58 protein-coding genes, 1 pseudogene and 2 riboswitches (1 of these 61 cut by a window edge) are annotated in these 57,671 nt (G+C 48.5%); of the genes and pseudogenes, 40 read left to right on the top strand and 19 right to left on the bottom strand.

Annotation, left to right across the window (positions count from 1 at the left end; translation table 11 throughout):
• The 6 genes from QZ375_RS02490 to rpmG form a co-directional block, all read right to left on the bottom strand.
• Nucleotides 1–928, bottom strand: a 928-nt coding sequence (locus QZ375_RS02490) for an SGNH/GDSL hydrolase family protein (RefSeq protein ID WP_295214740.1), incomplete at its 3' end; no start/stop codon positions are given.
• Between the two features lie 401 nt (nt 929–1,329).
• Nucleotides 1,330–2,025 (bottom strand): 50S ribosomal protein L1, encoded by a 696-nt coding sequence (rplA, locus tag QZ375_RS02495; protein ID WP_295214743.1) that lies wholly within the window; start codon nt 2,023–2,025, stop codon nt 1,330–1,332.
• A gap of 92 nt (nt 2,026–2,117) precedes the next feature.
• A complete protein-coding gene (rplK, locus tag QZ375_RS02500; RefSeq protein ID WP_295214746.1) occupies nt 2,118–2,543 on the bottom strand; it encodes a 50S ribosomal protein L11 in 426 nt (141 codons plus the stop codon).
• Nucleotides 2,544–2,663: 120 nt separating this feature from the next.
• Nucleotides 2,664–3,191 carry a transcription termination/antitermination protein NusG gene (gene nusG / locus QZ375_RS02505; RefSeq protein ID WP_295214748.1) on the bottom strand — a complete coding sequence of 176 codons (528 nt, stop codon included), beginning with the start codon at nt 3,189–3,191 and terminating at the stop codon, nt 2,664–2,666.
• 29 nt (nt 3,192–3,220) lie between these two features.
• A complete protein-coding gene (secE, locus tag QZ375_RS02510; protein WP_295214750.1) occupies nt 3,221–3,541 on the bottom strand; it encodes a preprotein translocase subunit SecE in 321 nt (106 codons plus the stop codon).
• A gap of 14 nt (nt 3,542–3,555) precedes the next feature.
• A complete protein-coding gene (gene rpmG, locus QZ375_RS02515; protein ID WP_022050678.1) occupies nt 3,556–3,705 on the bottom strand; it encodes a 50S ribosomal protein L33 in 150 nt (49 codons plus the stop codon).
• 514 nt (nt 3,706–4,219) lie between these two features.
• Between rpmG and QZ375_RS02520 the strand changes: the two genes are divergently transcribed.
• From QZ375_RS02520 to QZ375_RS02560, 9 genes are all read left to right on the top strand, one after another.
• The gene (locus QZ375_RS02520) at nt 4,220–5,293 is read left to right on the top strand and encodes a D-alanine--D-alanine ligase family protein (protein ID WP_295214754.1); all 1,074 of its coding nucleotides are present in this window, start codon (nt 4,220–4,222) and stop codon (nt 5,291–5,293) included.
• Between the two features lie 40 nt (nt 5,294–5,333).
• A complete protein-coding gene (gene murI, locus QZ375_RS02525; protein WP_295214757.1) occupies nt 5,334–6,137 on the top strand; it encodes a glutamate racemase in 804 nt (267 codons plus the stop codon).
• Between the two features lie 22 nt (nt 6,138–6,159).
• Nucleotides 6,160–6,615, top strand: coding sequence for a DUF1934 domain-containing protein (locus QZ375_RS02530; RefSeq protein ID WP_295214760.1), 456 nt, complete (start codon nt 6,160–6,162; stop codon nt 6,613–6,615).
• Nucleotides 6,616–6,656: 41 nt separating this feature from the next.
• Nucleotides 6,657–8,348 (top strand): arginine--tRNA ligase, encoded by a 1,692-nt coding sequence (gene argS, locus QZ375_RS02535; protein ID WP_295214762.1) that lies wholly within the window; start codon nt 6,657–6,659, stop codon nt 8,346–8,348.
• Between the two features lie 224 nt (nt 8,349–8,572).
• Nucleotides 8,573–9,658: a helix-turn-helix domain-containing protein gene (locus QZ375_RS02540; RefSeq protein WP_295214765.1), complete on the top strand. Its 1,086-nt coding sequence runs from the start codon at nt 8,573–8,575 to the stop codon at nt 9,656–9,658.
• 266 nt (nt 9,659–9,924) lie between these two features.
• A complete protein-coding gene (gene ftsE, locus QZ375_RS02545) occupies nt 9,925–10,614 on the top strand; it encodes a cell division ATP-binding protein FtsE (protein WP_295214768.1) in 690 nt (229 codons plus the stop codon).
• Nucleotides 10,604–11,509 (top strand): permease-like cell division protein FtsX, encoded by a 906-nt coding sequence (gene ftsX, locus QZ375_RS02550; protein WP_295214769.1) that lies wholly within the window; start codon nt 10,604–10,606, stop codon nt 11,507–11,509. Before ftsE ends, ftsX begins: the two co-directional genes overlap by 11 nt.
• Nucleotides 11,510–11,521: 12 nt before the next feature.
• Entirely contained in the window at nt 11,522–12,979 is a 1,458-nt protein-coding gene (locus tag QZ375_RS02555; protein ID WP_295214771.1) for a peptidoglycan DD-metalloendopeptidase family protein, read from the top strand.
• Between the two features lie 101 nt (nt 12,980–13,080).
• Nucleotides 13,081–14,256 (top strand): S41 family peptidase, encoded by a 1,176-nt coding sequence (locus QZ375_RS02560; RefSeq protein WP_295214774.1) that lies wholly within the window; start codon nt 13,081–13,083, stop codon nt 14,254–14,256.
• Between the two features lie 82 nt (nt 14,257–14,338).
• Here the strand turns inward: QZ375_RS02560 and QZ375_RS02565 are convergent, their stop codons facing one another.
• Nucleotides 14,339–15,178: a MerR family transcriptional regulator gene (locus QZ375_RS02565; protein ID WP_295214777.1), complete on the bottom strand. Its 840-nt coding sequence runs from the start codon at nt 15,176–15,178 to the stop codon at nt 14,339–14,341.
• A 318-nt stretch (nt 15,179–15,496) separates the two neighbouring features.
• Nucleotides 15,497–15,628: riboswitch (cobalamin riboswitch) on the top strand.
• 153 nt (nt 15,629–15,781) lie between these two features.
• Between QZ375_RS02565 and QZ375_RS02570 the strand changes: the two genes are divergently transcribed.
• From QZ375_RS02570 to QZ375_RS02650, 17 genes are all read left to right on the top strand, one after another.
• A complete protein-coding gene (locus tag QZ375_RS02570; RefSeq protein ID WP_295214779.1) occupies nt 15,782–17,158 on the top strand; it encodes a cobyrinate a,c-diamide synthase in 1,377 nt (458 codons plus the stop codon).
• A complete protein-coding gene (locus QZ375_RS02575) occupies nt 17,155–17,697 on the top strand; it encodes a bifunctional adenosylcobinamide kinase/adenosylcobinamide-phosphate guanylyltransferase (protein ID WP_295214782.1) in 543 nt (180 codons plus the stop codon). Before QZ375_RS02570 ends, QZ375_RS02575 begins: the two co-directional genes overlap by 4 nt.
• Nucleotides 17,681–18,457 (top strand): adenosylcobinamide-GDP ribazoletransferase, encoded by a 777-nt coding sequence (locus tag QZ375_RS02580; RefSeq protein ID WP_295214785.1) that lies wholly within the window; start codon nt 17,681–17,683, stop codon nt 18,455–18,457. Before QZ375_RS02575 ends, QZ375_RS02580 begins: the two co-directional genes overlap by 17 nt.
• Nucleotides 18,454–18,846: a bifunctional adenosylcobinamide kinase/adenosylcobinamide-phosphate guanylyltransferase gene (locus tag QZ375_RS02585; protein WP_295214788.1), complete on the top strand. Its 393-nt coding sequence runs from the start codon at nt 18,454–18,456 to the stop codon at nt 18,844–18,846. The genes QZ375_RS02580 and QZ375_RS02585 overlap by 4 nt, the downstream gene beginning before the upstream one ends.
• Nucleotides 18,836–19,819 carry an adenosylcobinamide-phosphate synthase CbiB gene (cbiB, locus tag QZ375_RS02590; RefSeq protein ID WP_295214792.1) on the top strand — a complete coding sequence of 328 codons (984 nt, stop codon included), beginning with the start codon at nt 18,836–18,838 and terminating at the stop codon, nt 19,817–19,819. The genes QZ375_RS02585 and cbiB overlap by 11 nt, the downstream gene beginning before the upstream one ends.
• Nucleotides 19,820–19,836: 17 nt before the next feature.
• The gene (locus tag QZ375_RS02595; protein WP_295214796.1) at nt 19,837–20,910 is read left to right on the top strand and encodes a threonine-phosphate decarboxylase; all 1,074 of its coding nucleotides are present in this window, start codon (nt 19,837–19,839) and stop codon (nt 20,908–20,910) included.
• Complete coding sequence (locus QZ375_RS02600; RefSeq protein WP_295214800.1) at nt 20,910–22,427, top strand: cobyric acid synthase; 1,518 nt, start codon at nt 20,910–20,912, stop codon at nt 22,425–22,427. Before QZ375_RS02595 ends, QZ375_RS02600 begins: the two co-directional genes overlap by 1 nt.
• Entirely contained in the window at nt 22,424–23,515 is a 1,092-nt protein-coding gene (cbiD, locus tag QZ375_RS02605) for a cobalt-precorrin-5B (C(1))-methyltransferase CbiD (protein WP_295214804.1), read from the top strand. Before QZ375_RS02600 ends, cbiD begins: the two co-directional genes overlap by 4 nt.
• Complete coding sequence (cbiE, locus tag QZ375_RS02610; protein ID WP_295214807.1) at nt 23,500–24,705, top strand: precorrin-6y C5,15-methyltransferase (decarboxylating) subunit CbiE; 1,206 nt, start codon at nt 23,500–23,502, stop codon at nt 24,703–24,705. The genes cbiD and cbiE overlap by 16 nt, the downstream gene beginning before the upstream one ends.
• 3 nt (nt 24,706–24,708) lie before the next feature.
• Nucleotides 24,709–25,410: a precorrin-2 C(20)-methyltransferase gene (gene cobI, locus QZ375_RS02615; protein WP_295214810.1), complete on the top strand. Its 702-nt coding sequence runs from the start codon at nt 24,709–24,711 to the stop codon at nt 25,408–25,410.
• The gene (gene cobM / locus QZ375_RS02620) at nt 25,410–26,165 is read left to right on the top strand and encodes a precorrin-4 C(11)-methyltransferase (protein ID WP_295214813.1); all 756 of its coding nucleotides are present in this window, start codon (nt 25,410–25,412) and stop codon (nt 26,163–26,165) included. The genes cobI and cobM overlap by 1 nt, the downstream gene beginning before the upstream one ends.
• Nucleotides 26,162–27,166 carry a cobalt-precorrin 5A hydrolase gene (locus QZ375_RS02625; RefSeq protein ID WP_295214817.1) on the top strand — a complete coding sequence of 335 codons (1,005 nt, stop codon included), beginning with the start codon at nt 26,162–26,164 and terminating at the stop codon, nt 27,164–27,166. Before cobM ends, QZ375_RS02625 begins: the two co-directional genes overlap by 4 nt.
• 5 nt (nt 27,167–27,171) lie before the next feature.
• A complete protein-coding gene (gene cobJ, locus QZ375_RS02630; protein WP_295214820.1) occupies nt 27,172–27,927 on the top strand; it encodes a precorrin-3B C(17)-methyltransferase in 756 nt (251 codons plus the stop codon).
• Entirely contained in the window at nt 27,924–28,688 is a 765-nt protein-coding gene (cobK, locus tag QZ375_RS02635; RefSeq protein ID WP_295214822.1) for a precorrin-6A reductase, read from the top strand. The genes cobJ and cobK overlap by 4 nt, the downstream gene beginning before the upstream one ends.
• A complete protein-coding gene (gene cobT, locus QZ375_RS02640) occupies nt 28,670–29,725 on the top strand; it encodes a nicotinate-nucleotide--dimethylbenzimidazole phosphoribosyltransferase (protein ID WP_295214825.1) in 1,056 nt (351 codons plus the stop codon). Before cobK ends, cobT begins: the two co-directional genes overlap by 19 nt.
• A gap of 14 nt (nt 29,726–29,739) precedes the next feature.
• A complete protein-coding gene (locus QZ375_RS02645; protein WP_295214828.1) occupies nt 29,740–30,366 on the top strand; it encodes a precorrin-8X methylmutase in 627 nt (208 codons plus the stop codon).
• A gap of 98 nt (nt 30,367–30,464) precedes the next feature.
• The gene (locus tag QZ375_RS02650) at nt 30,465–30,986 is read left to right on the top strand and encodes a cob(I)yrinic acid a,c-diamide adenosyltransferase (protein ID WP_295214831.1); all 522 of its coding nucleotides are present in this window, start codon (nt 30,465–30,467) and stop codon (nt 30,984–30,986) included.
• Between the two features lie 87 nt (nt 30,987–31,073).
• Here QZ375_RS02650 and QZ375_RS02655 read toward each other — a convergent pair whose 3' ends face one another.
• From QZ375_RS02655 to QZ375_RS02710, 12 genes are all read right to left on the bottom strand, one after another.
• Complete coding sequence (locus QZ375_RS02655) at nt 31,074–31,343, bottom strand: ATP-binding protein (RefSeq protein WP_295214834.1); 270 nt, start codon at nt 31,341–31,343, stop codon at nt 31,074–31,076.
• 9 nt (nt 31,344–31,352) lie between these two features.
• Nucleotides 31,353–33,446, bottom strand: coding sequence for an ABC transporter permease subunit (locus tag QZ375_RS02660; RefSeq protein ID WP_295214837.1), 2,094 nt, complete (start codon nt 33,444–33,446; stop codon nt 31,353–31,355).
• Nucleotides 33,433–34,179 carry an ABC transporter ATP-binding protein gene (locus QZ375_RS02665; RefSeq protein ID WP_295214840.1) on the bottom strand — a complete coding sequence of 249 codons (747 nt, stop codon included), beginning with the start codon at nt 34,177–34,179 and terminating at the stop codon, nt 33,433–33,435. The genes QZ375_RS02660 and QZ375_RS02665 overlap by 14 nt, the downstream gene beginning before the upstream one ends.
• Entirely contained in the window at nt 34,167–35,372 is a 1,206-nt protein-coding gene (locus tag QZ375_RS02670; protein ID WP_295214843.1) for a hypothetical protein, read from the bottom strand. The genes QZ375_RS02665 and QZ375_RS02670 overlap by 13 nt, the downstream gene beginning before the upstream one ends.
• A gap of 163 nt (nt 35,373–35,535) precedes the next feature.
• The gene (locus tag QZ375_RS02675) at nt 35,536–35,691 is read right to left on the bottom strand and encodes an ATP-binding cassette domain-containing protein (protein WP_365728108.1); all 156 of its coding nucleotides are present in this window, start codon (nt 35,689–35,691) and stop codon (nt 35,536–35,538) included.
• Between the two features lie 35 nt (nt 35,692–35,726).
• Nucleotides 35,727–36,857 carry a hypothetical protein gene (locus QZ375_RS02680; RefSeq protein ID WP_295214846.1) on the bottom strand — a complete coding sequence of 377 codons (1,131 nt, stop codon included), beginning with the start codon at nt 36,855–36,857 and terminating at the stop codon, nt 35,727–35,729.
• Nucleotides 36,858–37,062: 205 nt separating this feature from the next.
• A complete protein-coding gene (locus QZ375_RS02685; protein WP_295214849.1) occupies nt 37,063–37,215 on the bottom strand; it encodes a hypothetical protein in 153 nt (50 codons plus the stop codon).
• A 5-nt stretch (nt 37,216–37,220) separates the two neighbouring features.
• Nucleotides 37,221–38,465, bottom strand: coding sequence for a hypothetical protein (locus QZ375_RS02690; RefSeq protein WP_295214852.1), 1,245 nt, complete (start codon nt 38,463–38,465; stop codon nt 37,221–37,223).
• A 237-nt stretch (nt 38,466–38,702) separates the two neighbouring features.
• Nucleotides 38,703–39,290: a hypothetical protein gene (locus QZ375_RS02695; protein ID WP_295214855.1), complete on the bottom strand. Its 588-nt coding sequence runs from the start codon at nt 39,288–39,290 to the stop codon at nt 38,703–38,705.
• Nucleotides 39,291–39,459: 169 nt separating this feature from the next.
• Nucleotides 39,460–39,846, bottom strand: a complete 387-nt coding sequence (locus QZ375_RS02700; protein WP_295214858.1) for a hypothetical protein — start codon at nt 39,844–39,846, stop codon at nt 39,460–39,462.
• A gap of 143 nt (nt 39,847–39,989) precedes the next feature.
• Nucleotides 39,990–40,325: a hypothetical protein gene (locus QZ375_RS02705; protein ID WP_295214861.1), complete on the bottom strand. Its 336-nt coding sequence runs from the start codon at nt 40,323–40,325 to the stop codon at nt 39,990–39,992.
• A 166-nt stretch (nt 40,326–40,491) separates the two neighbouring features.
• Entirely contained in the window at nt 40,492–41,919 is a 1,428-nt protein-coding gene (locus QZ375_RS02710) for a PLP-dependent aminotransferase family protein (protein ID WP_295214863.1), read from the bottom strand.
• Nucleotides 41,920–42,316: 397 nt separating this feature from the next.
• Here QZ375_RS02710 and QZ375_RS02715 point away from each other — a divergent pair, with 397 nt between their 5' ends.
• From QZ375_RS02715 to hemB, 14 genes and pseudogenes are all read left to right on the top strand, one after another.
• Nucleotides 42,317–43,015, top strand: coding sequence for a hypothetical protein (locus QZ375_RS02715; protein ID WP_295214865.1), 699 nt, complete (start codon nt 42,317–42,319; stop codon nt 43,013–43,015).
• 223 nt (nt 43,016–43,238) lie between these two features.
• A complete protein-coding gene (locus tag QZ375_RS02720; protein ID WP_295214868.1) occupies nt 43,239–44,831 on the top strand; it encodes a helix-turn-helix domain-containing protein in 1,593 nt (530 codons plus the stop codon).
• Nucleotides 44,832–45,003: 172 nt separating this feature from the next.
• Nucleotides 45,004–45,666 (top strand): corrinoid protein, encoded by a 663-nt coding sequence (locus QZ375_RS02725; RefSeq protein WP_295214870.1) that lies wholly within the window; start codon nt 45,004–45,006, stop codon nt 45,664–45,666.
• 6 nt (nt 45,667–45,672) lie between these two features.
• A pseudogene (locus tag QZ375_RS02730) lies at nt 45,673–47,064 on the top strand (monomethylamine:corrinoid methyltransferase).
• A 350-nt stretch (nt 47,065–47,414) separates the two neighbouring features.
• Entirely contained in the window at nt 47,415–49,310 is a 1,896-nt protein-coding gene (locus QZ375_RS02735; protein WP_295214873.1) for an ASKHA domain-containing protein, read from the top strand.
• A 52-nt stretch (nt 49,311–49,362) separates the two neighbouring features.
• Nucleotides 49,363–50,403, top strand: coding sequence for a methylornithine synthase PylB (gene pylB, locus QZ375_RS02740; RefSeq protein WP_295214876.1), 1,041 nt, complete (start codon nt 49,363–49,365; stop codon nt 50,401–50,403).
• Nucleotides 50,400–51,635 carry a 3-methylornithine--L-lysine ligase PylC gene (gene pylC / locus QZ375_RS02745; RefSeq protein WP_295214879.1) on the top strand — a complete coding sequence of 412 codons (1,236 nt, stop codon included), beginning with the start codon at nt 50,400–50,402 and terminating at the stop codon, nt 51,633–51,635. Before pylB ends, pylC begins: the two co-directional genes overlap by 4 nt.
• Entirely contained in the window at nt 51,577–52,377 is an 801-nt protein-coding gene (gene pylD / locus QZ375_RS02750; RefSeq protein WP_295214882.1) for a 3-methylornithyl-N6-L-lysine dehydrogenase PylD, read from the top strand. Before pylC ends, pylD begins: the two co-directional genes overlap by 59 nt.
• A gap of 4 nt (nt 52,378–52,381) precedes the next feature.
• Entirely contained in the window at nt 52,382–52,726 is a 345-nt protein-coding gene (gene pylSn / locus QZ375_RS02755) for a pyrrolysine--tRNA(Pyl) ligase small subunit (RefSeq protein ID WP_295214885.1), read from the top strand.
• A gap of 14 nt (nt 52,727–52,740) precedes the next feature.
• A complete protein-coding gene (gene pylSc, locus QZ375_RS02760) occupies nt 52,741–53,580 on the top strand; it encodes a pyrrolysine--tRNA(Pyl) ligase large subunit (protein ID WP_295214888.1) in 840 nt (279 codons plus the stop codon).
• A 262-nt stretch (nt 53,581–53,842) separates the two neighbouring features.
• Nucleotides 53,843–54,044: riboswitch (cobalamin riboswitch) on the top strand.
• 140 nt (nt 54,045–54,184) lie between these two features.
• Nucleotides 54,185–54,766: a histidine phosphatase family protein gene (locus QZ375_RS02765; protein ID WP_295214890.1), complete on the top strand. Its 582-nt coding sequence runs from the start codon at nt 54,185–54,187 to the stop codon at nt 54,764–54,766.
• A gap of 4 nt (nt 54,767–54,770) precedes the next feature.
• Complete coding sequence (gene hemA, locus QZ375_RS02770; protein WP_295214893.1) at nt 54,771–55,982, top strand: glutamyl-tRNA reductase; 1,212 nt, start codon at nt 54,771–54,773, stop codon at nt 55,980–55,982.
• Between the two features lie 12 nt (nt 55,983–55,994).
• Nucleotides 55,995–56,867, top strand: a complete 873-nt coding sequence (gene hemC / locus QZ375_RS02775; RefSeq protein ID WP_295214896.1) for a hydroxymethylbilane synthase — start codon at nt 55,995–55,997, stop codon at nt 56,865–56,867.
• A 23-nt stretch (nt 56,868–56,890) separates the two neighbouring features.
• Nucleotides 56,891–57,671, top strand: partial view of a porphobilinogen synthase gene (gene hemB / locus QZ375_RS02780; protein WP_295214899.1) — the 5' portion only. 203 nt of this gene lie beyond the right edge of the window; the window shows 781 of its 984 coding nt (coding positions 1–781); its start codon is at nt 56,891–56,893; the stop codon falls past the right edge of the window.

Raw genomic sequence — 57,671 nt, forward strand, 5'->3', positions numbered from 1 at the left:
TTGTTGTTGTTGTCTGTTTTTCCGTTGTGGTAGTTGCGGCAGGTTCTGTTGTTTCAACGGGAGTGGTTTCACCGTTCAGATAAGTGGAATCAAGCAGATTTGCCCAATAATTGCCCATATTTTCATATCCAGCTTCATTTGGATGTACACCGTCATACAGATCAGTATTTTGATCTACGACGCTGTGTATGTCTGCAAATGCAATCTTATCACCAGCGGCCTGCTTTTCTGCTACAAGATTCTGAATAGAAGTATTGTAGGAATCAATACACCCTTGTATGGTAGCAGTAAAGCCCTCTGGATCTGCGGCATAGGAAAGACCATACGACCAAAGCCAATCATAACGTTCCGCCACATTGATGTCTGGAATCGTGGAAACGTACAGAAGATCGTTCTCTCCGTCCATACTTGCCAGGATCGTATCTACCAGATTTTCCAGCCGATCAATGATGCCGTTGTTATAGTTGCTAAGGATATCGTTTGTGCCAATCTGGAGAAGTACTACATCCGGGTCATAAGCTTCGATCATATTCTGACCGTTTCCATAGTTGCTGTTGATCGTTTCCAGGATTCCCTGGCGCGTTTCTGTACCAGTGATATACTGGATAGCATAGCCGCTGTAACCAGCGTAATTGCCGTCATAAGTGACGGATTTTCCGTTGTAACTGAACGATTCTGAATTGCTGCCCTTTGGTCCCACCATATCAATGTTGGAATAACCCTTCTGCTCCAGTTCGTGGTATAGGTACTTGCGATAGCCGCCGCCGGTCCAATAGCCATCGGTGATAGAATCACCAAGAGCCATGATTTTGACATCTGAAGCACTGTCCGTTTGCTGTGCGGCAGATACGTTCAGGCCACTTGTGATCACAGAAGTAAAACACAAAGCACATGCCGCTGCAAGCGATACGAATTTTGTTTGTTTCATAATGAATCATTCCTTTCCGAATCTCCCGAAATTGGAAAAATGCCGGAATTTCGGGGACTTTTTATACTTTTAGTATACTATTCCCCACTGGAAAAGTCAAGGACTTTTGGAAAGATTTACACAAGGTTCAAGAAGCAGGAAATCATCTTCTTTTTATGTGTTGGAGTATCTATAAAATTACATTGAAATTGCGCCGTTCTTGAGCTTTTTGAATAATATTCGCATTTGTAGGAGATGGTGCTGTTATTCTGCTGCATATTTTCCCCATTATTGCGAATAGATTTGTGAAATTGCATGAAGCATCAGAAGATACATAAATTTGAAAAAAGAATAAAAAAACTCCCACTACAGTGAGAGCTTTTTGAAACGTCCAAAGGATGTTTGATACAGTTTAATCTTACTTAGACACCATACTTGCTGGTAGCAACCTTTACGCCGACACCCATTGTAGAAGTTACGGTGCAGGACTTCAGGTAGGTACCCTTTGCAGCAGACGGCTTTGCTTTAACGATAGCTTCCATCAGAGTCTCGAAGTTCTGAACCAGCTTTTCAGCACCGAAAGATGCCTTGCCGATAGGGCAGTGAATGATATTGGTCTTATCAAGACGATACTCGATCTTACCAGCCTTAGCCTCAGTGATAGCTTTAGCAACATCCGGCGTTACAGTACCAGCCTTCGGGTTCGGCATCAGTCCGCGGGGACCAAGCACCTTACCGAGACGGCCAACCAGACCCATCATGTCCGGAGAAGCGATAACTACATCGAAGTCCATCCAGTTTTCCTTGGTGATCTTGTCCACCAGATCCTGACCGCCTACATAATCCGCACCGGCTGCCTTTGCTGCTTCGTACTTGTCTTCCTTGCAGAAAACGCAGACACGAACGTTCTTACCAGTACCATTCGGCAGTACAACTGCACCACGAACCTGCTGGTCAGCGTGACGGGAGTCAACGCCCAGACGGATATGTGCCTCAACGGTCTCGTCGAACTTTGCCTTTGCATTGGTGCAAACCAGAGCCAGAGCTTCTTCTGAAGCGTACTGCTTGGTGCTGTCTACAGCCTTCCGGCTGTCATTATATTTCTTACCGTGTTTCATTTATATAATCCTCCTAGTGTAGTGGTAGTACCGGGTCGCTCATACGCTGATCCGGTTAGCGGAAATTTCCTCCCACCGACGTTCGGCTTCCGTTAGTCAACGACAACGATACCCATCGAACGGGCAGTACCAGCGATCATGCTCATTGCAGCCTCAAGAGAACCTGCATTCAGATCCGGCATCTTCTGCTCTGCGATCTTCTGGATCTGTTCCTTGGTGATGTTAGCCACTTTTTTCTTGTTCGGCTCACCGGAAGCAGTGTCGATACCGCAGGCCTTCTTGATCAGAACAGCTGCCGGCGGTGTCTTAGTAACAAAGGTGAACGAACGATCCGCATAAACGGTGATAACGACCGGAATGATCATACCGATGTCGTTCTTGGTACGCTCGTTGAATTCCTTTGTGAACGCCATAATGTTTACACCGTGCTGACCCAGCGCCGGGCCAACCGGAGGAGCAGGTGTTGCTTTACCTGCGGGAATCTGAAGCTTAATAAAACCTGTTACCTTCTGTGCCATATTGCACACCTCCATATTGTGGTAAATGGCGAGACGAAATTTGTCTCTCCCACCGGAACCGAAAGAGATCCGGATTCCGAATTGATTTTTTGCATGTATGCAAATTCATGCAGTATTGCATTAGTCGTCCTGACGAATCACCTGATTGAGCTGCAATGTCGCCGCTGTTTCACGGCCGAACATTGAGATCATAACATCAACAGTGCCGTCTTCCAGATTGATAGCCTGTACAACACCGGAGAAGCCGTCCATTGCCGTACCGGAAATGATGACGGTATCGCCGACCTCGTAGTTGACCTGTACGCTTGTGCCAAGATCTACGCCCAGCGCCGCCACTTCTTTTTCAGAAAGGGGAGTCGGCTCAGATCCGGGACCTACAAAACCGGTCACACCGCGGATATTCTTGACCACATGCCAGGTATCATCTGTATAGATCATTTTCAGCAGAACATATCCAGGGAACGTCTTGCGTTCTACTTCTTTTGTTTTGCCGTCTGTGATCTCAGTCACCTTTTCGGTAGGGACCTGAACTTCCAGGATGAGGTCATGAAGCTTTCGGTTTTCAACCACTTTTTCAATATCCTGGGCTACTTTGTTTTCATAGCCGGAATAAGTGTGAATGACATACCATTTTGCTGCCTCTGACATAATAAATCCTCCCTGTTCTGGTCACAAAATTAATTAGAAAGTCCCATTAAGAACTGCATCAGTTTCAGCAGACCGGTATCAATAAGACCGACTACAATAGAACCGATGATAACAACTGCCAGAACGACCAGCGTGTTGTTAAAGACTTTCTTTCGATCCGGCCAAACGACCTTTTTGAATTCCTTCTTCAGGTCTTTGAACCAGCCGGCAATTCTGGAAAAGAAGCCTTTCTTTTCCTTGGTTTCTTTTTTGCCCTTGCTGCCGGATTTGTTGGAGTCTGCTTTTGCAGCTGCCTTTTTCGCCTTTTTCTCGACAGCTTCCTGTCCGGCGTTTTTTTCAATATCAGCCATTGCTTGGACCCCCATTACTTTGTCTCTCTGTGCAGCGTATGCTTCCGGCAGAACTTGCAGTGTTTGTTCATCTCAATCCGTTCCGGATTGTTCCGCTTGTTCTTCTTAGTTACATAGTTGCGGCGCTTGCATTCTGTACAAGCCAGTGTTACTTTCACTCTCATGATCGGCACCTCCTGCTCGTTATACTTCTTCCGTATGCGGAAGCCGGATCGTCCTTTTCAGAGACATCCGAATCGTTTGCCTCCCTCAGTACCGCAGGGACATATTCACACAAAAAAACGGGACGTCCGACCCGCATTTGTGCAAAAAAATAAACCCCATACGAAGAGGTGTTTTCAGTATACCACATCTCGCCGGAAATGTCAAGCGTTTTTGCGATTTTTTTCTCTGCTTAGGAAAAAACGGGACTTGCTCCTCTTTTTTTACAAAAAACCCTTGCAGATTTTTGTAAATTATGATAAAATAGAGGACATGGTATCTGAGGGAACTTGTTTTTCTGAAAAAATTCGTTCTTTCAGAAGGAATGGTACAGAAAAAGCTGTATCGGTTCTAAAACGGCATGTGAAACTGATATATAATAATTGGTGCAATTGGTGTGTTATCGATCATCATGCACAATGATGCAGCACAGTGAGCGCAATGACCGGAAAACAATTGAAAAGGGAGTTTTGACACATGGCAAAAATCAGAGTAGCTGTCCTGTTCGGCGGCGTTTCGAGTGAGCACGATGTTTCGCTGATCTCAGCAGAAAATGTCATCCGCAGTATTCCGAAGGAGAAATATGAGGTGCTCTGCATCGGTATCACCAAGAAAGGACGCTGGCTGTATTTCCCCGGCGATATCTCTGAGATTTCCACAGGTGCATGGGAACAGAATCCGGACTGCACGGCGGCGATCCTTTCTCCCGATCCACTGCATGGCGGCATTGTTACCATGGAAAATGGGGAAACTTTCATTAAAAAAGTAGACGTGGTATTTCCGGTGCTTCACGGCAGAAACGGCGAGGACGGCAGAATTCAGGGGATCTTTGAGATGGCACGTATTCCCTATGTGGGCTGCGGTGTTCTGAGCAGTGCAGTCTGCATGGACAAAGGCATGACCCATACGGTACTTGATTATAATGGTATCCAGACGGCAAAGTGGGCGTGTGTGCACCAGCGTGATCTGAACAAGTTGGATGAAAAATGTATTGCCATTGCAGAAACGCTGGGATTTCCTCTGTTTGTGAAGCCGGCAAATGCAGGATCTTCTGTTGGCGTCAATAAGGCAACAGATCTGGACTCTCTGAAAGATGCCATCCAGATCGGCTTTACTCACGATGAAAAGGTTATTATTGAAGAATTTATTGAAGGCAGAGAACTGGAGGTAGCTGTATTCGGTTATGATGCACCTTTTGCCTCCTACGTGGGCGAGATCGAGCCGGCAGCGGAATTCTATGACTATGATGACAAATATGTCAATGGCACTTCGAAGCTGTACATTCCGGCACGGATCTCGGAACAGGATTCCGATCGAATTCGAGAGACAGCACTGCGGGCATATACGCTTCTTGGCTGCAAAGGACTGTCCCGTGTGGATTTCTTCCTGTCCAAAAACAGTTCTATTATCCTCAACGAAGTCAATACGCTGCCAGGCTTCACTAGCATCAGCATGTACCCCAAGCTCATGGAACATCTTGGCATGAAGCAGGAATATCTGGTGGATAAACTCATTGAACAGGCCATGGACAATGCAGCGAGAACCTATTGATGAAAGGAGAAGCTGTCACACATGACAGCAGATGACTAGCATGAAAAATGATGCCATTGGCGTTTTTGATTCTGGTATGGGCGGTCTGACGGCAGTCAAGGAACTGAATGCGCTGCTGCCCCGGGAGAATATCATCTATTTCGGTGATACAGCACGCATTCCCTATGGTGGCCGCAGTCAGGAAACGATCATGCGTTATGCCAAAGAGGATGTGGCATTTCTACGGAAACATGCTGTGAAAATGATTATTGCAGCGTGCGGTACGGTAAGTTCCATTGTAGGAGATCGCCCTCTTGTGACAGATCTTCCTTTTACCGGTGTCGTGCTTCCGACAGTGGAAGCAGCGTGCCGTCTGACGAAAAACGGGAAGATCGGTGTGATCGGTACAGCGGCAACTGTCCGCAGCGGCAGCTATGTCCAGGCAATTCGGAAGATTCTCCCGGATGCTGAAGTGACGGTGCAGGCGTGTCCATTGTTTGTGCATCTGGTGGAAAACGGCTATACAGATTTTCACAACCCGGTGACACGGCTTGTGGCAGAGGAATATCTCGCTCCGGTACGGCGTGCCGGCGTGGATACTCTGATTTTGGGCTGTACCCACTACCCGGTGATCCGAGATATCATCGCCGATCTTATGGGATCGGAGGTGCAGCTCATCTCCTCCGGTGCAGAGGCGGCAAAATATGCCCGGCGCTGCTTGGAAGAACGGGATCTGCTGACAGATCGGGAGACACCTGGTGAAAATATTTACTATGTTAGCGATAGCACAGAGATGTTCATTGAAAATGCCGGACATTTTCTGCACCAGAATGTGGTGGGAAAGGTGTTCCGGTGCAGCTTGTAACGAAAGAAGTGACGCAAGAGACATGGAGTCAGTTTTAATTAAAATGAAGAGCCGGCAGATCACGCCGGACGATGAGGAAGAGACCGAGCTGGTGACTACCGGCACATGTGACCGGAAGGACGGCATTGTGACGTTATCCTATGAGGATACGGATGCCACCGGGTTTGCCGGGTCTACGACTTCCATTCGTGTGGCAAACGATTCTCTGGTGACCATTCTCCGCAGCGGCAAGGCAAATTCCAATCTGACGCTGGAACTGGGGAAAAAGCATTTTTGCCTGTATCAGACGCCCTATGGCAATATGACCTTGGGGGTACAGGCAAAGCGGCTGTCCTGTATGATGGAAGAAGATCGGGGCAGCGTGGAAATGGAATATGTGATTGACCTCAATGCGGCTTTTTTATCGGAAAACGTGATCGAACTGCACTGGGAACTCCAGCAGGAGGAACCTGAATCGGCAGAAGAGCAGGAAGTATGAGAAATACTTCTGAGATATATCGGAAAGGAACGAAGTGAAACATGGCAGATTGTATGAAAACAGCATCTGAGACATTATACCGGATGCTTCTGGATGGACTGGGGCGGCTTGTGGCTGAGGAAAAGGTACCTGCTGAACCGATTCCGTCATTCCGGGTAGAGGTACCAGCGGATAAGTCCCATGGTGACTTTGCGGCAAATGTGGCAATGGTCAGCGCAAAGACTTTCCGTATGGCACCGAGAAAAATTGCAGAGCTGCTGCTGGGTGCAGTTTCCCTGGGGGGAACGATTTTTTCCCGTGCAGAGATCGCCGGACCTGGTTTTATGAATTTCTTTTTGAAACAGGACTGGTTCGCACAGGTAGTGGAAACGGTTTTGACGGAAAAGGAACAGTACGGCAGAACCCAGACAGGCGCCGGAAAGCGGGCACTGGTGGAATTCGTATCTGCCAACCCCACTGGTCCTATGCATGTGGGTAATGCACGGGGCGGCGCACTGGGCGACAGTCTGGCGGAGATTTTGAGCTGGACCGGATGGGACGTACAGCGGGAATTCTATGTCAACGATGCCGGCAATCAGATTGAAAAGTTTGCCACATCTTTGGAAGTACGCTATTTGCAGCACTTTGATCCTGCCGTGGAAATGCCGGAAGATGCCTATCACGGTGCAGATATTACCGAACATGCGGAAAATTTCATTGCCGAAAACGGTGATAAATATGTGCAGACAGATGCAAAGACAAGACGGGATGCTCTGGTGGCATTTGCCCTGCCGAAGAATATTGCCGGTCTGGAAAGAGATCTGAAGAAATACCGCATTGTTTATGACAATTGGTTCCGGGAGAGCACCCTGCACCAAAATGGTCAGGTAAAATGGGTAGTCGATGAACTGACAAAACGCGGCTATACCTATGAGCAGGATGGTGCAGTTTGGTTCAAGGCTACGGAGTTTGGCGCAGACAAGGACTTTGTCCTGGTGCGTGCCAATGGGATTCCTACTTATGTGGTGCCGGACATTGCGTATCATTATGACAAGCTTATGGGGCGGAAGTTCGATAAGGCAATCGACATTCTGGGTGCTGACCACCATGGCTATGTGCCACGTCTGAAAGCTGCTCTGACAGCCCTTGGCGCAGATGCTGACCGGCTGGATGTGGTGCTCATGCAGATGGTAATGCTCATGCGGGACGGTGAAGTAGTCAAGCTTTCCAAGCGCAGCGGTAAGGCAATCACACTGGTAACTCTGTTGGATGAGATCCCTTTGGATGCAGCAAGATTCTTCTTCAACACCAGAGAGGCAAACTCTCACTTTGAGTTTGATCTGGATCTGGCAGTGGAGAAGTCCTCCCAGAACCCGGTATACTATGTGCAGTATGCCCACGCCAGAATCTGTAGCCTTCTGCGTGCTATGGCAGAGGAAGGGCTGACTCTGGAACAGTGTGCACATGTGAATCTTTCTCTGCTGGAACAGCCCCAGGAACTGGAACTGATCCGCCATCTGGCAGCATTTCCGTCGGAGCTGGATGCTGCGGCAAAGTCCTATGACCCGTCTAAGGTGACAAAATATGCCACAGAACTGGCGACTCTGTTTCACAAGTTTTACGATGCATGCAGCATCAAGTATGCAGAGACACCGGAGCTGAAACAGGCACGGCTATTGTTGTGCGAAGCGGCACGTCAGGCAATCGCAAACACCCTGCATATTCTGAAGGTGACCGCTCCAGAGAAGATGTAATTTCCGGAAACAGAGGAAAAGGTTACAAATAAGTTACAGAGAAAAGCACGGAATTCTGTGTGATTTTGGTGGAAAATGCAGAGAAAACAGCTGAATACGCAGAAAGCTGAAGAAACTTTAACAAAATATCCACATATCCAGCTGGATAATGTGTTACAATTTGTAATATATTGAGCAGGCGGAGCTTTGTGACCACAGGATTTAAAAATGAAAGGAAGTTCCATATGTCAAATAGATTATTTCAAGGTCTGGTGCACCAGATGCGTGATACAATTGACGCTACTGTTGGCGTGGTCGATGATACTGCGACCATTATCGCATGCAGCGATCTGACGAAGGTTGGCACGACCAATGAGTTTGTTTCGTTGGATCTGAGCGATGTACATGATATTTTCATCCGTGACGGTTACACCTATAAGCCTTTCGGTTTCCGTTCGAAGCCGGAATACGCTGTGTTCGTAGAGGGCATGGATGATGCAGCTGCAAAATATGCCAATATTCTGGCGATCTCACTGTTCAATATCAAACAGTACTATGACGAAAAGTATGACCGCAATAATTTTATCAAGAATGTCGTTCTGGATAACGTACTGCCGGGTGATATTGTCATTAAGGCGCGAGAGCTGCACTTCAATTCTGAGGTTAGCCGTGTGGTTCTGCTGATCCGAATTGTGTCTGCAAACGATGTTTCAGCTTATGATGTCATCCAGAATCTTTTCCCGGACAAGAACAAAGATTTTGTCTTTACCATTTCTGAAACAGATATCGTTCTGGTCAAGGAAATCAAGGGCGCTGTGGACACCAAGGATCTGGAAAAGCTGGCACGTTCTATTGCGGATACTCTCAGCAGTGAATTCTATACTCGTGTTAATGTGGGCATCGGTACTATCGTTACCGGCGTAAAGGAACTGTCCCGTTCCTTTAAGGAAGCGCAGATGGCACTGGAAGTCGGCAAAGTGTTTGACACGGACAAGGCTATCGTCAGCTATGAGAACCTGGGCATTGCCCGTCTGATCTATCATCTTCCCACAACGCTCTGCGAGACATTCCTCCATGAGGTATTCAAGCGTGGCAGCATTGAATCGTTGGATCATGAGACACTCTTTACCATTCAGAAGTTCTTTGAGAACAATTTGAACGTGTCGGAGACTTCCAGAAAGTTGTTTGTACACCGGAACACTCTGGTGTACCGTCTGGAAAAAATCAAAAAGCTGACCGGTTTGGACCTTCGGGAATTTGACCATGCCATCATCTTTAAGATCGCACTGATGGTCAAGAAATATCTCTCGGCAAATCCGGCAAAATTCTAAGAACCCAAAACGCTGGTGTTTATCGGCGGTATATCTGCATAAGCCGCCGGTGCAGCGTGTGGCAGTTTTTGCATCGGCGGGTTATTTATGCCTATAAGCCTGGGATGAAGATCTGCTGGATGATCGGAACTGCGGCAAATGATACGACTACAAGAAGCAACTGCATTTTTTCGGGAATTGCGGAAAAGGCAGTTTGTGTGAATGCCCTATTGGAATAGGGCAGATTGCCCTGCGGCATGCAGCCGCTGAAAGGATGTGTGTGAACTATGGTTGAACTGAAGGATGTCTCTGTGACATATTCAAGCGGCGTAGATGCACTGCACAATGTGAATCTGAAAATCAATGATGGTGACTTTGCCTTTGTTGTCGGTGCTTCTGGTGCTGGAAAAAGTACCATGATCAAGTTGATCCTGAAAGAGATCAACCCTACAAGCGGTTCTATCTCTGTAAATGGTTATAATCTGAACAAACTGCGGCGGCGGCGGATTCCAGCACTGCGGCGGACCATTGGCTTTGTCTTTCAGGATTTTCGCCTGATCCCATCCATGACCGTTTATGAGAATGTAGCATTCGTGCTGCGTGTGATTGATTCGCCTACAAAATATATTCGCAAACGTGTGCCGTATGTGATCGGTCTGGTGGGTTTGCAGGACAAGGCGTATGCCTATCCGGACGAGCTGTCCGGTGGCGAAAAGCAGCGTGTTGCAATTGCACGTGCGCTGGTCAATGACCCACAGTTGATCATTGCTGACGAGCCAACGGGTAATATTGACCCGGAACTTTCCTATGAGATTGTAGAATTGCTTCAGGGCATCAATGATATCGGAACGACGATTCTCATGGTGACGCATGAGCATAGTCTGGTGAGACAGTTCGGCGGGCGGATCATTAATATTGATCAGGGACACATTGTCTTTGACGAAGTGATTGGAGGGAATCTGATCCATGAAGCTTAGTGGTTTCAAATACCTCACTGGGCAGGGAATTGAAAATATCTGGAAAAACCGTATGATGGCGTTTGCTTCATTTTGTGTGCTTCTGGTTTCTCTTCTGCTGGTGGGTATGTCTGTATTGTTTTACATGAACCTCACTTCTATGATCGGTGGTATTGAGGATAAAAATGAAGTCATCATCTACCTGGATGAGGGTACGACAGATCAGGAAATTGCTGAATTCCAGACGGATCTGGAGCAGATCAGCAATATCTCCAAGATCACATTTTATTCCAAGGAACAGGCTTTCGAAGATTTGAAAAAAAGTATGTCCGATTATGAAGTACTTTTTGACTCTCTGGGAGATGACAACCCACTGATTGATGGATTCCGGATCCAGATTGAGGACATTTCCACCATTTCCACGACAATTTCAGAAATCGAGACGCTGGATCATATTTATTCTATCCGTGCGCCAATGGATTTTGTGAATATTCTGACGGAACTGCGAAAGATCGTTACGGTGATTTTCGGCGTGATCATTGCCGCACTGATCGTGATTTCTATGGTGATTGTATCCAATGCCACAAAAGCAAGTGTATTTGCACGCCGTGAAGAAATTCAAATCATGAAATATGTTGGTGCAACCAATTCCTTTATTCGTGTTCCATTTTTTGTAGAAGGTATGATCACCGGTTTTCTTGCTGGGTGTGTGGCATTGGTGATCACATGGTTCGGATATGACTCATTGGTGGGACTTTTGACAGGTCAGGCAGATATTCTGTCTGTCATTGGTATGGGAAGTATCATTCCATTCCGGGAACTCGCCTGGAAGGTGGCTGCTGCTTATTTGTTGTCCGGCACATTGTTCGGTGCATTTGGCAGTATGATTTCCATGCGCAAACACCTGAATGTCTGAGGAGGCTGAATTATGAGCAGAAAAAAACACATTGGACGCCGTCTGACTGGTGCAGCGTTGTGCCTGACGCTTCTTGCAGCTGGTGTTACTGCAAACTGGGCACCGCTGCAGGATATTCCTGTTTCGGCAAAGACGCTGGCAGAACTCCAGGAAGAACGGAAATCCAATGAGGCAAAAATAGCAGAAAAACAGAAGGAACTGGATGCGCTTCAGACAAATCTGGAAGAAAAAGAAGCATATCAAAAGACTCTGCAGGAAAAGATCACCCTGCAGCAACAGAATCTGGACATTGTTGTGGAGGAATTGGATCGGATCAATCAGTCCATTGACGAAACAACAACGGCAATTTCCCAGACGGAAGACGATATCACCGTGATGGAAGCAGATATTGCCATCGGACTGGATGAGTTCAAGCTGCGTCTCCGGGCAATGTATGTTCAGGGGAACAACAGCCTGGCTTCCGCATTGGTGGGTGCAACAGATTTCTATGATTTGTTGTCTAAGTATGAGCTTATGTCCCGTGTGGCCAATCATGATAACGAGTTGGTAAACGATCTGAAGGACAAGCTGGAAGCGTGCAACGAGAAAAAGGCACAGCTGGAACAGGAAAAATCTGACCTGGAACAGCAGCAGACAGAACAACAGACAAAAAAAGACGAATTTAAAACCGCAATTGAGGAACTTCAGACGACTTATGCTGAGACCGATGAAGCGAAACAGCAGATGGAGCGGGAAAAGGAAAAGCTCAATGTGGATGTAGATACACTGGAAGAGAACAATAAAGCCTTGGATGCAGAAGAAGAAGAGATCAAGGCTGAAATTGCAAGAGCAGCGGAAGAACAGAAGAAAAAAGAAGAGGAAGAGCGCAAGAAGAAGGAAGCTGCAAAAAAACAGCAGCAGGAACAGGAAAAGCAGAACAGTAGTTCTAACAGCAGCAGTAACAGTTCCAACTCCAGCAGCAATTCCGGTAATTCTGGCAGCAGTTCCAGCGGCAGCTCCGGTTCGTCTGGCAGCAGCGGCTCTTCGGATTCTCCGTCTGTTCCGACTGGCAGTGCCAACTTTGCATGGCCGTGTCCGGGATATTATACCATTTCCAGTGGCTTCGGCAGTCGTTGGGGTACCACCCATGGTGCAATTGATATTGCCGGCGGTAATGCTGGTGCAGCAGTGGCAGCATCCCGAAGCGGTACAGTTGTTCGTGTTGTCAGCAGTTGTTCTCACAATTATCCGAAGAACTCCAGCTGCGGCTGCGGCGGCGGTTATGGTAATTATGTGATTATTCAGCATGACGGCACTTATTCCACGTTGTACGGTCACCTGGCTTCTGTTTCGGTTTCTGTCGGACAGACGGTGAGCCAGGGTCAGACCATTGGTTATGTAGGCAGCACAGGTTTCTCTACAGGTTTCCATTTGCATTTTGAAGTGCGTGTAAATGGTACCAAGGTTGACCCCATGCAGTATTTGAGCTGACCTTGCATATTTTTTCACGAAATACATATACTGACTATATATGAAGAAGGACAGGGGTGTTCAGAAACCGCTGTCCTTTTTTGCGAAAGGAATGATTTGGCGTGGAAGAAAATTCGAAACGAGAGACGGTAGAATTGCGGAAATCTACACTGGTACTGTTGTTCTGCCTTTGTGGAGTTCTTGCTGTTGGAACGGGCGTGGGTATTTATCGTGCATATGCGAGTCAGGCAGAATATGGGGAACTGGCACAGCTGAAAGCTACCGTGGAGGCGAATTATTACACAGATGTAGATGAAGAATCTACTATGCAGGGTGCTATGAAAGGCTATGTTGCCGGGCTGGATGATCCATATTCTCAGTACCTGACAGATGAGGAGTATGGAGAATTCCAGACAAACGAAGCAGGGCGGACTGTGGGTATTGGTGTTACGGTGACACCCACAAAAGAGGGATATTTGCTGATCAATTCTGTGACAGCAGATTCACCAGCGGAGGCAGCAGGGCTTCAGTCGGAAGACGAAATTATTGCTGTAGACGGGGAAGACGTTGCAGAACTGGGGTATTCTTCCGCAGTGGATGCTGTCAGAGGAGAGGAAAATACATCTGTCATATTGACAATTCGCCGGGATGATACAACGCTGGACTGTGAAGTGACCCGGAAGAACATGGAAGTTATCACGGCACAGGGACAGATGCTGGACGGGAATATCGGTTATATCCGTATCAGTGCCTTTAAGGAAAATACGCCAGAACAATACCAGGCAGTCTATGAGCAGTTGGTGAACCAGGGCGCAGAGGGATTGATCTTTGACCTGAGGGACAATGGCGGCGGTCTGGTGAACAGCCTGGAAAAAATTCTGGATCCGCTTTTGCCGGAAGGGGAAATTGCCATTGCCACTTATCGGGATGGTCATACCCAGACTCTGGTGCAGTCTGATGCTGAAGAATGTGATTTGCCTATGGTGGTGCTGGTCAACGAGAATACTGCAAGTGCAGCTGAGTTGTTTACAGCATCTTTGCGGGATTTCGGAAAGGCAAAAGCAGTAGGAACCACAACGTTTGGAAAGGGAATCATGCAGGTGACTCAGCCTATGTTCAGCGGTGCATTGACTTTGACCGTGGCGACCTATCAGACTACAAAAGGCGAGTGCTATCACGGTGTGGGGATCACGCCGGACGTTGTTGTGGATGCCGGAGAGGAGCCTGTGGATTATGATGCACCGGATGCAGTTTCCGATCCGCAGCTGGCAAAAGCACTGGAACTCATTATAGAATAAAAAAGCTGCTGCAAACAGCGAATGTCCAAATCATCGGGACAATTCGGATCGTTTGCAGCAGCCTTTTATACGTATTAAACCATTATTTCGGCTGAACCAGCAGCTGTGCTTTGTAAAAGGCATCCTTTCTGGGAATCAGATGGAGTGCGACCTCTGTGAGATAGACTTCCTGGATCTTCAGCCGGTGTTCCTTGGCATAGGTGTACATGTGCTGTATCCAGTCTGTTTCAGAAAATGCCTTCACCGGCAGCGTCAGGTATGTGCCGGCAGGAATGGTATACAGTTTTGTTTCAATGTTCATGATGTACTGAGGCAGTTCCACGAATTTTCCCAGAAGAAAAAGCTGGTCATGTTGAAACCGCTTGGAATCCAGGTGATAGCCATAGATCCGCTGGACAGAATTGACGGCAAAATGTTCAGATGAAACGGTCTTGCTTAGTTGATATTGCAGTGCTGCATCCTGTTCCTCCAGAGAAAGTTTATGGCTCCCTGGTTCTGGCAGTGTTATCAGCACTTTTCGTTCCTCCAGTTCCTGACAGACGATTTCAGGAAAACCGCCTTCCTGCAGATCCATATCTGCTTTAAGCGCTTCGTGGAGCCAGGAGAGATTCTGATAGATCTCCTGCTGCTGCAATAGCAGTTTTCGTGCGTGAAATTTTTGCTTTGCAATCAGATCCAGCAGCTCGTGGGGATCCTGGGTTTTCTGAAGATGGATGATTTTTTTCAGGGGGAAGTTCAGCTTGCGGCAGATCTGGATGATCTCAATCTCTGCATACTGTGCATAGGAATAATAGTGATAGCTATTCTCTTCATCGACTATTGCAGGCTGAATAAGTCCCAGTGATTCATAATAGCGGAGTTTGGATGGTTGAATTTTCATGTCGCTGCAAAAGGTGCCGATGGTAATGTTGTTCTTTTTCATGAAATTACCTCCGAAAAAAGAAAAAACTGTACCATTGCAGTTCCCATGGAAACAGGAATCACAGGCGCCATTGCCTAAGCTTGCATGGTTTCAAGTGACATTCCATTTCACTGTCAATGAATACAGATTCTGATTAGTTTTATTATAACAAGGTTTTTCGGAGAAGTAAAGCAAAAATTTCGAGGTTTTTGAAAAGAAAGGAAGACTGCGAATTTACTTTGCATTCATACTTTTTTCTGGAAAATACGATATTTTTTACAGAGATAAAGAACTCTTTGCCGGAATTGGTATGGTCATATGTTTTAAAATTGTCACTTGTGCATTTCTGAGAATTATGTTATAATAGGGACAATCAATTAAGGGAAACGAGTGAGATTCTCGTACAGTCACGCTACCGTGATACAGGGATTGCCTGTTCAGTCGGATTACGAAATAGCATGTTGCACAGCCTTACGAGCGATGGGGCTGTGTCCGCACGAAACAAGCGTGTTTTGGTGGAAATGCAGGAGCGGCATGTCTGTTGCCTGGAAAGGCGGCAGGCAAGGCGTTTCGTGGACATCGCTTTCTGTCACAAGAAGGCGATTTTTTTTGGAGGAATGGCGTATGGAACAGAACCGGAAAATACCCCGTATCATGCTCAGTGCCGCATCCAGCGGCAGCGGAAAGACGACCATGACGGCGGCACTCCTCGGTGCTTTCCGGGCACGTGGACTCTGTGTGCAAAGCCTGAAATGCGGTCCCGATTATATCGACCCTATGTTTCATACCCACATTACCGGCAGGGATACGTATCATGCAGATCCATTCTTTTCCGATGAAAGGCAGATGCAGCAGATTCTGATGCAGACGGCGGCAGATGCCGATCTTGCACTGCTGGAGGGTGCCATGGGATATTATGATGGCATCGGACAGACGGAACAGGCAAGCGCCTACACCGCCTCACAGGCACTGCAAACGCCGGTGCTGCTGCTTGTGACACCCAGAGGAATGGGCTGTTCTGCAGCGGCACTCTGTAAAGGGTTTCTGGAATTCCGGATGCCCAATCCCATTGGGGGTGTGATTCTCAATCAGATCCGGGAGGGAACGTATTCTTTTTATAAAGAGATTATTGAGCGGGAAACAGGACTGCCGGTCTATGGCTATCTGCCGGATCTGCCCCAGGTGCGTTTGGAAAGCCGTCACTTGGGTCTGACGACAGCCAGAGAAGTGGCTCAGCTGGATGAAAAAATACAGCTGCTGGCAGAAACGGCAGAACATACTATAGATCTGGACGGCATTCTGCAATTGGCAGCAACAGCACCGCCGCTGCCCCTTTCGCCAATGCCGGAGCAGCTGGAAAAGACATTCCGACTGGGTGTGGCACAGGATGCGGCCTTTTGCTTCTACTATGCGGAAAATCTGCACATGCTGGAACAGTGCGGCGCAGAGCTTGTGCCATTTTCCCCCTTGGCAGATGACCGGCTGCCGGATAGGTTGGACGGACTGTATCTGGGCGGCGGCTATCCGGAATTGTATCTGAAACAGCTCAGCGAAAATAGTACCTTTCTGGAAAGTCTCCGGAATGCGTCAGCAAAGAAAATCCCTATTTTTGCAGAGTGCGGCGGATTCTTATATTTGCAGGAGGCGATTCTTGATAAGGATGGTACAGAATATCCCATGGCACAGCTGCTGCCGGGAATATCAAAGCTGGGAGAACGGCTCTGCCGGTTCGGATATGTGACCTTGACAGCGCAGCAGGATTCGATTCTGGGCGAAGCAGGGACAATGATCCGGGCGCATGAATTCCACTATGCAGACAGTACAGAAAACGGTGCGGCATTTCTGGCACAGCGTCCCAATGGACGGCAGTGGCAGGCGATACAGGTGACGCAGCATATTGCGGCAGGTTTTCCACATTTGTATTTTCCGTCCAATCCGGCTGTACCACGGACATTTGCCCAGACGTGCCGGAAATTCCGGGAAGGATGTGACAGTGTATGACAGTATTGGTAACAGGCGGTTCCGGCAGCGGAAAATCTCTGCTGGCGGAAGAGATCAGCTTTCAACTGAAACGGGAACCTTTTTATTATCTGGCGACCATGCAGGTATGGGATGAGGAATGTCGGAAACGTATTGCACGCCATCGGGAACAGCGTGCCGGAAAAGGCTTTCAGACTGTGGAAACGCCGATACATCTGGCGGAGACAGCACAGACACTGACGCCGGGCGGTACGGCACTGCTGGACTGTATCGGCAATCTGATGGCAAATGAACAGTTTGACGCAGCGGCACCGGATCCGGTACAGGCGGTGGTCGATGGAGTGCTGGCTGTGCAAAAACGGCTGACCCATCTGGTCACCGTGACGAATGAGGTCTGTTCGGATATTCCGCCGGAGGACATGTCTATGCAGGCATATCTGCAAAATATAGGACGAATCAACTGTGCTCTGGCAAAGGCAGCAGATGTGGTCATAGAGGTGTGCAGCGGCATACCGATTTTTTGGAAAGGAGAGGAACGATATCATGAGATCCTGGTTTGAATCGCTTCTGATTGCCCTCTCCATGTATAGTGCACTGCCGGTGAAATGCTTGAACTGGACGGCAGATAATCTGCGTCATGCCATGGCATTTTTCCCTCTGGTGGGACTGCTCTGCGGCGGTGGGTTATGGCTTGTCTGGACAGTGTGCAGTCTGTTGGGTGTAGGCGCTGTGCTGTTTGCCGTACTGGCAGTTCTGAGTGTTGTGGTTATCACTGGCGGTATTCACCTGGATGGCTTTTGTGATACGGCGGATGCGCTCTATTCCCGTCGGCCTCGTGAGGAAAAGCTGCGGATCCTGAAAGATCCCAACTGCGGGCCTTTTGCTGTATTCAGTGTCATTCTCGTGCTCCTGGTCAGCTTTGGCGCATATACAGAACTGTATGGTTCTCAGAGCAGGCATGTGCTGGGGCTTCTTACTGGGGGATTTGTGCTGACACGCTGCCTCAGTGGGATTTCTATTACCCGTTTCCCCTGTGCGCCTACCAGTTCTCTGGCAAAAACATTTGGTGAAAACGCCGGTACTCATGTGAGTGTGATACTTGCAGTGGAATTCGGCGTGGCAGGCTGTTGTATGGTACTGTGGTACCATTGGCTGGCAGTTATCTTGATCCTCCTTTCCATGGGGATCTTCGGGGGCTATTATCATATGCAAAAAAAGCAGTTTGGCGGACTGACAGGAGATCTGGCTGGTTTTTTTCTGGTACTGAATGAAACTGCATGGCTGCTGGGAACGGCTTTGTTGGGAGGTGTGCTGTTATGAGATTGATACTGGGTGGCTATGCCCAAGGGAAACTGGCATATGCCATGGAACGTTTCGGGCTGACGGAAAAAGATGTGTGGGATGCGGCAGAAGAACCTCTTTCCGCCTGGAACGGACAGCGCATCATATACCATGCAGAGGATCTGGTAACCGGCTGGATGCGTGAAGGAGAAGATCCCTGCCAGGCAGCAAAGGACATGCTCTCTCAATGGCAGGATGTGATTCTCATTTCCCAGGAAGTGGGGTGCGGATTGGTTCCTGTTACAGCGGAACGGCGGGCATGGCGTGAGGCGGTGGGACGATTCAACACTTTTCTTGCCGGACAGGCAGAGACAGTAGATCGGGTCTGCTGCGGTCTGGGAATGCGGATCAAAGGAAATGGGGCGTGATTGTATGTGGATCTTGTGCAGTGTTCTGTTGGGATTTTTGTTGGATCTCTGCTTTGGAGATCCTCATTGGCTGCCTCATCCGGTGGTCTGGATCGGAAAAGGTATTTCCGGTATGGAACGGCTGCTGCGCTGGATCTTTCCCAAAACGCCAGGTGGTGAATGTGCCGCAGGAGTCGTGCTGGCTGTGATGATACCCCTTCTGAGTCTTGTCATTTCCGGCGGCGTACTGTATCTGGCATATCGTATCTCTTTCTGGCTGTGGTTTGTTCTGCATACCTTTTGGGCGTATCAGATTCCGGCAACAAAATGTCTGGCGGCAGAGAGCAAAAAGGTGTATGCAGCATTGCAAGCCGGGGACCTGGATTCCGCAAAAAAGCTGTTATCCTATTTGGTAGGCAGGGAAACAACGCAGCTGACAGAGGAAGAAGTAACAAAAGCGTGTGTGGAGACGGTGGCGGAGAATACTTCCGATGGCGTTACAGCACCTCTGTTTTATCTGCTTCTGGGCGGCGTGCCGCTGGGATTTTGCTATAAGGCGATCAATACGCTGGATTCTATGGTTGGCTATCGCAACGAGAAATACATCCATTTCGGTACAGCTTCGGCAAAACTGGATGATGCGGCAAATTGGATCCCGTCACGGCTCTGTGGCCTGCTGATGATCGCTGCGGCAGGAGTATTGGGACTGGATGGAAAAAATGCATTCCGGATATTCCGGCGTGACCGGAACAATCACCTGTCACCCAATTCAGCTCAGACGGAATCTGCTGCGGCAGGTGCACTTGGCATTCAACTGGGCGGTACACACGTCTATTTCGGACAAATCGTGGAAAAGCCTACTATTGGAGACCGAATCCGTTCGGCAGAGGCAGCTGATATTCTGCGTACCAACGGACTTATGTACGCAGCGGCAATGCTTTCAGTAGGATTATTCGGGTTATGTAGGGCATTGATCGTTTTTGTGATAACCTAAGGCAAGGAGTGAGGAAAATGGAGATCCATGGCGGAGATATCTACACAGCAGAGGAAGAACTGCAAACGGATTATGTCATCGACTTTTCCGCAAATATCAATCCTTTCGGCGTTCCTGCGTCTGTCCGGAAGGCAATCAACGGTGCAGTGCAGCAGCTGGTGCACTATCCTGATCCCTATCAGCGGAAGCTGCGGCATGCCCTTGGGGAATTTCACCAGGTGCATCCGGATCATATTGTCTGCGGCAACGGCGGCGCAGATGTGATCTTCCGGCTGGTGCGTGCAGTTGCACCGAAAAAGGCACTTGTGCTTGCGCCGACCTTTTCGGAATACGCAAAGGCACTGGAGGAAAACGGCTGCGAAGTACAGTATTGGACGATGCCAGAGCCCTTTGTCGTGACAGAGGCGATTTTGGATGAACTGGAACAGGGCAGCTATGATTTTCTGGCACTGTGTAATCCAAACAATCCCACGGGAACGCTGATCGCCCCGGGACTTCTGCAGCAGATCCTGGATCTGGCAAAGCAGAAACAAGTGTTTGTGCTGCTGGACGAATGCTTTTATGATATGACAGAGGACGAGATGGGCATTGATTCCATGATTCTGGATTCTGGCAGCTATGCCAATCTGCTGATCCTGAAATCCATGACAAAATTATATGCCATCCCTGGACTGCGGCTGGGATACGGGATTTGTTCCAATGCAGAATTGGTGGAGCGTATCCGTACTATGGGACAGCCCTGGCCGGTGAGCACTCTGGCAAGCGAAGCCGGATGTGCAGCAGTGGAGGATCACACCTACCGGACGCAGTTTTTAAAGTTCCTGCAAGAGGAACGGGATTTTCTCTATGATGGACTGAAAAGTCTGGGTTTTCGGGTGTGGAAACCCCATGCCAATTATATTTTCTTTCAAGTGCCGGGCTGCTATGATCTGGATCGACGGTTGCTGACCTATCATGTATTGCTGCGGCACTGCGATTCTTATGTGGGCTTGAATGCGGAATATTATCGTGCGGCAGTGCGTTCCAGAGAGGATAACCAGTATTTTCTGCGCTGTCTGCGGAAAATCATCAGCAAAAGGGGGCTTTATTGATGCATGCAAAATCCATCATGGTAGTGGGAACAATGTCTTCGGCAGGAAAAAGCTTTATCACTGCCGGACTGTGTCGGATCTTCCGGCAGGACGGGCTGCGAGTCGTACCCTTTAAATCACAGAATATGGCGCTGAATTCCTATATTACCCGTGACGGTCTGGAAATGGGACGTGCACAGGTAATGCAGGCGGAGGCTGCCGGCGCAGAGCCGGATGTGCGGATGAATCCTATTCTGCTGAAACCTACCAGCGACAGCGGTTCTCAGGTTATTGTGAACGGCGAAGTAATCGGTACTATGGGTGCTGTGGCGTATTACACCAAAAAAGAGGAACTGATTCCCCATATCATGAAGGCATATGATTCCCTTGCAGCAGAAAATGATGCGATCGTGCTGGAGGGAGCTGGCAGTCCGGCGGAGATCAATCTGAAAGATGTGGATATCGTCAATATGGGTATGGCAAAGCTGTCCGATTCTCCGGTGATTCTGGTAGGTGATATTGATCGGGGCGGTGTGTTTGCCTCTGTGTATGGCACCATTGTGCTCATGGACGAAGAAGAACGCAGCCGCATTCAGGGAATCATTATCAATAAATTCCGTGGGGATGTGGAAATTCTGAAACCAGGTCTGGCCATGCTGGAAGAATTGACTGGCGTGCCGGTGCTGGGCGTTGTGCCTTATGCCCAGCTGGATCTGGACGATGAGGACAGCCTTTCCGACCGTTTGACGCACCGCACAGTGCAGACAGGCGCAAAACTGGATCTGGCAGTGATTCGTGTACCAAGGATTTCGAACTTTACGGATTTTGAAGTATTTGAGCGCATTGACGGTGTTTCTGTACGATATGTGACACGGGTGCGGGAATTGGGCAATCCCGATGCCATCCTGCTGCCGGGAACGAAAAATACCATGGCAGATCTGCGCTGGATACGCCAGAACGGTCTGGAGGCAGCGATTCTGAAACAGCACGAAAAGGGCAGCCTTGTGATGGGTATCTGCGGCGGTTTCCAGATGCTTGGAAGGACACTTTCTGACCCGGAAGGCGTGGAGGACGGCGACTCTATGCGTGGCATGGAGCTGCTGGACACAGAAACGGTATTCCTATCCCAGAAACGGCGAACACGGATGAACGGCGTCATTGCTTCTGTGGATGGAGTATTGGAGCCATTGTCCGGTCATGCTGTCAGCGGCTATGAGATACACATGGGCGAGACAAGGGGGCTTGGCAGTGCTGTGCCTTTTACCACGTTGGAAACCGGAGAAACAGACGGCTACCGTAATCCGGAGGGAACTGTGTTCGGATCGTATCTCCATGGGATATTTGATTCTCCGGAAACGGCACAGAAGCTGGTACAGGCACTGCTCACGAAAAAAGGTGAAGATTCCAGTACAATCGAGGCTTTTGATCTGGATGCCTATAAAGAGGAACAATACGACAAGCTTGCCGACACGCTCCGGAAGAACCTGGATATGCAGCGTATCTACGACATTCTCAACCAGTGGGGAGAATGCACATGAAGTCGCTGCGGGAAGGCTATACCACCGGCTCTTGTGCAGCAGCAGCAAGTCTGGCATCGGTGCTGTGGCAGATAACCGGAATCTGTCCGGAGCAGGTGGAACTGGAAACGCCTGCCGGGGTGACACTTCGCCTGGAAATTCAGGCAATATCCCAAGGTATCTGCGGTGTCATCAAGGATGGCGGCGACGATCCCGACGAGACAAATGGCTGTCTTGTGACGGCACAGGTGGAGATCTCTGACGAACCGGGTGAGATTCGGTTTCATGCCGGTGAGGGTGTGGGTATCATTACCCGGAAAGGCTTGAAACTGCCGGTGGGAGAACCGGCAATTAACCCGGTGCCTCGGCAGATGATTGAAAAAGCCTTGCGCTCTGTTATTGGACAGCGAGGCGCAGAGGTAACTGTTTCTGTACCTGGCGGTGCGGAAATTGCTGTGAAAACCTTTAATGGCAGACTAGGCATTCAGGGTGGATTGTCCATTCTGGGCACTACGGGAATTGTTCGTCCTATGAGTGAAGAAGCAGTGAAAGAATCCCTCTGCCTGGAACTTTCCATGTGCCGGGCGGAATACGGCACTGCCTGTGCGTTGGTGACGGGCTATGCCGGGGAAAAATATCTGCGAAATCAATACGATTCTTGCGGCGGCATTGTTCTGTGCAGTAATTATCTGGGTTATCTGCTGGACTGTGCAGAAGAAATGGGCTTTACGCATATTCTGCTGGCAGGCAGACTGGGAAAGCTGGTGAAACCGGCAGCGGATATTATGTATTTGCACAGTCATACTGCCGGCGGACAGCGTGAGGTGCTCTGTACTCATGCCGCTCTTGCCGGGGCATCTACAGATCAGGTGCGGCAGCTGTATCAGTGCAATACCACATCTCAGATGCAGGAATTGCTGACGGCTTTCGGATTGGGAGAATCGGTGTGGGCTTCTGTTGCAGAGAGTGCCTGTGAGAACTGTATGCGCCGCACCCACGGGAAGATCCAGGTGGGAATGCTGCTGCTGGATGAAAAAGATCAGATACTGGCAAAAAGCCAATTGGCGGAGACTGTACGAAAGGAGTGGAGTCAATGCAGCATGAATTGATTTTGGCAGGCGGCGGAAGCGGCATGGAGGATTATCTGCTTCCGGCGGCAAAACAAGCGTTGGAGTCGGCTGATTGCATCATTGCTTCGGAGAGATTCCTGAAACTGGTTGATGCAAAAAAAACGAAGCGTATGGGGTGTATATCCGATTTGCTGGATCATCTGCCGCACTGGCTGGAGGAAGAGAGTCTGGGCATTGTGGTTTCCGGTGATCCGCTGCTATACAGCCTATGCCGGACAATCCGCACACGATATCCGGAATTATCTCTCAGAGTGTTTCCCGGTGTGGGTTCTTTGCAGCTGTTGGGTGCAGCATTCGGACTGACCATGGAAGATGCAGCAATTCTGAGCATTCATGGCAGAGATTGTTCTGCCGGAAAAATTGCATGTACCGTGGCGGAGCATTCGGTGACATTTTTCTTCTGTTCCAGAACCCAGGGACCGAACGAAATCGCAGCGGCACTGGCGGCTTATCATCTGGAGGGAATGGAACTGTTTGTGGGCGCTGATCTGACTTATCCGGAGCAAATGCTCTGGCATGGAAAACCGGAGGAATGGACAGAACGGGAAAATCCTGCACTGTGTGTTGCAGCAGTAAAGAATCCGTCCTCGAAACCTGTTCTGCGTCCGGCACTTCTGCCAGACAGTGCATTTCTGCGGAACGCGTCACCAATGACCAAGGAAGAAGTCCGTGCGGTGATTCTCAGTAAGCTGCGGTTACAGCCGGATGCTGTCGTCTGGGATCTGGGCGCAGGTACCGGAAGTATCTCCATTGAATGCGCCCGGATGTGTCCTTACGGTCAGGTCTATGCCGTGGAATATAAAGAAACGGCGCTGGAGATACTGGAAAAGAATAAGGCATATTTCCAGACGGAGCACCTGACTATTGTGCCGGGCAGGGCAGAGGAACAGCTGAAAAATCTGCCTGTGCCGGACTGCATCTTTATCGGTGGCAGCGGCGGCGCTATGGCGGAGATTCTGAAAACTATCTGCGCACTGCCGAAAAAGATCCGGCTGGTAGTTAGCGCTGTTACTCTGGAGACCCAGGCAGAATTGTATCCTCTGTTGGAACAGCTGCCAGCATTCGAAGTAGTGCAGATCGCCGTCAGCTGCGGCAAGCAAGTAGGCAGTTACCGGGTGTTGGACAGTAATCATCCGGTGATGCTGTTTTCCTGTGAGACAAGGGAGTGAGCCATGGAAAAAGGTATTTTTTATGCAGTGGGCGTGGGATCGGGAGATCCTATGGATATGACGCTGCGGGCAAAACAGATTCTGGAGACTGCCGATGTTGTGGTAATTCCGGTAAAAAAGGCAGGGGAAACTTCTGCTGCTTATACCATTGCTCAGCAGGCGGCGGATATGACCCGGGCGGAAAAGCTGGAAGTGGTCTTTCCTATGAAGGCTCATGCAGATTATCGCAGCTATTTGCAGTCTGGCGCACTGGACGGCGTATATGCTGCCTTGGAAGCCGGAAAAACTGTGGCAATGGTCACGCTGGGGGATGTTTCCGTATACAGCACGGCAACATATGCCCGCCAGATGGTGGAGGAACAGGGCTACGAAACGGCAGTTGTCGCCGGGATCCCTGCATTCTGTTCTGGTGCGGCAAAAACAAAGTATAGTCTCTGCGAAAACGAGGAATCTTTGCTGGTGATGCCCGGCGTTACAGATAAAACGGCAATGGAGGAAGCACTGGGGCAATTTGACAATCTTGTCATTATGAAAGCAGGAAAGGCGCTGCCATGGCTGTTGCCTATGCTAGAGGAATATGGTCTGCTGGAACATACTGTAATGCTTCGCAATGTGGGAATGCCGGATGAATATATCGGCGTACCTACTGGGGAGACGTATTCGTATTTCACAACGCTGCTTATCAAAAAAGGAGGACTGCGATAATGGTTTATTTTGTGGGTGCCGGAGCTGGTGATCCGGAGCTGCTGACGATCAAGGGGAAACGACTCATTGACAGTGCCGATGTGGTGATCTATGCCGGGTCTCTTGTGAATCCGGCGGTGCTGTCCGATGTAAAGCCAGACTGCAAGATCTACGACAGTGCCGGAATGCATTTGGAGGAAGTACTTGCAGTAATGCAGGAGACGGAAGCACAGGGTAAGACTACAGTTCGTGTGCACACAGGAGATGCTTCCATTTATGGCGCTATCCGGGAACAGCTGGATGCACTGGATCGCATGGGAATTCCCCACGAAGTTGTACCTGGTGTCAGCTCTTTTCTGGCAGCAGCGGCGGCAATGCAGAAGGAATATACGCTGCCCAATGTGTCCCAGACAGTGATCCTGACGCGCATGGAAGGCAGAACGCCTGTGCCGGAGCGTGAGAGCATTGAGGAACTGGCGAAGCATCGTGCCACCATGATCCTGTTCCTGTCGGTGAACAGAATGGAAGAACTGGCGGAACGGCTGTGTACGTCTTATCCCAAGACCACACCTGTTGCCGTTGTCTATAAGGCAAGCTGGCCGGAACAGAAAATTGTTACCGGTACGCTGGAAACCATAGCGGAAAAGGTCAAGAAAGCCGGCATCACCAAAACGGCATTGGTAACAGTAGGGGATTTTTTGGGGAATACCTATGATCTGTCAAAGCTGTATGACAAGACCTTTACGCACGAATTCCGGCAGGGCATCGGTGAATGAAACTGGCATATTTCTGGCTGACACCACAGGGAAAACAGCTGGCAGAACGATTGCAGGTGCAGTTCGGCGGTGCGGTAGAACCGAAAGAACATTTCGCCGAGACTGTGGAACGGGATTTTGCCGCATATGACGGACTGATCTTCATTATGGCAACTGGAATCGTCGTGCGGACGATTGCGTCTCTGGTGCAGTCCAAAGCGTCAGATCCGGCGGTGCTGGTGCTGGATCAGCAGGGAAAGCACGTGATCAGTCTGCTGTCCGGGCATCTGGGCGGTGCCAATGACTTGACACGAGAAATTGCAGCTGCCATTGGTGCAGATCCGGTCATTACCACAGCAACGGATGTGCAGGGTGCCACTGCGTTCGATGAGATTGCTAAGCGCAATGACCTTTTGATTGAAAACCTTGGCACGCTGAAATATATCAGCGGGGCACTGTTAGAGGGGAAAAATGTAACGCTTTGTACAAAACTGCCGTTGTCAAAGCCATGCAGTCTGCCTCAGATTCGGATAACAGACCAGCCGGAGGGAGAGTTCCGAGTGGTGATCTCGGATCGGTTGCTGTCGGATACAAAAGGGGCAAAAACGTTGTATCTGCGGCCGAAAAGCCTTGTTATTGGTGTTGGCTGCAAACGAAACACCGAGCCGGCGCATCTGGTGGCTTGCTTCCGGAAATTTTTGGAGACATATCAGCTCAGTGCACTTTCTGTGGCAAAGCTGGCTACCATTGGACTGAAGCAGCAGGAAACTGCAATTTTGCAGTTGTGTGAAGAACTTGATGTGCCATTGGAAATTGTTTCTGACGAATCCATTCAGAATTGTCCCTATCCTTTTGAGACATCTGCATTTGTGCAGTCTGTGACAGGCGTACCCTCTGTATCCGAAGCATGCAGTTATCTGGCATCGGGCTGCGGCGAGGTGCTGACCGGAAAGGTGAAATATACAGGGGTAACTCTGGCGGCATGCCGGCGTGTGCTGCCGCCGCTGAAACTGGAGGAATGATGGAAATGAAACAAGTGATATATATCGTAGGCTTCGGGCCGGGTGATCGGGCATATATGACGGGACGGGCAGTTGCCGCCATAGAACAGGCTGATCTGGTGGTGGGATATACCACTTATATTGACCTGCTGAAAGAACAGTTTCCGGAACAGGAGTACTATGCCACACCCATGCGGAAAGAAGTGGATCGCTGTCGTGCCGCAGTGGAGGAAGCGCTCAAGGGGAAAACCGTGGCGATGGTTTCCAGCGGTGACAGCGGTATTTACGGTATGGCTGGCGTAATGCTGGAGGTTATCGAGGAAATGCATGCTGATTTGGAAGTCGTTGCAGTTCCGGGTGTGACGGCGGCAAGTGTGGCGGCGGCAGTCCTGGGGGCACCGCTGATGCACGATTTTGCAGTCATCAGCCTCAGTGATTGTATGACACCGCTGGAACGAATCTACCACCGTGTATCTTGTGCGGCGGACGGAGATTTCGTCATCTGTCTCTATAACCCGAAATCCCATTCTCGGACGGCATATCTGGCTCATGCGGCGGAATTGATAAAGCAATATCGTTCTACTAAAACGCCGGTGGGGATTGTCCGCAATGCCGGGCGTGCTGACCAGAAAGCATGGCTCACAACGCTGGGACAGCTGAAAGATGAACCTGTGGACATGTTCTGCGTGGTACTCATCGGCAACTCCCAGACTTATGTAAAGAACGGTAAAATGATCACACCCCGGGGATATTGTGTGGCAGATACCGGAGCAAAAGAATGAAGCGGATCGCAGTCATTGCCGGGACAAGCGAAGCCACAGAGTTTATCCATGCGCTGCCGGAAAAGTACGAAATAATAGCGTTTGCTGCTACAGAATATGGAAAAACCATACTGGCAGAGGAACGCTGTAACGTTCATGTGGGGCGATTGGACAGAGATGGATTCGCAGTTGAGCTGGCGCATACGGATGCTGTGGTGGATGCATCCCATCCCTTTGCTGTTGCGGTGACAGAGACGGTGCAGCAGGTCTGTGTCCAACAGAAAATCCCGTATTTCCGGTTGGGCAGGCCACAGATACACTACGATTATAACCGGATCATCCGAGTGCCATCCAAGGAGGCGGCGGCTGAACAATTGTCAAAGGTGCCGGGCAATATTCTTCTGACAACTGGCGTCAATACCCTGGCATATTATGAAACCCATGTGACAAATTTCGCAGCACGGGGTTGGGCACGTATTCTGGATACAGCAGACTCCCGGCGGACAGCAGCGTCATCCCGGGCGCATCTGGTCTATGCCATGCCGCCTTTTTCCTGGGAGGATACGGTTTCGCTGATAGAAACACATCAGATCGCTGTGCTGGTTTCTAAGGACAGCGGTGCACGCGGCGGCGTGGCGGAAAAAGTTGCAGCGGCGAAAGTCTGCGGTATCCCTGTGATACTCATCGGCGCACCTAAGGAGGATGTGCATACCATTGCAGAAGTCATTTTTCAATTGGAGCATTTGGAAAGGAGCGATTCAGAATGCTGGATTCATATTTGAAACAAATTGAGCCGTTGAATCAGGCGGCAATGCAGCAGTCGCAGGAAAAGTGGGATAATATTGCCAAACCTTTGCGCAGCCTGGGACGGCTGGAGGAAATGGTGATCCAGCTGGCCGGAATCACTGGTTCGGCAGAAATTGCGCCACGGAAAAAGGCTGTGTTGATCTTCTGCGCTGATAATGGCGTTGTAGAGGAGGGGGTCACACAGTCCACCAATGAGATCACAGCTGTGGTGACGCAAAATTTTACCAAAGGCATTGCTTCTATCAATTCCCTGTCCAGGGAATGCGGCGCAGATGTTTTTCCGGTGGATATCGGAATTGCACGGGATATGGATTGTCCGGGACTGGATGTGCGGAAAATCGCATATGGGACGAAAAATCTTGCGAAAGAACCGGCAATGACACGGGAGGAGGCAGAGCGTGCCATTGTCACGGGGATTGAACTGGTACGGGAAAAGAAAGATGCCGGCTATAACCTTATCATTACCGGTGAAATGGGTATCGGCAATACTACTACTTCCAGCGCTGTGCTGTCTGTGTTGGAACAGCTGCCGCCGGAAACAGTGACCGGACGTGGGGCCGGTTTGACTCGTGACGGTATACAGCATAAAATTGCCGTTATCGAAAATGCCATTCAGCTGCACCAGCCGAACCGGGAGGATGTGCTGGATGTACTGTCCAAGCTGGGTGGTTTTGATATCTGCAGCATGGCGGGCGCTTTTCTGGGGGGCGCAATTTATCATGTACCGGTGCTGGTGGATGGGTTTATTTCCGCTGTTGCTGCTAACTGCGCTGTTCGCCTGACACCCTTGTGTCGGGATTATATGTTTGCTTCCCATTGTTCTGCAGAGCCTGCTGGAAAGATGGCATTGGATGCGGTGGGACTGAAGGCATATCTGGAATGCGGCATGTGTCTCGGTGAGGGAACAGGCGCTGTGATCGGGGCGAAACTTTTTGATTTTGCTTTGGCGGCATACGATGAGATCGCAGATTTTCAGACGGCGAATTTTGAAAAATACGAACTGCTGCAATAAGGAGGGATTGTGCAATGGAAATGGAATTTGTGAAGCCCATGGAGATCGAAGCACGCAGCTTTGCCATTATTGAAGAGCACTTGCAGGGCGTTTCCATTCCGGAAAATCAGCGCAGTATTGTCAAGCGTGTGATACATACCACAGCAGATTTTGACTATGTGGAAAATCTGAAATTTTCAGATAATGCAGTGGGAATAGCATTGGATGCGCTGAAACAGGGGGCACATATTGTCACGGATACCAACATGGCATACGCCGGGATCAACAAAAAATCTCTGCATCAGCTGGGCGGTGAGGCGCATTGCTTTATGTCCGATCCTGAGGTGGCAGAAGAGGCGAAGAGCCGGGGCGTCACACGTGCCATGGTTTCGATGGAAAAGGCGTGCGCATTGGGAGAAAATGTGATCTTTGCCATTGGAAATGCGCCTACGGCATTGGTACAGCTGGATGAACTGATCCGTGTTAGAAAGATTGCTCCGAAGCTGATCATCGGCGTGCCGGTGGGATTTGTGAATGTGGTGGAAGCGAAGGAACTGATCATGCAGGGAACCACTCCCTACATTGTGGCGCAAGGCAGAAAGGGCGGCAGCAATGTGGCGGCGGCGATTTGTAATGCGCTGCTGTATCAACTATATCGTTGAGAAATCAGAAAGCGGAAAATAAGAATCTGTATTTTATAGAGGTTTTGTCAAAGAATAATATAGCGCATGATGGCGTTGCAACAGAGAGGAGGAGATGTATGGGACTTGTGCATATTTACTGCGGAGACGGAAAGGGAAAAACCACATCAGCTGTGGGACTTGCCGTTCGTTGTGCCGGTTCAGGGAGTCGGGTGTTGTTTTACCAGTTCATGAAACCCGAAACTTCCAGTGAGCGGAAAGTGCTGGAGCAGATCCCTGAGGTGACAGTTTTGTCTGGGTATACCATTTCAAAATTTTCCTTTGCTATGACAGATGAAGAAAAGGCAGAGGCCGCTGTTGGATATCAGAAGCAGTTTGCTGATATTGTACAGCTGCTGGAGAAGGGAGAATATCAGATGGTCATACTCGATGAGATCATGTCCTGTATAAACTGCGGATTTTTACCGCTGGAAGCTGTGTTGGACTGGCTCAAAAACCGTCCGGACGGATTAGAAGTCGTGATGACCGGACGGGATCCGGCTCCGTGTCTGGTAGAATGTGCAGACTATGTTTCGGAGATCCGAAAACAGAAGCATCCCTTCGACAATGGCGTTGGAGCCCGAAAAGGAATTGAATTCTGATAATTCAGAGGAAAAAACGACAGTGTGCTGGACTCTTACATCAATGGAGATGTGCAGACCGATACACTGTCGTTTTTCACATACATATTATTTTGGAAAAGTTACCCTGAATGTGACACCACCGCCGTCTGTGTCATAAACAGAAATCGTTCCATGATGCAGTTCTACAAGCTCTTTGGCAATAGAGAGCCCAAGACCGAAATGTGACTTGCTCGTGGCTGCTGCATTGATACGCAGCCGTCTACTCTTGTTTACAGATACTCCCAAAATTGACAAAGAGCCTTCATAATAAGTCGCTGTGATGCCGGTCGTTGTATCGTGAAAGTGCTGCTGACTTTCAGCGGAAGCTATGCCCACATATTTTTCTCATACCATCCCATACAATAACGGTGTCATACCTACGTATCGGAACACCTCCAGTCCACACAGGCACAGCACAATGGGCAGCACAAACGCCACACCGTTGACGCAATACGCCGTTACCAGACTCCGGCACCGGGAGGCGATCCATGTTACAAGGCAGCCGGTCAGCACAGCACCCACCATCCGAATCAGCACTACACGCATCATAGCCATGCCCACTGTAAGGGACACGCTTCTATTTGCAAAGGCTGTCATGCTGCCGAGAGACTTGTCAACCCCCTGCATCCCGTATCGTTGTAAGATCTGCACCAGATATGGCAGCGTCAGCATCAGTGTCAACACCACCCCAGCGATGGCGGCAAAAGCAAAAAACTGCCGGAAATATCCGTATTTCCCTGTTTTTGTGGAGAAGAGGATCGCAGCCATACGGGTCTGCCGATCGTGGGAGACCACCGGACTGCACAGCATCACCAGCGCAACAGTCAGGAACAGAATCTGCACCATGCCTTCCATGTTGTCATCCAAGGCGAAATACCGGACATAGCCGGTGTCGTAGAAGATCTCGCCGTTTTCCGGGATGGACTCCACACGCTCTGCAAATTTATTGAATGCATTCCTATCATTTAACTCGGAATAGAGCAGATTCAGCTGATACAAATTGCCGCTGGTGGATTCCAGCTCGGCGATCTGTTCCTCCACCTCGGCGTAATGGGCACGCTTATCCGCAAGGAATTGCAGCGTATCCTCTGTCACCGCACCTTCGTATGCCTCACAGAAGTTTTCGTAATAAATGTCATTGTTGTTATAGCTTCTTGAAAAGGTCTGATACATTCCAACTGCTATCACTGCTGTTGCGAAAACAATGACCAGTCCTTTCTGCAAAATCAGAACACGATAACAGGTGTGCCAGAATTTGTTATGTGGGTGGAATTGCTGAAAAAAGCGGTGTTTCAGGTAGATGGACTTGTACTGTAGGTTACGAGTGCGAATGAAGACGACAATGCTCCCAATCAGGCAGACGACAAGGAACAGGGCAATTATAATGCCCCCGGAAATTTTCAACGACACCGGATAACCAAAGAGATTTACATTGGTATAGGTACCGAGAATCTCTTTGCTCTGTAAAAACTGCACGGGATTCCAGAAGTGAAATAGGCTCATAGGGGAAAGCACGGATATTTTTGCATAGAGCAGATAGCAGACACCTACTGCTCCAGCAGTTGCGCCGTATACTGTCAGATTATTTTTGGATAACGTACAAATCAGACCGAATATTCCGGCGAATACTAGATAGGCGGCGACTTTTAGCAGCAGATGCATCGCCATGTATTCTCCTACAGAAACCGGAAGATTACAGGTGTAATAGCCGAAGATGCATTGAATTGGACGGGACAAATCACCAAAGCCGTATAGAGCATTTTCAATACAGAAAATCTCGCCATAAAACACCAGCACCAGTCCCACACAGCACATGGCAGAAGCGGCGAATTTGATCAAAAGCAGCGTAGTTCTACCATTTTTTGTAGAATACAAAAGGGGAATCATTCCCTGTTCCCGGTCTCGGAGAAAGATGCTGGAGGTACAGAGAAACAGCAGGATCAATGCTAAAATATCCGTCAGCGGACTGGAGAGAAAGTCCTCCACACCGAGGGAGGTCTCAAAGGTCAGCGTTGTCCCAACCAACGCATCATAGGCAGGGGGCGTCTTTTGAATGTTGCGATAGGAAAACGTATCCTGTCCGCCCCAGATAGACACTCCTGCCATATTTTCTGCGTTGTCCTTGATACTTGTCAAGTAGTCCGAGTATTTCATCAGCTGCTGTGCAATCTCCAGCGTATCATAATATAGATAGCCATTATAGTATAGATTCTCTTCCGGATTCTGCGACGCTGTATCAATTTTTTCATTGGTGTAGTCGATGATTTCCTGTAGATTTTTGCCCTCCAATTCATCCAGAAATACGGTATACTCAGACGGCGTGTAATAGCGGTCGTATGCAGAAGTCACCTTGATGTAGCCATTGACGCAGAGAAGACATACCAGCAAAATCCAGATCACCCGATGGGAGAGAAGTTTTTTCAGTTCAGCACGCAGCATTTGCATTCCCTCCGTAGTATTGCATATACAGATTTTCCAGGGTTTTCTCGCCTTGTTCTACACGTTCCACCAGCTCCGGAACAGTGCCGTGGGTCAGCAGTTCACCCTCCCGGATAAGCAGGATCTCATCGGCGATGGTTTCAATGTCGGAAATGATATGGGTGGAAATGAGGATGATTTTGTCCTGTCCCAGCCGATCGGTAAGGTTGCGGATGATGACACGCTGCTTTGGGTCAAGACCGGCAGTGGGCTCGTCCATGATGATGAGATCAGGATCACCCAATAGCGTCTGTGCAATCAGAAGCCGCTGTTTCATGCCGCCGGAGAAGCCGCCGATTTTTTTTGCCGCATCCTGGGACAGTTCGACCTGTTTCAGGGCACGCTGGACTTCTTCTTTGACAGATTTTTTGGGAATACCTTTGAGGGCACAGATATAATCCAGGAATGCCTGCGCTGTCATATTGGTGTAAAGTTCCTGCTGCTGTGGCATAAAGCCCAGACAGGCACGGTATGCTTTGCGCAATTTCTGAATGGGCATGCCGTCCCAGAGGATCTCACCGCCGTCCTTGTCGGGCTTCAGGTTGTCGGTAATCAGGTTCATCAAAGTGGATTTCCCGGCACCGTTGGGACCGAGCAGACCGTATACGCCATTTTCAAAAGTGAAGGAGAAGCTTTTCAGGGCGTGCTTTTTGCCATAGTGTTTGTTTAGGTTTTTCAATTTTAGCTTGTGCATGATGTTTCACCTCTCAACTCTTCTTCATTGACAAAATCAAACTGAATGTTGTAATCTGCATCATAATACTGTACAACATACTCATCATTAACATAATCCAGAATCCATGTTCCATCAGCCGTATACGGTTCTGCAAGAGAAATCACTTCACCTGTTTTCGGGTCAAAGCCGCCTCCACTTGTACATTTCCAGAGTTTCCCATTAACAAATGTAATGTCATAAGAGCCATTTTTTTGGATATTGGGTGCAGGAACAGCATTTCCATCCTGATCCATTACATAAAACGTATCGCCTTCCAAATAAACATATGTATCATCACAGATCCACCAAGCATAAGGTAAATCGCTCACAGTCATTTCTCCGGTTTTCGGATCATAGCATTTATTCTCATACTGCCATGGGATTTCCTTTTGCGCATCAAAGAAGGATTTGTTGTTTACAGCATCCATTATCAACTGCGGATCATCTACATACCAGTAATGCATATAAATTTTTCCTTCATAAACCCCATCAATTTCAACTTCTGAATGAACGGAACCTCCAAAACTCCAGTTATATTCTGCATAAGGAGAATCATTCACACGTCCATGATTCTCCGCCTGGGCTGTCTCTAAATTGATCGTATAAAGGTACTGAGGGCCACTTCGACCATAACCTGCCCATATACCATTCTCCTCCTGATGATATTCTTCGCCGCCGATTATGTATAAAACATTTCCAACAATCACCATATCGATCTGACTGTTCATGAAAACATCTGGAATTTCGACAAATGTTTCTACTTCTCCTGTGCTTAATGCTGCACGCATACACTTTGTAAGAACTTCCACTCTCTGTGTTTTGCCATCCTCAGAATCCACGATTTGTGAATCTGAAGTAAACCAGTACACATAATCCTGATAGACAAACGTCATTGGCGAAGAACTAAGGCAAAGATTTGAAATACAAGAAGCACTGCTGTGGGTGCAGTTGGGCTTATTGCATAGCGGTATACTGCTCATGGTTTCGTAGTCAAGAAAATATGCCTGATCATAATTCACCTGATAAATGAGTCCATTATCATAGACATTATAAGACATATCGTAATAAGCGGTTTCCTTGTTACGTATATAGCCGCTTTCTTTCTCCGATGTGCCGCAGCCTGTCAAGCAGAGTGCGGCTGCCGTGATTCCAGTGAAAATCTGTCGTTTCATCTGAAAAACTCCTTTCTGTGATGAAATATGCTGCCTATTGATATAGACACAGATTTCCAGCGTTCGGTTTCATAGTGCCTTTCACAAATCGCAAAAGCGATTTGCCGGACATATTCACGGAGTTCAAGATTGAAAACGGTGCGCAGAGCTTGTATTCTATTTTCTATGTAAATAAGATGAGATGCATCAGGGTGGATTTCCCGGCGCCGTTTGGACCTAATAATCCGTACACGCCGTTTTGAAAAGTAAAAGAGAAGCTTTTCAGGGCGTGCTTTTTGCCGTAGTGTTTGTTCAGGGTTTGGAGTTTTAGAGTGGGCATGGATGAGTCTCCTTTCGAGTGGAACTTGTTTTTTGTCAGGTGGTGAGCAATTCTTCTTCAGGGACAGATTCAAACTGATATGCAAAGTTCTCATCATAATACTGAATGATGTAATTTCCTTCGTACATATCCAAAACGATAATATTTTTGCCTTGATATTCTTCTGCCAGTGGAATATCCTCACCGGTTTCCGGGTCGAAGCAGACATTTTGGGAGCCTTTCCAGGATTTCCCTCCTACAAAAGTAATTTCGGATAGCCCATTCCAAGACATACCAGAGCATTGAGTCACATTGCCATCTGTATCCATGAAATAATAGTTACCATCTTCTATATACACATATCCATCATTCTGAATCAAATCCGCAGCGGGAAGATCACTGACTTCCATTTCTCCAGTTTCCAGGTTCAGACACTTGTTCACACGATGCCATGGGATTATTGTGATGTTATCTGTCCAATCCGGATTATCTGGATCACTGGCATTGACATAATTGATGATATCCTCCGGATGATCCACATAGCGATAGGACATATAGAGTTTATCTTGATAAATGCCAGTCAGCATCACACTAAATTCCATCGCACCGTTCAATGTCCAACTATAATGTGCAGTCGGTGCATCGTTGATCAAACCATAGTTTTTTACCTCGGCACTGGTCAGATTGATTGCGTATAAATATTGATTACCACAACGACTGAGTTCTGACCATGAACCGTCATCTTCTTGATACGCTTGATCACAACCAATAATATATAGCACATCATCCGCAACTACCATTTCTATCGCATCCTTCATGCTAACATCTGGAATTTCCACAAATTTTTCACGTTCGCCTGTTGTCAGGTCAGCACGATAACAGATCGTATGGAACACATAATCTGTACTTTTTCCATCATCTGCATCGACAATTTGAGAAGTCGTTTCAAACCAATACAAATCATTTTGATAGACAATAGGTAACAGGCTTTTTGCGACACATTGATGTGCCAAGCAAGACGAATTACTGTGGGAACAATTGGGTTTATTGCATAATGGAACAGCTTGCAGGGATTTGTAATCAAGAAAGTAAGCGGCATTGCTTTCGCCAGATGAAACGTATATTGCACCGTTTTGATAGGTATTTGAGACCATATCATAGTGACAATTCGAATAATCCTGGATCATTGTGCTTGTTCCTGCACTTGAATTTCCGCAGGAACAAAAGAACAAGACCAGTGCAAGGGGAAGAAACTGCTTACAGATATGCTTCATATGATTGTCTCCTGCAAAAAATACGCCATAGGCATATCGTATTACTTTGATAATATAGGCACGGATTTTCGGCATTCGGTTTCATAGTGTTTTTCATAAATAGCTTGTATCCTATTTTCTATATAAAAAAGAGATGCATCAGGGTGGCTTTCCCGGCATCGTTGGGACCTAATAATCCGTATACGCCGTTTTGAAAGGTGAAGGAGAAATTTTTCAGGGCGTGCTTTTTGCCGTAGTGTTTGTTTAGGGCTTGGAGTTCGAACTTAGACATGATAGTTAATCTCCTATTAGCGATTTTTCCGGCATCTCAGAAAATGTTACGCCTCTTGTTTCCGTTTCTTCTACAATATAGTTTCCATCCACATAGTCCATAACAATCCGCTGACCATCCGCTGTTGTCTGCATGGCGTACAGATGTTCCGATGCAATGTCGAAGCACTGCGCCGTATAGAATTCATTCTCAATACAGCTCCAGAGCTTTTGGTTGACCAGATAAAGCTGATACGCTTTCTGTAATCCCACTGCAGGCACTTCTGTATTATCCGCTTTTCGAATGACATACTGTTCTTTTTCCTGATCCCAATACACATACGTATTCTCAGCAATTACTTTGGCATACGGTAGATCAGATGCAGTCAGTTCTCCTGTTTCCAAGTTATAGCACTGATTCACAATGACCCATGGCACATATGCCTCATCATACAGCTTTTCCAAATCTTCGCCATATGTTTCACATGCCTCTATCAATGTCTGCTGATCCTCCACATACCGATAGTGCATATAGATCTTGCCCTGATAGATCCCATCTATTTCGACTGTATCATATATGGTGCTCACACTATTTCCCTCTATGATCGTGTTATTTTTCGCATAAGAGGAATCGTTGATATGCCCGATCTGCTGAAAAGAACCATTGTCCAGATTCAGGCTGCACAAATATTGTTTTCCGCCATTGCTGCGATAGCTCCAACTGCCATTTTCTTTTTGAACCGGATTCCCATCGCTGCCAATAAAATATAACATATTGTCTGCCACCACCGATTTCATATAGTCCGTGGGATTCAGTCCCTCAAACTCGGCAAAAGTCTCCACTTCTCCATCGTGCAGATTGGCACGCATACACTTCGTATGAATCTGGAAGGTTTGACTTTTTCCATCCTCAGCATCCACAATCTCCTCCGCAGCAGAAAAGAAATAGACATAATCCTGATAGACGATAGGTTCAAAAGAACCTCCCCCTGTACAAAGTCTGGAAACGCAAGAGGAATCCCGATGCTGACAGTTGGGTTTGTTGCAGATGGGAACGCCTTGCATCGTCTGATAATCCAGAAAACAAAGACTGTCTCCATCGTGATACAATAAACCATTATCATATATATCGTAGTCATATTCGGAAACAAATTCGGCTGGTGTCTGTATGCTGTATTTGTCTTTTGGTACAGTTTCGGTATTGCCGCAGGCAGAAAGCCATAAGCTGCTGCATATCAAAAGCATTAGGAATCGGCTTGAAGCTTTTTTCATAATAATCATCCTTTCTGAAAAGAAATGAAAAGCTAAAACATGCAGTGGGATAACTGCGCCCGTTTGAGGATAATAAGCTGAGAATAATTGTAATAATCGGAAATTTGTTGTCGGTAATTCACTCTGTAAGGAGCAGATTTTTCTTGTTTTGCTTTCTGCAGCTTTTGGGGGCAGTTTTTAGAGGTTACCATAATTTCAAAAATTTAGAATTACTGTTATCGCAGTAGAATTTTCCCTTTATACAAGCTCGTCCTCTGCAATCTTTTCAAAGGTTTCATTGGCTGGCAGTTTCATGATATACGATCCTTGATATTTGGCAATAATGACACTGTCTTTCAATTTTTCATTGATAGTGTATGCACCTGTTTTCAAATCGTAGATCTTATCGCCAAAAAACAGTTTATCATTGTCCACAAACACTTCGGAATACATGTTGGCATTCTCGTCCTCTATCTCTATTGATGTATCGCTGCCCTGCTGGTATATCGTAAAGATATGCTCATCGTTGACAAGTACCAGATAATTTTCGGACACAAAAGCAATTTCGACATAATCGATATTTGACAAATCTTCTGGCTGAGGGGCGAATTCGTTTGTTTCTAGGTTGTAGTAGGTAACATAAGAATTATATTTCAGATTTTCCATATCTGTATCATCCTCTATATAGGAAACTTCAAAATAAATTTTATTGTCATAAATTCCTTTCATATAGGCTTCGATAGAGTTTTTTACACCGCTATACTGGGCGCTGAGTGCATCCAGATCGTAAATGTCACCGAAACTATGTACTTCTTGCTTCTGCAAATCCACTGAAAAAAGTCCCATTCTTCCGCCGGAATTGGACTGTGATAATATTATGCCATTTTCACTGTAAGTTCTTCCTTTGTAATTTCCTACAAAATAAAGCGTCCCCTGATGCAAAACCATGCCATAGCATAAAGAGACTGAGACATCATCCACATGCAATATTTTTTCCGTTTCGTTGGCAAAAACATCATAAGAGTATAGCGTTGCCCCCCAGTTTTAAATCTGGGATGCTCTCTTCATTGGGCTCCATAGATTCCGGATCATCTATCCAAAAATACGCTTTATTTTCTATAAAAAGCGGCATATATTCTCCTAAAGCGAAAGACACACATGATGTATCGCTGTGACTGCAGTTTGGTTTGTTACAAATAATTCCAGTTTCCATCGTATCATAATTCAGTATGTTTTTCTGAGAATCAGGCGCTGTATAACACAACGTTGTATCACCTATTGAAATATAGCCATTTGTATATCCCTCTTTTTGCATAACAGAGGTATCGGCGCCGCAGGAAGTCATAATTAAAATTGAAACAAACATAAAAAGGAAAATCATACCTTTATATTTTCTCTTCATAATGTATCCTCCTATATTGCTAAGAGAGCATTGCATAAAATCACATCATTAGCAATGCTCTCTTGAGGAAATAATAGCTTATCATGTTTGTCACTAAAAGCAATATTTTTTGTCAAAGCAATATCTCTTAGTATATTAAAAAATTAAAAATGAATGCGAGCCGAATTAGAGGAATTTCCAGTAGTGTCAGCACTATGATAAGAGTTCCCTCCTGTAAATGATGTTACAGGATAAATAATAATCGATGCCGTACCATTTTTGGAATAATCATAGTCGGAAACTGTCGAACCGTTACGATCAGTTCCATAAACTTTCACATACCTGTTAATAACAGAAGTGTTACTGCTAGACGTAGAACCTCCGATGCTTGCAGTAGAGGTATACACCGCTGCTGTCACGTTGTAAGGTTCAACTGTAAACGTCTTAGAAACATTTCCGCCAATTGCACTTGCACTCATCCCGGCAACACACGTCGCCATGGAAACCGCCGCCAGAATTCCGGCAACTACCTTTATAATAACATATTTTTTTCTCGTCACAACTGAAATGTAAAAAATAACGGGATTAATGCTAAAAATAGCATAGAATGCGAATATGTTCCATGTTTCTGCTGACTTTTCCTCCATGAAAATGCTGAAAAACGATTCAGCTTTTCTGTTTGGTTTCAATATATTCATGAAGTGCGACTGTGAGAATAGCGGCATATTTCTCAATTTTCTCCTCTGAAATGGAGCTGAACCCCACCAGAAATACGTTGTCTGGACTTTCTGTACCTGCCCAGTTCTTTTTTGTGCCGTGAATGCCAATAGAACGTTCTTTCATAAATGCGATTAATTCGGATTCCTGCTGACAGCAGTCAACCTGGAGCAACAGATGAGAACCAGCTGGATCGTAGATCATGTGCACCTGGTCTGGGAGATTCTGTTCTAAATATTGGATCAACCGGCGAAATTTCCGCTCATTCATGCTGGAAATTTTACGGATATGCTTTTCTAGCAGACCGTCCTTGATGAATTCAGTAATGGCTTTTTGCACAAATGTGGGCAGTGCGGAATTATAGTGCTTGTACTTTTTTTCGTACAATTTCATAAGAGATGGCGGCAGCACATAGTAGGCGCAGCGGATGGAGGGAAACAGTGCCTTGGAAAGTGTTCCTAGGTAAATGACACGCTCATTTTGATCCAAAGACTGGAGGGACGGCAAGATCCGGTGTCCATAGGAAAACTCGCTGTCATAGTCATTTTCAATGATATAGCCGTTGTTCTGCCTTGCCCACTCCAGAAGCCGGTATCGCTTTTGCAAGGAAGTGGTGACACCGGTAGGAAATTGGTGGGAAGGCGTGAGATAGACCATATCTACAGGGGAGTTGGTAACATCATCCACGTCAATGCCATCCTCCTGGATCATGACGGATTTTACATCGCAGCGGCAGTTGTAAAATACCTTGCGCATTCCGATATAACCCGGCTCTTCAAATGCCACGCGCTTGCGGTTGTTGGGAATCAGGTTCAAGATCGTTTCAAGCCCGTACTGAGTCCCGGCGCAGATGACGATCTGATCCGGTGAACAGACAACGCCACGTGTTCGCTGTAAAAAAGTACATAGATTAGCACGAAGGGGATAGAACCCCTTATTGCTCTCGTATTTGGAAAATTGCAGTGTTGCCTCATCTAGAATGGCATTGGAGACGCATTGTTTCCATTTTGTCCAGGGAAATAGATGGGTATCGCCTACAGAATAGCGGAAATCATAGCGAATCGGATTCTGAGCGGATGGTGGGATCAATTTTGGCAGCTGTGCCGGCGTAGTTTCCGGAGTAGTAGTCAGGAGGATCTTGGCAAGATCCTCCACATAGTATCCGGATCCTTTTACGGCTCGGATCAGCCCTTCCTCCAGCAGCTGCTGATAAGCATGTTCTACCGTATTTTTGCTGACTTTCAGTTCATTTGCCATGGTGCGGATTGGCGGCAGCGCCGTGTTTTTGAGCAGCATACCGCAAAGAATATTTTGTCGGATGGACTCGTAGATTTGCAGATAGAGCGGTTTGGTATTGTCATTATTAATGTAAATCACACTGATTACTCCTTGCTGAAATATCTGGATGGGTACAATTTTGACGATTTTTTTGTAAAATTGTACCCATCAGGATTGCTTTCCGAATAAAATTAAGTTGTCCTACCTTTATAGTGTGAAATTTTGTCTTTTTGACTTTGATTTATTATACAATATGATTGAATCAATTTTATCGCTTTTTTGTAAAATAAAAAATAACATAATTCGACAATTACAGGATACTCCCGAAACCGTTGCCTGAGAATCGTCATGGTGTGCGGATGTTATTTTGAAAAGTATGAATGACGATCTGGAATTGTACCGTTCAAGCAATCGGTAATTGTATCTTTTCAAATTCCGGAAAATGCGGTATAATTTATGTATCAGAACGGCAATGCAGAAACGGAGGTGCTGTCAGATGAAGAACCAGGTGGTCGCATGGGACAGTTTACTCGGAAATGTGCTGATTGAAGATTATTTCATTCACATGTGCGGACTGCATAAGGACAAGGCGGCTTTGCAGAAGAAAAAGGCATATGCCATGCAGTGTCTGAAAAATGTGCTGGAGCAGTCTGTGATCTATACGCTGGTCTCTTCTTACGATGCTTCCTGTATTTCTGGCAGAGAGATCCGCATTGCTGATCAGATTTTTGTTTGTCCGGTACTGGACACTGTTTCACTGGAGAATGTAATCGCCCTGTATACTTTTGCGCTGACCTGCGGTGATACTGAGGCGCCGGATTCTCGTGTGCTCCAGCAGGCATATTATGATATCGGCGGTACGGCAATTGCAGATGCTGCAAGAGATCTGCTGCAGCATTGGATACGGAAACAGTACGGAGCAGAGGAGTATGTTGTCTCCGATGCCTTTGGCCCGGGATTTTACGGAATGCCGGCGGCAGATGTGGAGAAATTCTTTCAGTTCATGGATTGTGAACGCATCCATCTGTCACTGATGCCCAGCGGATTTATGTTGCCGGCAAAAAGCTGTGTCGGCTTTTTTCTAGTGACAAAGACTGCGGCAGATCTGCCGGCGCTGGACTGTGCTCATTGTCTGGGACACGGGAAAACATGCAATTATTGCAAGGCAGGGCGCATGTACCTGAATGACAAATAAACAGGCTTTGTATTTCATGGAGATTTTGTCAGAGAATAATTTCGAGCTTATCGAAGCAGCTTGCTGATATCCAACAGCTGCTTGATCATGGCATGGGAGCCAGAAAAGGGATCGAATTCTGAAAGCTTATAGGAAGAAAAAACGGCAGTGTGCCGGACTTGTACATCAATGGCGATGTGCAGACCGATGCGCTGTCGTTTTTGATGTTATAGGAGGCGATTTTATGGCTGTAAATAGCTATATTCTCAAGGAATTGTTTCCGGATCGGATTGCCGGAAAAATCACAAGCAGCAAATATCAGTATCCCATAAAATACGCTACCATTTACAATCCGCTGCTGCGAGTCAAGTCGGATGCGGTTTATCTGGTGGTAAACCCCAAGGAATTTCCCTGGGACTGTCAGAATGTCAGAAGTACCTTTGTGATCCTAGGACATCTGAAACCGGAGATACTAAAAGAGACATGTCACGATGTGATCTGTGTCAGAAGTGACTGCGGTCTGGGAAAGATTTATGAGACCATTCTGGAACAAATCGATCTCTACGGACGCTGGGAAGAGGAAATGAACCGGATCCTGCTTCAGGGCGGCAGTGCAGGGGAACTCTGTCAGACAGCGGTGCCTTTTTTCGAAAATCCCATGCTGATTGCAGCAAGCGATTTCAAGGTCATCGCAGCAGGAGAGTCCAGACTTCATCCATTCTCTCAAAAGGTACAGGATGAAAACGGATATCTCAGAGAACCTCGCATCGTCAGCCTGCTTTCGGGAACTGTTTCCGCACAGCGGAGCGAAAATGTGCACTTCAATATCACTTTCGACAACAAGATCAGTACTCTGCGAATGACCATCGAATCCCACCAGCAGGTGCTAGGGTATGTCTGTATTGACGATACGGCCCGACCCTTTACCGATGCGGATTATACACGGCTCTGCATGATGGAACAGTATATCCGAAAATACATGCAGATATCGCCCAATTTCCGGAATGCTGCATTCCAGAACCTGAAAGGTTGTCTGACTGAGTCACTTCATACTGGACAGGTCAATGTCTTTGAACTGCACTCTGCACTGAATGCGATGCACTGGAAAATGGAAGATACATATCAGTGCTGTGCTCTTCGGATACGTGACCGCCAGGCGAAACAGCATGTTGCCAATTATCTGTGCGGCTACATGGAACACCACGCTAACGGTTTGGTGACCATCCGGCATAACGACAATGTCTATGTGTTTTGTAATCTGGAGCAGATGGAACTGGATCAGGAGCAATGGCGTGTATATCTGGAGAAGCTTGGAACAGATTACGGCGTTTCTGCCGGACTGAGCACACCCTTTGAAAATGCCGCATTTTTGTGCGATTATTTCCGCCAGGCGGAGGCGGCGCTGCAATTCTGCACAGAACAGAAACGGCAGATGGGTGTGTTCTTCTTTGAGAAATGCCGGCTCTCCTATATTTTACAGCATGGTCTCGGATCGCTGCCCCTGAGGGTGCTGCTCACCCGGGAAATGCAGACATTTTTGGAGACAGATGCGGAGAATCACTTTGAGAACTATAAGATACTCCGCTGTTATATCCGCAACAACCTGAACATTTCCGAGACAACGGCGGAGCTTTTCCTGCACCGCAGCTCTCTGATCTACCGGCTGGATAAGATCAAGAAAATGCTGGAATCCGACCTTTCCCAGAAGGAGGAACAGCTGTATCTCCGGTTGGTTTGTTATGGTATTGATGCGTGCTATCGGGAACAGCTGGAGGCGGACGATGCTGCGGAAGAGACAGAGGATGCCTTGCTCCGGCAGAACCGCACCAGTGCATGAAATTGTCTGTCTGTGAAAAATGACAGAAACAGATGTCGGTTTCGTCAAAAATAAGGAATGTACCGAGAAAACGTTGTCACCCATGACGGGGTTTGCTATAATAGAGACATCAAAAGGGAACAGCACCGGTTCACTTTGGATATCAAAATGATGATTTGAGGAGGTTCTTACAATGAGCAAAGAAGAAATTTATGAAAAGCTCAAGAATGCGATCGTTGAGATGGATGAGGACATGGCAACAGAAGCTGCTAATGCAGCGCTGGAAGCTGGTCTGGATCCGCTGGATTGCATCTCCGGCGGTCTGTCCGCTGGTATGCAGGTCATGAGCGACCTGTTCGACGAAGGCGAGGCTTTCGTTCCGGAACTGCTGATGGCTTCTGAAGCATTTGACGCAGCAGTTACCATTCTGACAAGCGGCATGAGCGATGAGCAGAAAAATTGCAGCTCTGCCGGTAAGGTTGTCATTCACACCGTTCAGGGTGATATTCATGATATCGGCAAAAACATCGTAAAGACCATGCTTTCTGCGAACAATTTCGAAGTGGTTGACATGGGCAGAGATGTTCCGGTGGAGGACGTTGTTGCAAAGGCAAAGGAGATCGGCGCAGATCTGATCGTAGGCTCTGCACTGATGACCACCACAATGCCGGCACAGAGAGATATCATCAACCTGCTGAAGGAAGACGGTGTGCGTGATGACTACATTTGTATGTTCGGCGGCGCTCCGGTTTCGGAGAGCTGGTGTGAGCAGATCGGTGCAGACGGTTATTCCGAGACTGCAACTGACGCTGTTACTGTTGCCAAAGAACTGATCGCAAAGAAGAAGGGAGCATAAGGAAACATGAATGCAGTTGGAAAAAATGTCACTGTTTTCGATGTGTATGACCGTGCAAAAAACGGTCCGAAGATGGACGAGAAGGAGTGGGACTTTAAAGTTATCCCACAGACTGCCCGTGCTCTGAAGAAAAAGTACAACATCAAAATGGACAAGTCCGTGATCGTTCCGGAAGATAAGGAACTGATCAACAATCTGTTTCAGGCTGGTCTGGAAATGCTGGAGACCTGCGGTGTATACTGCATTGATACCGGCAGAGTCATCAAGTATACCAGGGATGAGATCCTGCATGCGATTGCATCTGCACCGGATCATTTCCAGTACGGCGAAGGTCAGGAGGCGATCCAGGTAGTACCTCGTTCCTATGACAGTGCAAAGGCGCCTGTCATCCAAGGCGGTCCGACTGGTTCTCCGTGTTCGGAACAGCTGTTCCTGCCGATCCACCAGGCATATGCACAGGAACCCATCGTGGATACCATCGTTGACGGCGTTATGCAGACCGTAATGGGTAAGGATCCGGTTCCGGGTTCACCGTGGGAACTGATGGCAGTTCGTTCCGAGGCTCTGCAGGTACGTGAAGCACAGATGAGAGCCGGCCGCAGCGGCATGGGATTGTAGGGGAACGAAACTTCTCTCAGCGCAGCTGGTGTAATTGAAGCAGACTTCCCGGGCGGCATGAGAACCAATGACTCCCACGAAGTTTCCCAGCTGAACGAGCTGAAAATCGACGTTAGTGCTCTTTGTGTAGGTGCGCATTATGCAATGGAAGGTGCTTGTGTCATGGTCGAGCAGATGCCGATCTATGGCGGCTATTCCGGCGGCCTGGAAGAGACCACCATTGTCGATGTTGCAACAACTCTGAACTCTTTTGTCATGATGCAGGGTTCCTGGCATCTGGACGGCCCGGTACATGTCCGCTGGGGCATTACCACTGCAAGAGAAGCACTTGCAGTTGCCGGTCACGCAGCAAGAGCAATTGAGGCGAACACACACCTGATCCTAGGTAACCAGTACTACACATTGGCTGGTCCGTGTACCGTAATGTGCCTGCTGGAAACTGCAGCACAGGCGATCACCGACACCATCAGCGGCCGTGAGATCCTGTCCGGTGTTGCGTCCAGAAAGGGCGTATTCACTGACCAGTTTACCGCAATGGAAGCCAGAATGATGGGTGAGGCAGCACATGCCGTTGCCGGTATGGATCTGCACGAGGTGAATGTTCTGCTGGACAAGCTGGTTGCAATGTACGAGAAGGACTATAAGACGGCTCCGGAAGGCAAGACTTTCCCGGAATGCTACGATGTCGTAAAGCTCGTACCGACCGACGAGTACATTCAGGTGTATGACGAGGCAGTCAAGATCCTGACCGATCTGGGTCTGACCTACTGGAACAAATAACTGACGCTTGCATGAATACAGTGCTCCTGTGATCGAATTTGCCTGCTCAGGGAAGTAGGGAATTTGATAACATGGGATACGCTTAAATAACGAAATGAGAACAGCAGCTTTGTGCCTGAGGGCTTGCCTGCTCAGGGAAGTATGGGAGTCATAAAGTACATTGCCGGCAGTCTCATTTCGTTCATGCGGAGGGTGAATCGAAGTGATTATATGGACTCTAAATCCGTACAGCCGGGTGCAACACCGGGACTCTTCGCCAAGAAACAGCAAGCATCGTCAGGTATTATCATGACGAAAGGAGAAGTGTCAGGGGATGCTTCTCCTTTTTTCATAAGGAAGAGGTGAAGAAAATGGGGAATAAGATCATTTTTCAGCCCTTTGGCGTGCAGTGTGTAGATGCTTCTTCGGAGGAAACGCTGCTTCAGATCGCTCAGCGTGCAGGCGTTGGGATAGATGCTGCCTGCGGCGGTGCCGGAGCCTGCGGAAAATGTAAACTCAGGGTTATTTTCGGTACATTTGAGGGATACGGTATCCACAGTGACGAAACACATCTGACGGAAATGACCGCAGAAGAATACAGGCTGCTTTCTGAAACGGAACGGCAGGAAGGCGTCCGGCTGGCCTGTATGACCTGTCCCAGAGGTGATCTTGTGATCGAAGTGCCGCAGAAAAGCCGTCTGGCACAGCAGGTGGTGCTTTCTGACGGAAAATCAAAAGCGATTCCGCTTCACCCGGCGGTGCATACCTATTGCGTGACGCTGCCCAAAGCAACGCTGGAGGATCACCGAGATGATGCCAGCCGGCTTTGCGATACCCTTCATGCAGTTTTTCCGGCACTGTCGGAAACGCTGGAACTGGATCTTGCCGTGCTGCGGCAGCTGCCGCGTGTACTGCAAAAAGGACACTGGCGTGTCAGTGTTACAGTGTGGCAGAATAAGAGGATCATTGGTGTTCAGCCAGGGACAGAGGACGGATGCTACGGCGTGGCAATTGACATCGGAACAACGACCATTGCCGCATATTTGTGTGACTGTAATACCGGTGAGACGGTACAGGTCGCCTCTATGATGAATCCCCAGGTGCGGTTCGGAGATGATGTGTTGGCACGTGTTTCCCATTGTATGCTGCAAGAAAAGAGTTTGGAACAGCTGCATGAGATCCTCATGGACGGACTGAACAAGTTGACCGGAGAAATGGCAGAGAAACAAGGTATCTCCCCGGAACAGATCGGGGAATTTGTGCTGGTGTGCAATCCGGTAATGCACCATATTGCACTGGCAATTCCACCGGATTCTCTGGGCGCATCGCCTTTTGCAGCGGTTTCCAATGCGGCCATAGATGTACCGGCAAAGGAAATCGGACTTGTTGGCATGGCTGGCGCCAATGTGCATATGCTGCCGTTGGCGGCAGGCTTCGTGGGGGCAGACCATGTGGCGGTACTGATTGCAGAGGAACCCCATCAGCAGGAGGAAATGCAACTGGTCATTGATATTGGTACAAACAGCGAGATCTGCCTCGGAAACCAAGAACATCTCTATGTCACATCTTGCGCTACAGGTCCGGCACTGGAAGGTGCTCACATTCAGTGCGGTATGCGTGCAGCAGACGGTGCGATTGAACGAGTGACCATTGACCCGGAAACCCTGGAGCCGACATTACGTCTAATCGGGGATCAGACGATTCCCCAGGGCATTTGTGGTTCGGGGATACTGGATGCAGTTGCCCAGATGGCACATACCGGGATCTTGGAACCGAGCGGCAGATTTTCCAAAACGCTGCAATCAGAACGCATCCGGATGGACGCAAAGGGAAAACCGGAATATGTACTGTATTTTGCTCGGTCTCCCCTGGAGCATGACATTGTGGTCACGGCGAAGGATGTCCGTGCTGTACAGCTGGCAAAAGCGGCGCTCTATGCCGGTGCAAAGGCACTCATGCAGCAGTGCGGTTCAACGCAGATCTCCGCAGTGACTCTCGCCGGAGCCTTTGGCAGTTATATTGACCGACATTCTGCATTGCAGCTGGGAATGTTTCCGGATTGTCCTGCGGAGCAGATTTCTGTGTCGGGCAATGCAGCCGGCGTCGGTGCACGATATGCTCTCCTGAATGTGGAAAAGCGGCAGGAAGCGCAATGGCTTGCGGAACACGTGGTCTTTGTGGAGACCGCCATGGATGCAGAATTCCAGATGATGTTCTCCGATGCTATGTGGATTCCCCATAAAAAGGATCATTTTGCAAATTCATGAGCCTGTGTACTGCATAACGGACAGGTATTCATAAGAAAAGAGGAACAAAACCATGATAGAAACCATATTGAATCAATACGAAAATGGAACGCATACGCTGACCGACATGGAAATTGCAGAACTGCTGTCCGCACAGGGATCAGACCGGGACGCCGTTTTTGCGGCGGCAAGGCATGCACGTACTGCGCATTTCGGTAATAATGTGTTTTTATATGGTTTTGTCTATTTCAGCACATATTGCCGGAACAACTGCAATTTTTGTTATTTTCGCAGAGAAAACAGCCATCCGCCCCGTTATCGCAAATCCCCGGAGGAGATCGTTGAGACAGCGGTGCAGTTGGGGAATTCCGGTGTGCATCTCATTGATCTGACCATGGGTGAAGATCCGTATTATACCGACCACCCGGAACGGCTGGCAGAACTGGTGCGCATGGTAAAACAAGAGACTGGTCTGGCGGTCATGGTCTCACCGGGTGTTGTTTCTGATGAATGTATCCGCCAGCTTGCTGAAGCCGGTGCGGATTGGTACGCTTTGTATCAGGAGATACACAATCCTGAATTGTTTCAGACACTTCGTGCGGATCAATCCTATGAAGTGCGAATGCACTGCAAGACAGTGGCAAGATCTCTGGGAATGTGTATAGAGGAGGGGCTGCTCACCGGTGTCGGCGAAACAGTTTCTGATCGGATCCATTCATTCCGGGAAATGGAACACATGGGTGCCATGCAGGTGCGTACCATGACTTTTGTTCCTCAGGAAGGCACACCTATGATGGCACGGCGGCAATCGGAATTTTCCGATGAGTTGTTGAACATTGCAGTGATGCGGCTGCTGTTCCCGAATCGTTTGATACCGGCATCACTGGACGTGGATGGTCTGAACGGTCTGGAATCCCGGCTTATGGCTGGTGCCAATGTGATCACGTCAATTATTCCGCCCCGGGAGGGCTATGCTGGCGTGGCACATGCCAGTCAGGATATTGACGAGGGATACCGAACCGTGGCAGGTGTGCAGGATACGATTCAGGCGTGCGGATTGCAGCCGGCAACGACTGAACAATATCAGACCTGGCTGAGGGGGATACGGAAATGAAACTGTTGGTAGTGGGATGTAAATTGCAGGGCACAGAAGCCATTTATCTGGCAAAACAAGCAGGCTTTTATGTAACGGCAGTGGATCATCGGGCGGATGCCTGTGGCAGCGGTCTGGCTGATCGGTTTGTGCAGGCAGATGTTTATGACGATGAGATCATGCTGTCTCTGTTCCGGGAAAATGATGCAGTTCTGCCGGTCATTGAAGATCTGGAAGTATGCCGGACGTTGGAGAGATACGGCAGACAGACGGAAACTCCTGTGATATTCGATACAGCCGCATATGCTGTTTCTTCTTCCAAAAGGCGTTCCAATGCAATGTTTCAGCAGTTGGGATTGTCTCTGCCGGAATCGTATCCGGCGTGCGGATTTCCTGTCATCCTGAAGCCAGACGATCAAAGCGGCAGCGCAGCAGTACAGCGTGCGGATTCACAGTCTGAGGTGGATTCATATCTTGCCAGGGCAAAGGGAAATGCGGTGATACAGCAGTACCTGGAAGGAAGATCATTTTCTCTGGAGGTACTCTCCATGAACGGTGAGATCTGCTGTCCTATGATCACAGAAGTGTGCATGGACAGCGGCTATGACTGCAGCCGGATCATTGCGCCGGCAAAGGTGACTGCATGTGAGGCACAGCAATTGTATGATATGGCAGAAAAGCTGGCAGCAGCGCTGCATATGAACGGTATTTTTGATATTGAAGTGATCAGTCATCATGGTAAACTGAAGCTATTGGAAATAGATGCACGGCTGCCCAGTCAGACGCCCATTGCGGTCTATCATGCCAGCGGTTTTAATATGGTAGAGTGGCTGGTGCGCCATGGAGTAGGGCAATCCTACGATGTACAGCCTGTGCCGAAGCAAATTTGCTGGTATCAGCAGATACAGGTCTCACCCAGTGCAATCCGGGTGCTGGGTGAACATATTATGTCAGATTGTCCGCCTCTGCGCCATATGACCGGATTTTTCGGTGCAGAGGAAGCCATGACCGATTTCACGCCGGACTGCGGCGGCAGGTTCCGGGCAATCGTCATTCTCTACGGTAAGACCACCGAAGAAGTCCGACAGAAAATGCAGAGGGTGCTCCGGCGTATCCAGAAAGAATACAGTATCCCCAGAATAGAAGATGCCTATCTGACGGAAACATGCAGACAGACGGAAAGGAAGTATTATCATGTCAAGATTGATCCCAACAGACATTTCGCATATTCCAACCTCCATGCAGGCGTATGACGCTGAGTTTCAGAAGCAGACCGGTATGACCATGGCACAGGCGGCTTGTCATGGACTGCATATCCCGGAACAGTCTCCGGTGAAAAAGACGGCAGTGATCCCCGTGACAAGCGGTCTGGGTGTGATCAGCAGATTTTCCGAATCGGTCTGTGCCATTTTACAGCATATTGGTGCGGATGCCTTTGTTACCGGAAAAACAGATGTTGCCGGATTGCAGGAGGCATATGCTGCCGGAGCAGAAGTGATATTCCTGGCGGATGATGATGTTTATGCGGCATTTTCCACCGGCGGTGCATGGCAGTCCGACAACGGCTTTGCCACGGGAATTGCCTTTGCGGCGGCACTGGATGGTGCAGTTTCCTGCGCCGAAAAAAAAGTGCTGGTACTGGGTGCCGGTCCGGTGGGCAGTGCGGCGGCGAAATGGCTGGACGATGCCGGGGCGCAGGTGGTGCTGTATGACCCTTTGCTGGAAAAGGCAAAGGCTGCGGCGGAAAAATGTGCCCATGCCACTGTGCTGTGTGATGCGCCGGATCTGAAACAATATGGCTATATCCTCGACGCTACGCCCAACGGCGGTTGGATCTCAGCGGAGGATGTGACAGAGGGAACAGTATTTTCCGTGCCGGGAATGCCTTTGAGTCTTACCTCCGAGGCGGCAGAAAAGGTGACTCTGATCCATAATCCTCTGGAGCTTGGGACGATTACCATGTATTACGACTGCATCCGGCAAATGGAGGGATAAGGCCATGGGAAAAATGGAACAGATGATGAAAAACATCAAGCCGGCGCCCCGGCGTTTTATCTACAAAAAGCAGCGGCTGTCCCAGTTGGTGGGAAAAGTAAAGCTCTGGCCGTCCCGGTCGGGCGTACTGCACGGCGTAAAGGATATTCAGTATCAGGGCAATATGCTGATAATTACCACCCACTGCGGCGAACAGTTCACCTGTTGGGATTCCAAAAACAGCCGGAGCGCACGTTGGCTGCGGAATCGCTGGTGCAAGGTGCCCTGCAAAAAGTGTAAGATTCCCCAGTGGAAGCTGGAGAAATATTCTTCCACCATATTTACGGATTCCAAAAAAGCGTTGAAATAAGGGAGATGGGTATCATGACTGGATTGACCGAATCGCAGAAAAACCGGCTGACAGAGCTGGGACTTTCGGCAGAGGAACTGCCCGGAGACTTTGAGACGATCGCTGATCGGGAAAAATATTTCAAGCAAAGGGAAAAAGGGCTTGTAGCAAAGAACCGGCAGATCCTGAACCGGCTCCTGACAGAGACCCATCAGCCTGCGTTATGCCAGCTGCAATTTCAACTGGCACAGACGCTCTGCGCAAACGGTTTTACGCAGGTGACGACGCCCACCATCATATCCCGGAAATTTCTCGACCGCATGACCATTGACGGAACGCATCCTCTGAATGAACAGGTGTTCTGGCTGGATTCCAAAAGCTGCCTGCGTCCCATGCTGGCGCCTAATTTGTACAGCGTGTCCAAAGATCTGATGAATGTGGCAAAGCTGCCGCTGCGTGTCTTTGAGATCGGCAGCTGTTTCCGGAAGGAATCGGAGGGAAAGTCTCATTTGAAAGAGTTCACTATGCTGAATCTGGTGGAGTGGGGCACACCCATGGAGGAGCGTGGCAAGCGTCTAGAGGAACTGGGACGGCTGGTGCTGGATGCCGCCGGAATCATGGACTATGCAACAGAGGCGGAAAATTCCGTGGTTTACGGTGACGGGCTGGATTTTGTGGGTGCAGACGGACTGGAACTGGCATCCACTTCCATGGGACCCCATCCGCTGGATGCCGCCTGGAAAATCAACTGTACCTGGGTAGGAATCGGTTTCGGACTGGAACGGCTTTTGATGTACCGGGAACACCAGCAGGGCATCCATCGTCACTCCAGAAGCATTTCCTTCCTGGACGGCGCACGGCTGAATATTAAGTGATAATCCAGGACAACCATATTGTCACCTATAATTTTTTCAAAATTGGTACTTGCAAAATTATAAAATATGTGGTATAGTAGAAAAAAGAGAAAATCCGTCATGAAAGGAATGACGGCGTTTCCTTAGAGCGTGTTTCGTAACTTTTTCTGCGTAGATTTTTGAGTGAATTTTCGTTGATTTCAAGGCGGAAATTTGCAGGCGGGCTTTCGCCCGGCAAGATTTTTTAACGCGGAAAACAACAAAACTTGCCAAAAAGATGCGTGAAAAAAGATACGAAACAGGCTCCTAAATAGGTGACAGGATAGTCCGCAGCAGATAACAGGGAAGCCGGGTGAGAATCCCGCACAGTTCCGCTACCGTATACCGGGGAGTTGAAATACAGATGCCACTGATATCATGTCGGGAAGGCGTATTTCCGTGATGATCCGAAAGTCGGGAGACCGGTCTGCATTGCGATTCTACGAGAATAGAGTGTACTATTTTGGCGTAAAGGTGCGCTTTGCAGGATTCTGCAAAGGCTTTCTTTTGGTACGCAAAAATCAGTTATCCCATGTTCTCGCAGATGAGACATGGGATTTTTTGTATCAGGCAGAGGTGAATGTTTATGCAGCTGATGCTGATCCGGCACGGCATGACTGCCGGGAATCTGGAACACTGCTATGTGGGACGACGTACAGACGAATGCCTTTGTCCGGCTGGGATACAGCTGGTACAGGAACAAGCAGCGTTGCTTTCGGACATGGTTCCGGACGTGGTTTTTGCAAGTCCTATGCGGCGGTGCCGGGAAACGGCTGAGATCTTATTCCCCGGTCAGCCGCAGATCCTTCACCCGGACCTGGCGGAATGCGATTTCGGACAGTTTGAGGGAAAAAATTATCAGGAATTGTCCGGCGATCCGGCATACCAGGCTTGGATCGACAGCGGCGGTACGCTGCCTTTTCCGGGAGGAGAATCCCGGGAGGCGTTTATCGAACGGTGCTGCCGGGCGCTGGAGGAACTGGTGCTTAGTCATTCCTTTGAGACAGCGGCGGTGGTTGTCCACGGCGGCACTTGCATGGCGGTGCTGTCGGAACTGGAGGCATCTCATACGCCTTATTTTGACTGGAAGATTCCGCACTGTGTACCGTTTTGCTGTCAGGTGACAAGGACGGTGCCTTTGCGTTTGAAATATGAGAAAAGGAAGTGATCATATGCCGCTTATCATGGCTGGACTGGATTATCGGACGACCCCTATTGCACTGCGGGAACGGTTTTCCTTTTCTGAGAAGAATGCGAAAGCGTTCATGACCAGGGTGCAGGCGATGGATGGTGTGCAGGGCTGTGTGCTTATGGCGACTTGCAACCGGACGGAACTGTACCTTTCCATCGAACCGGACTGTACGGTCTGTCCGGAACAATTGCTTTTGGATGCAGCCGAAGTGGATGAAACGGAAATGCGGGAACGTTTTTTTCGGAAAAAGGAATCTGAGGCAGTGCTGTATCTCATGGAAGTAGCCTGTGGACTGCACTCCCAGATTCTGCACGAGGAGCAGATCGTTACCCAGGTGGGACAGGCAATTGCATTGGCACGGAGCTGTCATGCAGCAGATGCGGCATTGGATACCTTGTTCCGTACTGCCGTTTCCGCTGGGAAATATGCTCAGACCAATGTCAGCGTAACGGCTGTGCCTCTTTCTATTTCCTATAGCGCAGTACAGATGTTAGAGCAGAACTGCGGCGATCTCACCGATAAGGTGTGTGTGGTAGTGGGCAACGGTAAAATGGGACGGCTTGCAGCGGAACTGCTTGTGAAGCGTGGATGTCGGGTGTACGTGACCTTGCGCACCTATCATCATGGGGAATCCATTGTTCCCTTTGGCACAACGCCAATTCCTTATGAGGAACGTTTTTCAAGAATTGACGGTGCAGATATCGTACTCAGTGCCACACGCAGTCCTCATTATACCATTACAGAAGAACAGCTGGAAGCACTGGAGAAAAAACCGGCGTGGATCATGGATCTGGCATTGCCAAGAGATGTGGAGGAATCATGTAAACAGGTGCCAGGGGTGGAGTGCCGGAATATGGACGATTTCAAAAACGGCACAGAGCCAGATGCGGCATCTATGGAGGCACTGCACCAGACGGCAAGGCGATATGCAGAGGAATTCCGCATGTGGCGCAATTATCGGGATTCTGTGCCCTATATCCGCCAGCTGAAAACTTTGTCTGCTGATCGGCTCATGCACAGTACAACCTTGGACGCCTATCGGGGAAATGACGAACTGGAAGAGATCGTCCGTCTGGTGACGGAGAAGACCATTGACATGATCCTGGGCGGCATCAAGCCGGAAGTGACGCCGGATCTGATACGCAATTGCTGTGAAAAAGTACATGACCGGGCACGGTCGTTGGAGAAATAGAGGGACTGGAATATGGGCAAGAATATCATACGTATTGGCAGCCGTGCCAGTCGGTTGGCAGTCATACAGAGTGAACTCATTATGGCGCAGATCCGGCAGATCGCACCAGATGTGACACTGGAACTGGTGACCATGACTACCACCGGCGATCAGGTGCTGGACAAGACATTGGACAAGATCGGCGGAAAGGGATTGTTTCTAAAAGAACTGGATGCTGCTTTGCGGGAGCATCGGGTAGATTTGTGTGTGCATAGCCTGAAGGATGTACCGGTGGAGGAAGATTCGGCAATACCTGTAGGCGCTTATTCTGCGAGAGAAACGCCGGGGGATGTGTTGGTTCTGCCTCAGGGTGTCTCAGAACCGGATCCGGCTCTGCCAGTGGGATGCGCCAGCGCCAGACGGACGCTGCAATTTCACAAGCTCTATCCTGAACTGGAGATCAAACCAGTGCGCGGCAATGTGCTGACTCGGCTGGAAAAGTTGGATCGGGGCGAATACAGTACATTGATTTTAGCGGAAGCCGGACTGACCCGGCTGGGGCTGGCACATCGGATCTCCTATCGCTTCACTCCAGAGGAAATGATTCCGGCAGCTGGACAGGGCGTTATGGCTGTCCAGGGACGAGCCGGAGAATATGCCTGGATTCTGGAAAAGCTGAATGACCCGGATGCAGCTTTGTGTGCACGGACGGAACGGTTATTATCCCGGGAACTGGGCGGTGACTGCTCTTCTCCCATAGGCTGTTATGCTGTGACAGAGGGCGATAGCATGATATTGCGTGGTTTTTACGGTGTGGGTGAACTCCCGAAAAGCGGTATTATCCGTGGAAAAAAGACAGACGCTGTGCAGTTGGCAAAAGAACTTGCAGCACAGCTGAAAGCATAATATGACTGAAAGGAAGAATTGACATGAATCTGATAAATCGTCCACGCCGTTTGAGAAACGGTGCATTGCTCCGCAGTATGGTACGAGAGACACGGATCTCTGCGGATACGCTCATTTACCCCATGTTTGTGCAGGAGGGCATGGGAACCAAGGAGGAGATCACTTCTATGCCTGGGCAGTATCGCTGGAGTCTTGACCGTGTGGATGAACTGCTTCAGAATGTGGTGGATTCCGGCGTGAAAAGCGTGCTTCTCTTCGGAATCCCAGCGCATAAGGATGAGATCGGCAGCAGTGCCTGGGATGCAAATGGAATCGTTCAGCAGGCGGTGCGTCATATCAAGGAGAATTTTCCACAGCTGTATGTGATCACAGATGTTTGCATGTGTGAATATACATCTCACGGACACTGCGGCATTCTCTGCGGTCACAATGTGGACAATGACAAAACGCTGGAGGTTCTGGCAAAGACTGCCCTGTCTCATGTACAGGCTGGGGCGGATATGGTCGCACCGTCGGATATGATGGACGGCAGAGTGAAGCGCATCCGGGAGGTGCTGGACGAAAACGGCTTTGTGAATACGCCCATTATGTCTTATTCTGTGAAATATGCCTCGGCATTCTATGGGCCGTTCCGGGATGCCGCCGGTTCTGCGCCGGCATTCGGCGATCGGAAAAGCTATCAGATGGATTTTCACAATGTCAGAGAAGCACTCCTGGAAGCAGAACTGGATGTGCAGGAGGGCGCAGATATTCTCATGGTAAAGCCGGGTATGGCATATCTGGACGTGCTGAAAACCCTGAAAG

Source organism: Ruminococcus sp., assembly GCF_019417665.1.
Classification (GTDB): domain Bacteria; phylum Bacillota; class Clostridia; order Oscillospirales; family Ruminococcaceae; genus Ruminococcus_C.

What these genes read in the sequence shown, in the direction of transcription:
- rplA (WP_295214743.1), bottom strand. Translation starts at nt 2,025, where the DNA reads ATGAAACACGGTAAGAAATATAATGACAGCCGGAAGGCTGTAGACAGC.
- rplK (WP_295214746.1), bottom strand. Translation starts at nt 2,543, where the DNA reads ATGGCACAGAAGGTAACAGGTTTTATTAAGCTTCAGATTCCCGCAGGT.
- nusG (WP_295214748.1), bottom strand. Translation starts at nt 3,191, where the DNA reads ATGTCAGAGGCAGCAAAATGGTATGTCATTCACACTTATTCCGGCTAT.
- secE (WP_295214750.1), bottom strand. Translation starts at nt 3,541, where the DNA reads ATGGCTGATATTGAAAAAAACGCCGGACAGGAAGCTGTCGAGAAAAAG.
- rpmG (WP_022050678.1), bottom strand. Translation starts at nt 3,705, where the DNA reads ATGAGAGTGAAAGTAACACTGGCTTGTACAGAATGCAAGCGCCGCAAC.
- QZ375_RS02520 (WP_295214754.1), top strand. Translation starts at nt 4,220, where the DNA reads ATGGCAAAAATCAGAGTAGCTGTCCTGTTCGGCGGCGTTTCGAGTGAG.
- murI (WP_295214757.1), top strand. Translation starts at nt 5,334, where the DNA reads ATGAAAAATGATGCCATTGGCGTTTTTGATTCTGGTATGGGCGGTCTG.
- QZ375_RS02530 (WP_295214760.1), top strand. Translation starts at nt 6,160, where the DNA reads ATGGAGTCAGTTTTAATTAAAATGAAGAGCCGGCAGATCACGCCGGAC.
- argS (WP_295214762.1), top strand. Translation starts at nt 6,657, where the DNA reads ATGGCAGATTGTATGAAAACAGCATCTGAGACATTATACCGGATGCTT.
- QZ375_RS02540 (WP_295214765.1), top strand. Translation starts at nt 8,573, where the DNA reads ATGTCAAATAGATTATTTCAAGGTCTGGTGCACCAGATGCGTGATACA.
- ftsE (WP_295214768.1), top strand. Translation starts at nt 9,925, where the DNA reads ATGGTTGAACTGAAGGATGTCTCTGTGACATATTCAAGCGGCGTAGAT.
- ftsX (WP_295214769.1), top strand. Translation starts at nt 10,604, where the DNA reads ATGAAGCTTAGTGGTTTCAAATACCTCACTGGGCAGGGAATTGAAAAT.
- QZ375_RS02555 (WP_295214771.1), top strand. Translation starts at nt 11,522, where the DNA reads ATGAGCAGAAAAAAACACATTGGACGCCGTCTGACTGGTGCAGCGTTG.
- QZ375_RS02565 (WP_295214777.1), bottom strand. Translation starts at nt 15,178, where the DNA reads ATGAAAAAGAACAACATTACCATCGGCACCTTTTGCAGCGACATGAAA.
- QZ375_RS02570 (WP_295214779.1), top strand. Translation starts at nt 15,782, where the DNA reads ATGGAACAGAACCGGAAAATACCCCGTATCATGCTCAGTGCCGCATCC.
- QZ375_RS02575 (WP_295214782.1), top strand. Translation starts at nt 17,155, where the DNA reads ATGACAGTATTGGTAACAGGCGGTTCCGGCAGCGGAAAATCTCTGCTG.
- QZ375_RS02580 (WP_295214785.1), top strand. Translation starts at nt 17,681, where the DNA reads ATGAGATCCTGGTTTGAATCGCTTCTGATTGCCCTCTCCATGTATAGT.
- QZ375_RS02585 (WP_295214788.1), top strand. Translation starts at nt 18,454, where the DNA reads ATGAGATTGATACTGGGTGGCTATGCCCAAGGGAAACTGGCATATGCC.
- cbiB (WP_295214792.1), top strand. Translation starts at nt 18,836, where the DNA reads ATGGGGCGTGATTGTATGTGGATCTTGTGCAGTGTTCTGTTGGGATTT.
- QZ375_RS02595 (WP_295214796.1), top strand. Translation starts at nt 19,837, where the DNA reads ATGGAGATCCATGGCGGAGATATCTACACAGCAGAGGAAGAACTGCAA.
- QZ375_RS02600 (WP_295214800.1), top strand. Translation starts at nt 20,910, where the DNA reads ATGCATGCAAAATCCATCATGGTAGTGGGAACAATGTCTTCGGCAGGA.
- cbiD (WP_295214804.1), top strand. Translation starts at nt 22,424, where the DNA reads ATGAAGTCGCTGCGGGAAGGCTATACCACCGGCTCTTGTGCAGCAGCA.
- cbiE (WP_295214807.1), top strand. Translation starts at nt 23,500, where the DNA reads ATGCAGCATGAATTGATTTTGGCAGGCGGCGGAAGCGGCATGGAGGAT.
- cobI (WP_295214810.1), top strand. Translation starts at nt 24,709, where the DNA reads ATGGAAAAAGGTATTTTTTATGCAGTGGGCGTGGGATCGGGAGATCCT.
- cobM (WP_295214813.1), top strand. Translation starts at nt 25,410, where the DNA reads ATGGTTTATTTTGTGGGTGCCGGAGCTGGTGATCCGGAGCTGCTGACG.
- QZ375_RS02625 (WP_295214817.1), top strand. Translation starts at nt 26,162, where the DNA reads ATGAAACTGGCATATTTCTGGCTGACACCACAGGGAAAACAGCTGGCA.
- cobJ (WP_295214820.1), top strand. Translation starts at nt 27,172, where the DNA reads ATGAAACAAGTGATATATATCGTAGGCTTCGGGCCGGGTGATCGGGCA.
- cobK (WP_295214822.1), top strand. Translation starts at nt 27,924, where the DNA reads ATGAAGCGGATCGCAGTCATTGCCGGGACAAGCGAAGCCACAGAGTTT.
- cobT (WP_295214825.1), top strand. Translation starts at nt 28,670, where the DNA reads ATGCTGGATTCATATTTGAAACAAATTGAGCCGTTGAATCAGGCGGCA.
- QZ375_RS02645 (WP_295214828.1), top strand. Translation starts at nt 29,740, where the DNA reads ATGGAAATGGAATTTGTGAAGCCCATGGAGATCGAAGCACGCAGCTTT.
- QZ375_RS02650 (WP_295214831.1), top strand. Translation starts at nt 30,465, where the DNA reads ATGGGACTTGTGCATATTTACTGCGGAGACGGAAAGGGAAAAACCACA.
- QZ375_RS02660 (WP_295214837.1), bottom strand. Translation starts at nt 33,446, where the DNA reads ATGCTGCGTGCTGAACTGAAAAAACTTCTCTCCCATCGGGTGATCTGG.
- QZ375_RS02665 (WP_295214840.1), bottom strand. Translation starts at nt 34,179, where the DNA reads ATGCACAAGCTAAAATTGAAAAACCTAAACAAACACTATGGCAAAAAG.
- QZ375_RS02670 (WP_295214843.1), bottom strand. Translation starts at nt 35,372, where the DNA reads ATGAAACGACAGATTTTCACTGGAATCACGGCAGCCGCACTCTGCTTG.
- QZ375_RS02675 (WP_365728108.1), bottom strand. Translation starts at nt 35,691, where the DNA reads ATGCCCACTCTAAAACTCCAAACCCTGAACAAACACTACGGCAAAAAG.
- QZ375_RS02680 (WP_295214846.1), bottom strand. Translation starts at nt 36,857, where the DNA reads ATGATCCAGGATTATTCGAATTGTCACTATGATATGGTCTCAAATACC.
- QZ375_RS02685 (WP_295214849.1), bottom strand. Translation starts at nt 37,215, where the DNA reads ATGTCTAAGTTCGAACTCCAAGCCCTAAACAAACACTACGGCAAAAAG.
- QZ375_RS02690 (WP_295214852.1), bottom strand. Translation starts at nt 38,465, where the DNA reads ATGAAAAAAGCTTCAAGCCGATTCCTAATGCTTTTGATATGCAGCAGC.
- QZ375_RS02695 (WP_295214855.1), bottom strand. Translation starts at nt 39,290, where the DNA reads ATGGGACTTTTTTCAGTGGATTTGCAGAAGCAAGAAGTACATAGTTTC.
- QZ375_RS02700 (WP_295214858.1), bottom strand. Translation starts at nt 39,846, where the DNA reads ATGAAGAGAAAATATAAAGGTATGATTTTCCTTTTTATGTTTGTTTCA.
- QZ375_RS02705 (WP_295214861.1), bottom strand. Translation starts at nt 40,325, where the DNA reads ATGGCGACGTGTGTTGCCGGGATGAGTGCAAGTGCAATTGGCGGAAAT.
- QZ375_RS02715 (WP_295214865.1), top strand. Translation starts at nt 42,317, where the DNA reads ATGAAGAACCAGGTGGTCGCATGGGACAGTTTACTCGGAAATGTGCTG.
- QZ375_RS02720 (WP_295214868.1), top strand. Translation starts at nt 43,239, where the DNA reads ATGGCTGTAAATAGCTATATTCTCAAGGAATTGTTTCCGGATCGGATT.
- QZ375_RS02725 (WP_295214870.1), top strand. Translation starts at nt 45,004, where the DNA reads ATGAGCAAAGAAGAAATTTATGAAAAGCTCAAGAATGCGATCGTTGAG.
- QZ375_RS02735 (WP_295214873.1), top strand. Translation starts at nt 47,415, where the DNA reads ATGGGGAATAAGATCATTTTTCAGCCCTTTGGCGTGCAGTGTGTAGAT.
- pylB (WP_295214876.1), top strand. Translation starts at nt 49,363, where the DNA reads ATGATAGAAACCATATTGAATCAATACGAAAATGGAACGCATACGCTG.
- pylC (WP_295214879.1), top strand. Translation starts at nt 50,400, where the DNA reads ATGAAACTGTTGGTAGTGGGATGTAAATTGCAGGGCACAGAAGCCATT.
- pylD (WP_295214882.1), top strand. Translation starts at nt 51,577, where the DNA reads ATGTCAAGATTGATCCCAACAGACATTTCGCATATTCCAACCTCCATG.
- pylSn (WP_295214885.1), top strand. Translation starts at nt 52,382, where the DNA reads ATGGGAAAAATGGAACAGATGATGAAAAACATCAAGCCGGCGCCCCGG.
- pylSc (WP_295214888.1), top strand. Translation starts at nt 52,741, where the DNA reads ATGACTGGATTGACCGAATCGCAGAAAAACCGGCTGACAGAGCTGGGA.
- QZ375_RS02765 (WP_295214890.1), top strand. Translation starts at nt 54,185, where the DNA reads ATGCAGCTGATGCTGATCCGGCACGGCATGACTGCCGGGAATCTGGAA.
- hemA (WP_295214893.1), top strand. Translation starts at nt 54,771, where the DNA reads ATGCCGCTTATCATGGCTGGACTGGATTATCGGACGACCCCTATTGCA.
- hemC (WP_295214896.1), top strand. Translation starts at nt 55,995, where the DNA reads ATGGGCAAGAATATCATACGTATTGGCAGCCGTGCCAGTCGGTTGGCA.